Origin of the sequence: Pedobacter africanus (genome assembly GCF_040548825.1) — a bacterium.
Lineage (GTDB): Bacteria > Bacteroidota > Bacteroidia > Sphingobacteriales > Sphingobacteriaceae > Pedobacter > Pedobacter africanus_A.
Map to the genome: position 1 here is coordinate 230,687 of NZ_JBEPSL010000004.1, position 57,671 is coordinate 288,357.

Annotated in this window: 46 protein-coding genes and 5 tRNA genes (2 of these 51 running past the window's edge); 9 read left to right on the plus strand and 42 right to left on the minus strand. The window is 41.8% G+C overall.

Going from position 1 to position 57,671, the window contains the following annotated elements:
- From rpoC to rpsU, 17 genes are all read right to left on the minus strand, one after another.
- Window positions 1-608: the start of a DNA-directed RNA polymerase subunit beta' gene (gene rpoC, locus ABIE26_RS20610; protein WP_310145352.1), read on the minus strand. Its footprint begins 3,679 nt before the window's first position; 608 of the gene's 4,287 nt are visible here — the first part of the coding sequence; its start codon is at window positions 606-608; its stop codon lies beyond the left edge, outside the window.
- Window positions 609-649: 41 nt separating this feature from the next.
- Window positions 650-4,453, minus strand: a complete 3,804-nt coding sequence (rpoB, locus tag ABIE26_RS20615) for a DNA-directed RNA polymerase subunit beta (RefSeq protein ID WP_310145354.1) — start codon at window positions 4,451-4,453, stop codon at window positions 650-652.
- A gap of 154 nt (window positions 4,454-4,607) precedes the next feature.
- Entirely contained in the window at window positions 4,608-4,985 is a 378-nt protein-coding gene (gene rplL, locus ABIE26_RS20620) for a 50S ribosomal protein L7/L12 (protein ID WP_256004212.1), read from the minus strand.
- A gap of 63 nt (window positions 4,986-5,048) precedes the next feature.
- Window positions 5,049-5,570, minus strand: coding sequence for a 50S ribosomal protein L10 (gene rplJ, locus ABIE26_RS20625; RefSeq protein ID WP_310145355.1), 522 nt, complete (start codon window positions 5,568-5,570; stop codon window positions 5,049-5,051).
- A 2-nt stretch (window positions 5,571-5,572) separates the two neighbouring features.
- Entirely contained in the window at window positions 5,573-6,271 is a 699-nt protein-coding gene (rplA, locus tag ABIE26_RS20630) for a 50S ribosomal protein L1 (protein ID WP_310145356.1), read from the minus strand.
- Window positions 6,272-6,294: 23 nt separating this feature from the next.
- Window positions 6,295-6,738 carry a 50S ribosomal protein L11 gene (rplK, locus tag ABIE26_RS20635; RefSeq protein ID WP_008243137.1) on the minus strand — a complete coding sequence of 148 codons (444 nt, stop codon included), beginning with the start codon at window positions 6,736-6,738 and terminating at the stop codon, window positions 6,295-6,297.
- Between the two features lie 64 nt (window positions 6,739-6,802).
- Window positions 6,803-7,345, minus strand: a complete 543-nt coding sequence (nusG, locus tag ABIE26_RS20640) for a transcription termination/antitermination protein NusG (RefSeq protein ID WP_012781012.1) — start codon at window positions 7,343-7,345, stop codon at window positions 6,803-6,805.
- A gap of 9 nt (window positions 7,346-7,354) precedes the next feature.
- A complete protein-coding gene (gene secE / locus ABIE26_RS20645) occupies window positions 7,355-7,552 on the minus strand; it encodes a preprotein translocase subunit SecE (protein ID WP_310145357.1) in 198 nt (65 codons plus the stop codon).
- 13 nt (window positions 7,553-7,565) lie between these two features.
- A tRNA-Trp gene (locus tag ABIE26_RS20650) sits at window positions 7,566-7,636 on the minus strand.
- Between the two features lie 109 nt (window positions 7,637-7,745).
- Entirely contained in the window at window positions 7,746-8,933 is a 1,188-nt protein-coding gene (tuf, locus tag ABIE26_RS20655; RefSeq protein ID WP_084241340.1) for an elongation factor Tu, read from the minus strand.
- A gap of 121 nt (window positions 8,934-9,054) precedes the next feature.
- Window positions 9,055-9,126, minus strand: a tRNA-Thr gene (locus tag ABIE26_RS20660).
- Window positions 9,127-9,170: 44 nt separating this feature from the next.
- A tRNA-Gly gene (locus ABIE26_RS20665) sits at window positions 9,171-9,243 on the minus strand.
- A 10-nt stretch (window positions 9,244-9,253) separates the two neighbouring features.
- Window positions 9,254-9,336, minus strand: a tRNA-Tyr gene (locus ABIE26_RS20670).
- 38 nt (window positions 9,337-9,374) lie between these two features.
- Window positions 9,375-9,447 (minus strand) — tRNA-Thr (locus ABIE26_RS20675).
- A gap of 208 nt (window positions 9,448-9,655) precedes the next feature.
- Complete coding sequence (gene hpf, locus ABIE26_RS20680) at window positions 9,656-10,003, minus strand: ribosome hibernation-promoting factor, HPF/YfiA family (protein WP_084241341.1); 348 nt, start codon at window positions 10,001-10,003, stop codon at window positions 9,656-9,658.
- 13 nt (window positions 10,004-10,016) lie between these two features.
- The gene (locus ABIE26_RS20685) at window positions 10,017-10,901 is read right to left on the minus strand and encodes a tyrosine-type recombinase/integrase (protein ID WP_310145360.1); all 885 of its coding nucleotides are present in this window, start codon (window positions 10,899-10,901) and stop codon (window positions 10,017-10,019) included.
- Between the two features lie 125 nt (window positions 10,902-11,026).
- The gene (gene rpsU / locus ABIE26_RS20690; protein ID WP_012781007.1) at window positions 11,027-11,221 is read right to left on the minus strand and encodes a 30S ribosomal protein S21; all 195 of its coding nucleotides are present in this window, start codon (window positions 11,219-11,221) and stop codon (window positions 11,027-11,029) included.
- 152 nt (window positions 11,222-11,373) lie between these two features.
- Between rpsU and ABIE26_RS20695 the strand changes: the two genes are divergently transcribed.
- Window positions 11,374-11,745, plus strand: a complete 372-nt coding sequence (locus ABIE26_RS20695; protein ID WP_310145362.1) for a hypothetical protein — start codon at window positions 11,374-11,376, stop codon at window positions 11,743-11,745.
- Window positions 11,746-11,813: 68 nt separating this feature from the next.
- Here ABIE26_RS20695 and ABIE26_RS20700 read toward each other — a convergent pair whose 3' ends face one another.
- From ABIE26_RS20700 to ABIE26_RS20710, 3 genes are all read right to left on the minus strand, one after another.
- Window positions 11,814-12,986, minus strand: a complete 1,173-nt coding sequence (locus ABIE26_RS20700) for an acyl-CoA dehydrogenase (protein ID WP_310145364.1) — start codon at window positions 12,984-12,986, stop codon at window positions 11,814-11,816.
- A gap of 161 nt (window positions 12,987-13,147) precedes the next feature.
- On the minus strand, window positions 13,148-13,675 hold the full coding sequence (locus ABIE26_RS20705) for an adenine phosphoribosyltransferase (RefSeq protein ID WP_310145366.1): 528 nt from the start codon (window positions 13,673-13,675) through the stop codon (window positions 13,148-13,150).
- A 2-nt stretch (window positions 13,676-13,677) separates the two neighbouring features.
- Entirely contained in the window at window positions 13,678-14,577 is a 900-nt protein-coding gene (locus tag ABIE26_RS20710; protein ID WP_310145367.1) for a ComEA family DNA-binding protein, read from the minus strand.
- A gap of 170 nt (window positions 14,578-14,747) precedes the next feature.
- Between ABIE26_RS20710 and ABIE26_RS20715 the strand changes: the two genes are divergently transcribed.
- A complete protein-coding gene (locus ABIE26_RS20715) occupies window positions 14,748-16,499 on the plus strand; it encodes a lysophospholipid acyltransferase family protein (protein WP_310145368.1) in 1,752 nt (583 codons plus the stop codon).
- Here the strand turns inward: ABIE26_RS20715 and ABIE26_RS20720 are convergent.
- From ABIE26_RS20720 to ABIE26_RS20745, 6 genes are all read right to left on the minus strand, one after another.
- Entirely contained in the window at window positions 16,496-16,636 is a 141-nt protein-coding gene (locus tag ABIE26_RS20720; RefSeq protein WP_310145370.1) for a hypothetical protein, read from the minus strand. The genes ABIE26_RS20715 and ABIE26_RS20720 overlap by 4 nt on opposite strands.
- 110 nt (window positions 16,637-16,746) lie before the next feature.
- Entirely contained in the window at window positions 16,747-18,954 is a 2,208-nt protein-coding gene (locus ABIE26_RS20725) for a redoxin domain-containing protein (protein ID WP_310145372.1), read from the minus strand.
- 10 nt (window positions 18,955-18,964) lie between these two features.
- Window positions 18,965-20,407: a RagB/SusD family nutrient uptake outer membrane protein gene (locus ABIE26_RS20730; RefSeq protein WP_310145374.1), complete on the minus strand. Its 1,443-nt coding sequence runs from the start codon at window positions 20,405-20,407 to the stop codon at window positions 18,965-18,967.
- A gap of 11 nt (window positions 20,408-20,418) precedes the next feature.
- The gene (locus ABIE26_RS20735) at window positions 20,419-23,985 is read right to left on the minus strand and encodes a SusC/RagA family TonB-linked outer membrane protein (RefSeq protein ID WP_354376249.1); all 3,567 of its coding nucleotides are present in this window, start codon (window positions 23,983-23,985) and stop codon (window positions 20,419-20,421) included.
- A gap of 220 nt (window positions 23,986-24,205) precedes the next feature.
- Window positions 24,206-25,372: a FecR family protein gene (locus ABIE26_RS20740; protein WP_310145378.1), complete on the minus strand. Its 1,167-nt coding sequence runs from the start codon at window positions 25,370-25,372 to the stop codon at window positions 24,206-24,208.
- Window positions 25,373-25,430: 58 nt separating this feature from the next.
- Window positions 25,431-26,012: an RNA polymerase sigma-70 factor gene (locus ABIE26_RS20745; protein WP_310145379.1), complete on the minus strand. Its 582-nt coding sequence runs from the start codon at window positions 26,010-26,012 to the stop codon at window positions 25,431-25,433.
- Window positions 26,013-26,352: 340 nt separating this feature from the next.
- On the opposite strand from ABIE26_RS20745, the gene ABIE26_RS20750 reads away from it, so the two are divergent.
- Window positions 26,353-27,888, plus strand: coding sequence for a hypothetical protein (locus ABIE26_RS20750; RefSeq protein ID WP_310145380.1), 1,536 nt, complete (start codon window positions 26,353-26,355; stop codon window positions 27,886-27,888).
- A 1-nt stretch (window position 27,889) separates the two neighbouring features.
- Here ABIE26_RS20750 and ABIE26_RS20755 read toward each other — a convergent pair whose 3' ends face one another.
- The 9 genes from ABIE26_RS20755 to ABIE26_RS20795 form a co-directional block, all read right to left on the minus strand.
- Window positions 27,890-29,038: a thioredoxin domain-containing protein gene (locus ABIE26_RS20755; RefSeq protein ID WP_310145381.1), complete on the minus strand. Its 1,149-nt coding sequence runs from the start codon at window positions 29,036-29,038 to the stop codon at window positions 27,890-27,892.
- A 13-nt stretch (window positions 29,039-29,051) separates the two neighbouring features.
- Window positions 29,052-30,491, minus strand: coding sequence for a RagB/SusD family nutrient uptake outer membrane protein (locus tag ABIE26_RS20760; RefSeq protein WP_310145382.1), 1,440 nt, complete (start codon window positions 30,489-30,491; stop codon window positions 29,052-29,054).
- Between the two features lie 22 nt (window positions 30,492-30,513).
- Window positions 30,514-34,056: a SusC/RagA family TonB-linked outer membrane protein gene (locus ABIE26_RS20765; protein ID WP_310145383.1), complete on the minus strand. Its 3,543-nt coding sequence runs from the start codon at window positions 34,054-34,056 to the stop codon at window positions 30,514-30,516.
- 187 nt (window positions 34,057-34,243) lie between these two features.
- Window positions 34,244-35,416, minus strand: coding sequence for a FecR family protein (locus tag ABIE26_RS20770; RefSeq protein WP_310145385.1), 1,173 nt, complete (start codon window positions 35,414-35,416; stop codon window positions 34,244-34,246).
- Window positions 35,417-35,465: 49 nt separating this feature from the next.
- A complete protein-coding gene (locus ABIE26_RS20775) occupies window positions 35,466-36,059 on the minus strand; it encodes an RNA polymerase sigma factor (RefSeq protein ID WP_310145386.1) in 594 nt (197 codons plus the stop codon).
- 128 nt (window positions 36,060-36,187) lie between these two features.
- On the minus strand, window positions 36,188-36,418 hold the full coding sequence (locus ABIE26_RS20780; protein ID WP_310145387.1) for a hypothetical protein: 231 nt from the start codon (window positions 36,416-36,418) through the stop codon (window positions 36,188-36,190).
- 101 nt (window positions 36,419-36,519) lie between these two features.
- Window positions 36,520-36,840, minus strand: a complete 321-nt coding sequence (locus ABIE26_RS20785) for a DUF6266 family protein (RefSeq protein WP_310145388.1) — start codon at window positions 36,838-36,840, stop codon at window positions 36,520-36,522.
- A gap of 745 nt (window positions 36,841-37,585) precedes the next feature.
- Complete coding sequence (locus ABIE26_RS20790) at window positions 37,586-37,843, minus strand: hypothetical protein (RefSeq protein ID WP_310145390.1); 258 nt, start codon at window positions 37,841-37,843, stop codon at window positions 37,586-37,588.
- A gap of 9 nt (window positions 37,844-37,852) precedes the next feature.
- Window positions 37,853-38,386, minus strand: a complete 534-nt coding sequence (locus tag ABIE26_RS20795; RefSeq protein WP_310145392.1) for an RNA polymerase sigma factor — start codon at window positions 38,384-38,386, stop codon at window positions 37,853-37,855.
- A gap of 242 nt (window positions 38,387-38,628) precedes the next feature.
- Between ABIE26_RS20795 and ABIE26_RS20800 the strand changes: the two genes are divergently transcribed.
- Window positions 38,629-39,450, plus strand: coding sequence for an ion transporter (locus tag ABIE26_RS20800; protein WP_310145393.1), 822 nt, complete (start codon window positions 38,629-38,631; stop codon window positions 39,448-39,450).
- Window positions 39,451-39,612: 162 nt separating this feature from the next.
- Here ABIE26_RS20800 and ABIE26_RS20805 read toward each other — a convergent pair whose 3' ends face one another.
- The 7 genes from ABIE26_RS20805 to ABIE26_RS20835 form a co-directional block, all read right to left on the minus strand.
- Window positions 39,613-40,995, minus strand: a complete 1,383-nt coding sequence (locus ABIE26_RS20805) for a TlpA family protein disulfide reductase (protein WP_310145394.1) — start codon at window positions 40,993-40,995, stop codon at window positions 39,613-39,615.
- Window positions 40,996-41,015: 20 nt separating this feature from the next.
- Window positions 41,016-42,554: a PKD-like family lipoprotein gene (locus ABIE26_RS20810; RefSeq protein WP_310145396.1), complete on the minus strand. Its 1,539-nt coding sequence runs from the start codon at window positions 42,552-42,554 to the stop codon at window positions 41,016-41,018.
- Window positions 42,555-42,579: 25 nt separating this feature from the next.
- Window positions 42,580-43,374 (minus strand): DUF4843 domain-containing protein, encoded by a 795-nt coding sequence (locus ABIE26_RS20815; protein ID WP_310145398.1) that lies wholly within the window; start codon window positions 43,372-43,374, stop codon window positions 42,580-42,582.
- A gap of 19 nt (window positions 43,375-43,393) precedes the next feature.
- Entirely contained in the window at window positions 43,394-44,839 is a 1,446-nt protein-coding gene (locus ABIE26_RS20820) for a RagB/SusD family nutrient uptake outer membrane protein (RefSeq protein ID WP_310145400.1), read from the minus strand.
- An 18-nt stretch (window positions 44,840-44,857) separates the two neighbouring features.
- A complete protein-coding gene (locus tag ABIE26_RS20825; RefSeq protein WP_354376250.1) occupies window positions 44,858-48,127 on the minus strand; it encodes a SusC/RagA family TonB-linked outer membrane protein in 3,270 nt (1,089 codons plus the stop codon).
- A gap of 302 nt (window positions 48,128-48,429) precedes the next feature.
- Window positions 48,430-49,635, minus strand: coding sequence for a FecR family protein (locus tag ABIE26_RS20830; protein WP_310145404.1), 1,206 nt, complete (start codon window positions 49,633-49,635; stop codon window positions 48,430-48,432).
- 46 nt (window positions 49,636-49,681) lie between these two features.
- A complete protein-coding gene (locus ABIE26_RS20835) occupies window positions 49,682-50,305 on the minus strand; it encodes an RNA polymerase sigma factor (RefSeq protein WP_310145406.1) in 624 nt (207 codons plus the stop codon).
- Between the two features lie 201 nt (window positions 50,306-50,506).
- Here ABIE26_RS20835 and ABIE26_RS20840 point away from each other — a divergent pair, with 201 nt between their 5' ends.
- The 5 genes from ABIE26_RS20840 to ABIE26_RS20860 all read left to right on the plus strand — a co-directional run.
- A complete protein-coding gene (locus tag ABIE26_RS20840; protein ID WP_310145408.1) occupies window positions 50,507-51,106 on the plus strand; it encodes an RNA polymerase sigma factor in 600 nt (199 codons plus the stop codon).
- Between the two features lie 64 nt (window positions 51,107-51,170).
- Window positions 51,171-52,286 carry a FecR family protein gene (locus ABIE26_RS20845; protein ID WP_310145410.1) on the plus strand — a complete coding sequence of 372 codons (1,116 nt, stop codon included), beginning with the start codon at window positions 51,171-51,173 and terminating at the stop codon, window positions 52,284-52,286.
- A gap of 155 nt (window positions 52,287-52,441) precedes the next feature.
- Window positions 52,442-55,966: a SusC/RagA family TonB-linked outer membrane protein gene (locus ABIE26_RS20850; protein ID WP_310145411.1), complete on the plus strand. Its 3,525-nt coding sequence runs from the start codon at window positions 52,442-52,444 to the stop codon at window positions 55,964-55,966.
- 10 nt (window positions 55,967-55,976) lie between these two features.
- The gene (locus tag ABIE26_RS20855; protein ID WP_310145413.1) at window positions 55,977-57,398 is read left to right on the plus strand and encodes a RagB/SusD family nutrient uptake outer membrane protein; all 1,422 of its coding nucleotides are present in this window, start codon (window positions 55,977-55,979) and stop codon (window positions 57,396-57,398) included.
- Between the two features lie 13 nt (window positions 57,399-57,411).
- Window positions 57,412-57,671, plus strand: partial view of a DUF4843 domain-containing protein gene (locus ABIE26_RS20860; protein ID WP_310145414.1) — the beginning only. The gene runs 433 nt beyond the window's last position; only the first 260 of its 693 coding nucleotides appear in the window; its start codon is at window positions 57,412-57,414; its stop codon lies off the right edge, out of view.

Genomic DNA, 57,671 nt, shown 5'->3' on the forward strand with positions numbered 1-57,671 from the left:
TCAATACGCTTCAATAAATCCTCCAACGCTTCAGCGCCCATTTTGGCGATGAATTTATTAGGGTCTTTATCATCCAGATATTGGTTCTCCTTAGGTAACTTATCCAGAATATCAAGATATTCTTCTTCAGTCAGGAAGTCCATATACTGAATACCTTCTTCTGCCATGAAACCTGGCTGGATTACTACATAACGCTCGTAGTAAATGATCAGGTCCAATCTCTTTGTAGGCAATCCCAATAAATATCCAATTTTATTTGGCAGCGAACGGAAATACCAGATGTGCGCAACAGGAACCACCAGATTGATGTGCCCCATACGCTCTCTGCGTACTTTCTTTTCCGTTACTTCAACACCACAACGGTCACAAACAATACCTTTATAACGGATACGTTTATATTTACCGCAATGACATTCGTAATCTTTTACCGGACCAAAAATACGCTCACAAAACAAACCATCACGCTCAGGCTTGTATGTACGGTAATTGATGGTCTCAGGTTTCAACACCTCACCACTAGAGCGCTCTAAAATAGCCTCTGGCGATGCCAAGCTAATGGTAATCGAGGTGAAATTGCTTTTTAATTTATTATCCTTTTTGTAAGACATAGCTCTTTTGTTTGAAAGTTGAAGGTTTAAAAACCCTCAACTTAGTCTAACGTAATATCTAAACCTAATCCACGTAACTCATGTACCAATACATTAAACGATTCAGGTACACCAGGTGTAGGAAGATTCTCGCCTTTTACAATCGCCTCATAGGTTTTGGCCCTGCCGATCACATCATCCGACTTAACGGTTAAGATCTCCTGCAGGATATTGGCAGCACCAAACGCCTCCAATGCCCAAACCTCCATCTCACCAAAACGCTGACCACCAAACTGGGCTTTACCACCCAATGGCTGTTGTGTAATCAATGAGTATGGTCCAATTGAACGGGCGTGCATCTTATCGTCAACCATGTGCCCTAATTTCAACATATAGATAATACCTACAGTTGTTGGCTGGTCAAATTTCTCACCCGTTAAACCATTATGTAGATAGGTCCTTCCCGAAGCTGGTACACCGGCTTTAGCGATCCATTCCTCTACCTCGTCATGTTTAGCACCATCAAAAATCGGAGTGGCAAATTTCACACCCAATTCTTTACCAGCCCACGCCAATACAGTTTCGTAAATCTGCCCCAAGTTCATACGTGAAGGAACACCCAGTGGGTTCAATACGATATCAACAGGCGTTCCATCTTCAAGGAATGGCATGTCCTCGTCACGAACAATACGGGCAACGATACCCTTGTTACCGTGACGTCCAGCCATTTTATCCCCTACTTTTAATTTACGCTTTTTAGCTACATAAACCTTGGCCATCTGTACAATTCCGGATGGAAGTTCATCTCCTACACTGATCGCAAATTTATCACGCTTATAAGCACCCAACTCTTCGTTTACACGGATGCCATAATTGTGAAGTAACAATTTAATCTGATCATTCTTATCGTCATCAGTTGTCCATTTGTATGGGTTAATGTGTGCATATTCAAGATCTGATAAGCTTTTCTGTGTAAACTTAGCTCCCTTAGGGAACAACAATTCTTTATAAACATTATATACGCCCTGAGAGGTCTTACCATTTACAATCTGGAACAATTTATCTACCAGTTCGTTTTTCAGGTTCAACACAGCCACCTCATATTTCTTGTCTAATTTCTCTATCGCAGATTTTTCCTCTGCTTTAGTAGTTTTCTTAGCTCTCGAGAATAACTTGGTATCAATTACTACACCTCTGATTGAAGGAGGTGTTTTCAAAGACGCATCTTTTACGTCACCCGCTTTATCACCAAAGATGGCGCGTAGTAATTTCTCTTCTGGTGAAGGATCTGATTCACCTTTAGGGGTGATCTTACCGATTAGAATATCCCCTTCTTTAACCTCAGCACCGATACGGATGATACCGTTCTCGTCCAAATCTTTAGTTGCTTCTTCCGAAACGTTAGGGATATCTGGTGTCAATTCCTCCTCACCACGTTTTGTATCACGCACTTCAAGTTCGAACTCCTCAATGTGTAAAGAAGTAAAGATATCTTCACGAACGATACGCTCATTGATTACGATCGCATCCTCAAAGTTATAACCCTGCCAAGGCATGAAAGCAACCTTTAAGTTTCTTCCCAGTGCCAACTCACCATTTTCAGTAGCATAACCTTCACAAAGTACTTGTCCTTTTACAACTTTCTGGCCTTTCTTAACAATCGGCTTCAGATTGATACAAGTATTCTGGTTGGTTTTCTTGAATTTGATCAGCTTATAAGTCTTACTGTCGCCCTCGAAAGATACCAGACGGTCACTGTCGTTTCTAACATATTTAATGGTGATCTCATTCGCATCTACATATTCCACAACACCATCGCCCTCAGCATTGATCAGTGTTCTTGAATCGCGGGCTACGCGACCTTCCAAACCTGTTCCAACAATTGGAGCCTCAGGACGTAACAATGGTACCGCCTGGCGTTGCATGTTCGATCCCATCAGGGCCCTGTTCGCATCATCATGCTCAAGGAAAGGAATTAACGATGCAGCTATTGACGTAATCTGATTAGGTGCAACGTCCATTAAGTCTAATTTCTCAGGCTCAATAACCGGGAAGTCACCCTCATAACGTGCCTTTACACGTGATGTAGTGAAATTACCTTTATCATCATAAGCAGCATTTGCTTGCGCAATCGTCTTGCCATCTTCATCTTCAGCAGACAAATAGATAACCGGCTCGTCAACGGCTACAACACCATTGTCAACTTTTTTATAAGGAGTTTCGATGAAACCAAGATTGTTTATTTTCGCATGAACACACAAAGAAGAAATCAAACCAATATTTGGTCCTTCAGGTGTTTCAATGGTACATAAACGACCATAATGTGTATAGTGAACGTCACGTACTTCGAAACCTGCACGTTCGCGCGACAGACCACCTGGACCTAAGGCCGACAGACGACGCTTGTGCGTAATCTCTGCCAGAGGGTTAGTCTGGTCCATAAACTGCGACAGCTGGTTAGTTCCGAAGAATGAATTGATCACCGACGATAAAGTACGGGCATTGATCAAATCAGTCGGAGTGAAAACCTCATTATCGCGAATATTCATACGCTCACGGATGGTACGGGCCATACGTGCCAAACCAACGCCAAATTGAGCATACAATTGCTCACCTACTGTACGAACACGACGATTCGACAAGTGATCAATATCATCTACCTCTTCTTTGGAATTGATCAGCTTGATCAGATATTTAACAATTGCAATAATATCTGCTTTTGTTAAAACCTTCACATGATCAGGCGTATCCATTTTTAACTTACGGTTGATACGGTATCTACCTACATCACCTAAGTCATAACGCTTATCTGAAAAGAACAAACGCTCAATGATACCCCTGGCCGTTTCTTCATCAGGTGGCTCTGCATTACGCAAAGCACGATAGATGTTTTCAACGGCTTCTTTTTCAGAATTAGAAGTATCTTTCTGTAAAGTATTATATATAATGGTATAATCAGCCTGGCTTGCACCATCATCTTTGGATAAGATGATCGTTTTAACACCAGCATCAATAATCATATCAATATGGTCGTCCTCTAAAACAGTATCCCGGTCTAAGATTACCTCATTGCGGTCGATAGAAACTACCTCACCGGTATCTTCATCTACAAAATCCTCAACCCATTTTCTCAGTACCCTTGCAGCAAGCTTACGTCCGATATATTTCTTTAAGCCAGATTTGCTTACCTTAACCTCGTCGGCCAGGTCAAACAACTCAAGGATGTCCTTATCAGAATCGTATCCAATTGCACGCAATAAAGTGGTGACCGGGAACTTTTTCTTACGGTCGATATAAGCATACATCACATTATTTACGTCTGTAGCAAACTCGATCCATGAACCTTTGAAAGGAATTACACGGGCGGAATACAACTTAGTCCCATTTGTGTGACGGCTCTGGCCGAAGAACACACCTGGAGATCTGTGTAACTGAGAAACAATTACACGTTCTGCACCGTTAATTACAAACGTACCTTTAGGAGTCATATAAGGTATAGTACCTAAATACACATCCTGAATAATGGTTTCAAAATCTTCGTGTTCTGCATCATTACATGAAAGCTTTAATTTGGCCTTCAATGGAACACTATAAGTTAACCCACGGTCGATACATTCAGCTATATCATAACGTGGTGGGTCAATAAAATAATCAAGGAACTCCAGAACAAAAATGTTCCTGGAATCTGTGATTGGGAAATTCTCAGCGAATACCTTAAACAAACCCTCTGTGTGACGGTTGTCTGAAGTTGTTTCTATCTGAAAAAATTCTCTGAATGATTGCAACTGCACATCAAGAAAATCCGGGTAATCTATGATGTGTTTACTACGTGCAAAATTTACTCTTTGGTCGACTTTATTTGCCAATGGACTAAAGTTAATTTACTTTAAGAATAAACTATTTGTTTGATTTGCCGTTAAACACATTTCATCAATCAAACTAAATGAAATGTTTATAAACAGGTATAGACTCCGACTATACAGTCGGAGTCTACGTTTAAGTTATATTAAAATTAAGCTACTACTTAATTTCAACTACTGCTCCAGCTTCTTCTAGTTGTTTTTTCAAAGCCTCAGCTTCGTCTTTAGCAACACCAGCTTTTAATTCTTTAGGTGCACCGTCAACTAAATCTTTAGCTTCTTTCAAACCTAAACCAGTTAAATCTTTTACCAGTTTAACAACTGCTAATTTCTGACCACCAGCTTCTTTCAAAATTACATCGAAAGTAGATTTTTCTTCAGCTGCAGGAGCATCACCACCAGCAGCAGGACCTGCAACAGCAACTGCAGCAGCAGCTGGTTCGATACCATACTCATCCTTTAAGATTTGAGCTAACTCGTTAACTTCTTTAACTGTTAAGTTTACCAATTGCTCAGCAAACGCTTTTAAATCTGCCATTTTTATAGATTTTTAAAAATTTACGTAAAAATAATTTATTAAATATGAACTTTTAAGGTGTTCCTAACCCTCTCTTCCCTGAAGAGTTTTAACAATTCCTGCAATTTTATTACCGCCTGACTGCAATGCTGATACAACATTTTTAGCTGGCGACTGTAATAATCCAATGATGTCTCCGATAAGCTCTTCTCTTGATTTCAGGCTTACCAAAGTATCTAACTGATTATCCCCGATAAATACTGTTGAATCGATATAAGCTGCTTTAAGCACTGGCTTGTCAGAACCTTTTCTCAATGCTTTGATCAGCTTAGCCGGACCATTGCCTACTGTTGAGAATAATAAGGCCGACTGACCTTTAAGTGCTACAAAGATTTCTGACGCGTCACCCTCTAATCCTTCAATCGCTTTTCTGATCAAAGTATTTTTAGCAACCTGCATTTCAATCCCGCTTTCAAAACATTTACGACGGATACTGTTTACCTTCTCAACAGATAAGCTTGACGTATCGGCAATGTAAAAATTGCCAAATTCCTGCATCTTCACTTGAAGCGCAGAAACCAATTCGTGTTTTTCTTCTCTGTTCATAATTAGATCCCCGCTACTGATTTAGTTTCGATTGCAATTCCAGGACTCATTGTAGAAGAAACATGAATGCTCTTAAAATAAGTTCCTTTTGCAGCAGATGGTTTCAACTTAGAAATTACCTGAAGTACCTCTAATGCATTTTCATATATCTTTTCTGTCGGGAATGATACTTTTCCTACTGAAGCATGTATGATACCTGTTTTGTCAACTTTAAAATCAATCTTACCGCCCTTCACATCAGTAACTGCTTTACCAACCTCGTTGGTTACAGTACCTGATTTTGGGTTTGGCATCAGGTTACGTGGGCCTAAAACTCGGCCCAGTTTACCTACCTTTGCCATACAAGCAGGAGTAGTGATAATAATGTCAACGTCAGTCCATCCACCTTCAATCTTGGCTACATATTCGTCTAAACCAACGAAATCTGCTCCTGCAGCTTTAGCCTCTTCCTCTTTATCAGGAGTACAAAGAACTAAAACACGTACAGTCTTACCTGTACCATGTGGTAAAGTAGCGATACCACGAACCATTTGGTTCGCTTTACGCGGGTCTACACCTAAAGCCACATCGATATCTACCGACGCATCAAATTTAGTTGTAGTAATTTCCTTAACCAAAGCAGCCGCATCCTTTAAAGAATACATCTTACCAGATTCTAGTTTAGCATGTGCCTTTTTTTGATTTTTTGTTAATTTAGCCACTGTTGTAAACTGTTTTTTGTTAATTAATTTGTCCAGGGTGCATCACCGCTAACGGTAATTCCCATACTGCGTGCTGTACCAGCAACCATACTCATTGCCGATTCGATAGTAAATGCATTTAAATCAGTCATTTTATCTTCAGCAATTGACTTAACCTGATCCCAAGTCACCGAACCAACTTTTTTACGGTTGGGCTCAGCAGAACCACTCTGTAATTTGGTAGCATCTTTTAACTGGATAGCAACCGGCGGGGTTTTGATGATAAATTCGAAAGACTTGTCAGCATAAACAGTAATTACAACTGGTAATACTTTACCTGGCTTATCTTGGGTACGAGCATTAAATTGTTTGCAAAACTCCATAATGTTCACCCCTTTAGCACCTAATGCAGGTCCTACCGGCGGCGATGGATTTGCAGCTCCACCCTTGATCTGTAGTTTAACAAGCGCACTGACTTCTTTTGCCATTTTCTGTTTTGTTAATAGTAATACTCAATGTTATAATGTTGGAAGCATGTAACATTTAAGATCTTTATTCTTTTTCTACTTGCATATAATTAAGTTCCAGAGGAGTTTTCCTTCCAAAAATCTTAACCATAACTTTTAATTTCTTTTTCTCTTCGTTAACCTCTTCAATAACGCCGGTAAAACCATTAAATGGCCCATCCATAACCTTAACGTTCTCTCCAACATAATAAGCAACGTTCATGGTTTCGCCTTGCTGGCTCATCTCATCAACTTTACCTAAAATACGGTTAACTTCTGCCTGGCGCATAGGTACCGGGTTTCCTCCCTTATCTCCTAAAAAGCCAATCACACTATTAATATTCTTAATAATGTGTTCCAATTCTCCATCTAAAATAGCCTCTATCAAAACGTAGCCTGGATAAAAATTACGCTCTTTTGCAATCTTTTTCCCGTCTTTCATCTGATAATACTTCTCCATTGGTATCAATACCTGAGGTACCAAATGAGAAAATCCTAAACGGCTAATTTCAGAATCTATATACTGCTTTACTTTCTTTTCCTTACCGCTAACAGCTCTAACTACATACCATTTCAACTGACCATCCATCTAGCTATATTAATTAGAAAGTGATTTATAAAAAGTATCCAATACAAAAGTAGATCCCTTATCCATTGCAAAGATTACCAATGCAATGATTAACGAAGCTACCAAAACCAGCACTGCAGAATTTTGTAACTCTCCCCATGTAGGCCAGGTAACCTTCTGGGTCATTTCCTCATACGATTCTTTAATAAATTGAACTACTTTAGCCATAATTATTTTTTTGCACGGGAACAAGGATTCGAACCCTGATCAAAGGTTTTGGAGACCTCTATTCTACCATTGAACTATTCCCGTGTATATTTAATCCTATTTAAGAATCAGAACTTTTATTGAACAAAGTACTCAGGCCATAAAGCCTAAGTACTTTGCTTTATTGATCTTTATTTCCCGAAGGAGATATTGACTATTTTAAAATTTCAGTTACCTGACCGGCACCTACTGTTCTACCACCCTCACGGATAGCGAAACGTAGACCTTTTTCCATTGCGATAGCGTTGATCAACTTTACAGTGATGGTAACGTTATCACCTGGCATTACCATTTCAGTTCCTTCAGCCAGTGAGATCTCACCAGTTACGTCTGTGGTACGGAAATAGAATTGCGGACGGTATTTGTTAAAGAATGGAGTGTGACGTCCACCTTCTGCTTTTGACAATACATAGATCTCAGCTTTGAAATCAGTGTGAGGAGTTACAGAACCTGGTTTGCAGATAACCATACCACGACGGATATCAGTTTTCTCAATACCACGTAACAATAAACCTACGTTATCACCAGCCTCACCATAATCAAGGATCTTACGGAACATCTCAACACCTGTTACAGTTGATTTCAGGTTTTCAGCGCCCATACCCAGGATCTCAACAGGATCACCAGAGTTGATTACACCACGCTCAATACGACCAGTTGCAACAGTACCACGACCAGTGATCGAGAATACGTCCTCAACAGGCATCAAGAATGGAAGCTCTGTCAAACGTGGAGGGATTGGTACGTAGCTATCTACAGCATCCATTAACTCCATGATTTTAGCAACCCATTTTGGATCTCCGTTCAAGCCACCAAGAGCTGAACCTTGAATAACAGGAATATCATCACCAGGGAATTCATAGAAAGATAACAATTCACGAACTTCCATCTCTACTAATTCTAACAACTCAGGGTCATCAACCATATCCACTTTGTTCATGAATACAACCAATGAAGGTACACCTACCTGACGAGCCAATAGGATGTGCTCGCGAGTTTGTGGCATCGGACCATCAGTAGCAGCTACAACGATGATAGCTCCATCCATTTGCGCAGCACCAGTAACCATGTTCTTTACATAATCCGCGTGACCTGGACAGTCAACGTGTGCATAGTGACGGTTAGCTGTTGAATACTCAACGTGTGCTGTATTAATAGTGATACCTCTTTCTTTTTCCTCTGGAGCAGAGTCAATAGAATCAAATGAACGCGCCTCAGATAAACCAGCATCAGATAACACTTTAGTGATAGCTGCTGTTAAGGTTGTTTTACCGTGGTCAACGTGACCGATTGTGCCGATGTTTAAGTGCGGCTTACTGCGGTCAAACTTTTCTTTTGCCATGTTTTTATACTTATTAGTAGGTTAACTTTTTATTTATTTTTTTGTTTTGATACTATTTCAACACGAAAAACCTTGTTCAGCTGCTATCTATAACAGATTCACAAAGCATCTCTTTTTTTTGAGCCAAAGATGGGACTTGAACCCACGACCTCTTCCTTACCAAGGAAGTGCTCTACCGCTGAGCTACTTCGGCTTTTTTTATTCTTCGCTGCAATCTGCCCAGCTTTTTTCCATTTGAGCGGAAGACGAGGTTCGAACTCGCGACCTATAGCTTGGAAGGCTATCGCTCTACCAACTGAGCTACTTCCGCTTCTTTATTGTGGGGAGAGAAGGATTCGAACCTTCGAAGTCTTGCGACAACAGAGTTACAGTCTGTCCCATTTGGCCACTCTGGTATCTCCCCCTTTTAAGCACTGCACATTACTATACGATGTTTAAAAGAGCCTCCTATCGGAATCGAACCAATGACCTACTGATTACAAGTCAGTTGCTCTACCAGCTGAGCTAAGGAGGCTTATATTATGCATTGCTTCACAAATAAGCAACGTTTTCTACAATACTAATCTTTCACAGAACATTCCCATTTTCTTGCCGGGCCAGCGCCCTCTCTGAAAGGGAATGCAAATCTACAAGAATTTATATTCTAGACAAAATTATTTTCAAAAAAAAATTGGCAGAAGTAAATCTGCCAATTCTCTATTAAAAAGCTAAGAAATATATATCTAGTAATCAGACACTTCATCTGCATTCAAAAGCACCTTGTGCTCGCTTAGCTTAGTTCTCGTCTTATCTTTATGTTTGGTAATTTGCTTTCTTAAGGATTCTATCGCCAAATCTGTTGCCTCTTCAAATGATTTACATTGCTCTTTTGCAAACATTGTACCTCCTGGTACAATCAGTTTGATCTCGCTGATCTTATTTGCCTCATCATCTACATTTTCTAGTTTTAAATACACTTCCCCACTAATAATCTGGTCAAAGAACTGATCTAATTTATCCACTTTCCTCTGAATAAAATCTAACAACTTCTGGTCTGCATTGAAATGGATCGATTGAACTGTAATTTTCATGTTTCCTCCTTTTTTACGCCTTTGGATGGGCCTGTTTATATATTGTTTTTAATCTTTCTACTGAATTGTGTGTATAAACCTGTGTTGCGGCCAGACTGGAATGCCCCAGCAATTCCTTTATGGCATTCAAATCCGCTCCTCTGTTTAATAAACTGGTCGCATACGAATGCCGCAGCACATGCGGACTTTTCTTATCCTGTGTAGACACATATGTCAAGTAACGCTGCACTATCCGGTATATTAGTCTCGGATAAGCCTGAATTCCTTTATCAGTAACGAATAGCAGGTCTGTTTTGTTATCAAAATTTTGTAATGTTTTCAGTTTGATGTAAGCCCGTAGCAATTCCCGTAATGTCATTCCTATAGGGATAATGCGCTCTTTGCTCCTTTTGCCCATTACCCTGATGGTCGATTCATAGAAATTGACATCTCCTTCTTTTAGTAATAGCAATTCAGCTAAGCGGATTCCTGTGCCAAACAAGGTTTCAATAACCAGTTTATCTCGCTGTGATGGGAAGCTTTCATCAAAGAACACCTCTGAGTCCAGCAGCTCATCAAGTTTCAACTCATCAACAAATACCGGCAACCGTTTAGGTACCTTAGGCGCCTTAACAAGGGTCATGGGATTCATTGTAATCGCATTTTCACGAAGCAGATATTTATAAAAGCTTCGTAATGTGGATAACTTTCTTCCTACAGAGTTTTCAGAGACCCCAGCATCCATCAATCCGACCATGAAATTCCTGACATGAACATATTTCACCTCGGTCAAGGTCAGCTCAAAGGTGCTCAGCATAAAATCACCAAACTGAAGCAGGTCTGTTTTGTAAGACTGTAGGGTATGTGAAGAATATCTCTTCTCGTGCTGAAGATAGGTTAAAAAATGCTCAACAGTCATAGCAATGCTTTGGTAATGCTCGTTAAGTGAATATACAAAACATTAATGTAACAAGCACTTTTTTAAGCAAAAAAAAACGCCACCGAATTGCGGTGACGTTTTTATATCATTTAAACCATTCAGAACTAAATAGTTCCTTCAAGCTGCATGTTTTGCTTATAAATAGCGTGTTTCACTTGCGTACGACGAGCTACAGATTTTTTCTCATAAGCTTGGCGGCTACGTAATTCTCTTAACACCCCGGTTTTTTCAAATTTCTTTTTGAAACGTTTTAACGCCTTATCTAATGATTCGCCGTCTTTAATATTAATAATGATCATAACGTATTGATACCTCCTCTCGTTGTTTTTAGGACTGCAAAGATAAAGCTTTCATTTGATAATCAAAACAATATATTTAATTTAATTAATAATCCGCGTTTACCACAATTGCATTATTTATATATCTTTATAAAATATCTGTTTATCTGGCTATGAAATCTAAAAAAACACTGTTCATTGTGCTTGGCACTGTAATCCTTCTCCTGTCCGGCTTTATCTTCTACCGCTATTACTTTGTTTTCGGCGAAGGTGTAAAAGCAGGCGAGCTCAATTACGTCGTAAAAAAAGGCTACGTATTTAAAACTTATGAAGGTAAACTGATCCAATCGGGCATCCGTTCTAAACAAACCGGCACTTTACAATCCAATGAATTTGAATTTTCTGTAGCTGATAAAGCCATAGCCGAGAAAATGATGCTGAACAGTGGCAAATTTTTCGAACTGCACTATAAAGAATATATCAGCAGTCTGCCATGGCGGGGATACAGTCCTTTTGTGGTCGACAGCATCATCTCCATAAAGTAACCAAAACAATAAATCCGGCCATCGAAAGGCCGGACTTACCAGTTTTATATTGGTTAGAATAACTCGTTTTAATTTTTCAGCACTTCCCTTGCGATCACGATTTTCTGGATCTCAGAGGTACCTTCCCCTATCGTACACAGCTTACTGTCGCGATAGAATTTTTCAACCGGAAAATCTTTGGTATAACCATAGCCACCAAAAATCTGCACTGCTTCTGTAGCACACCTCACCGCCACTTCCGAAGCAAAATACTTGGCCATTGCCGATTCTTTACTCATAGGTAAGCCACGGTTCTTTAAATCTGCGGCCTGTCTGATCAATAACTCCGCAGCCTCAATTTCAGTAGCCATATCCGCAAGCTTAAAACTGATACCCTGAAAATTAGCTATCGGCTGTCCAAACTGATGTCTTTGCTTGGCATAGGCAACAGCGGCCTCATAAGCCCCCCTGGCTATACCTAACGATAAAGCTGCAATCGAAATCCTACCGCCATCCAGTACCTTCATGGCCTGTTTAAAGCCTTCACCCTCTTTACCCAACAGGTTTTCTTTCGGCACCCTGCAATTGTCAAATATCATCTCGGTTGTTTCCGAGGCCCTCATACCTAACTTATTCTCCTTTTTACCCGCTGAAAAACCAGGTGTACCCCGTTCTACTACAATAGCAGAAATTCCTTTAGAATCCCCTTTATCACCCGTGCGCACCATTACCACTGCGATATCCCCTGTTTTACCGTGGGTAATCCAGTTCTTCGCCCCATTAATTACATATTCATCACCCTCCAGCACTGCCGTGGTCATCATACGTAAAGCATCCGAGCCGGTATTTGCCTCAGTTAAACCCCAGGCGCCAATCCATTCTGCTGTAGCCAGCTTGGGTAACCATTTCTGTTTCTGCTCCTCATTGGCAAAAGCCAGAATATGCCCCGTACATAAAGAATTGTGTGCAGCAACGGACAGACCAACAGAGCCGCAAACTTTTGCCACCTCCACAATTACATCCACATATTCCTGGTAACCAAAACCCGATCCGCCGTAAACTTCCGGCACCAACACGCCCATCAAACCAAGTTCTCCCAGTTGCTTAAAAACTTCGACAGGAAAATATTGCGCTTCATCCCATTCCATCAATTTTGGCCTGATATTTTTATCGGCAAAATCCCTCACCATTCTCCTGATCATCTCCTGATTCTCTGAGGTACTAAAGCTGTATCCTACAGGACCGTCCATCATTTCTAACATATTTTATTGTTTGAATTTGGGCAATTATAAACAAATAAAACCATAGCATCACCAGCCAAAAACCCACAAAAAGATAGAACGAAATGGTATTTAGTTCATTAACCTTGCCCTGTCATTTTAGGCAAATCAAATCCCCTTAAAAAAAAATCATTATTTTTTTGTCAATAAGCGGCCAGAGAAAATATTTTATCCGAATAAGGTGTCAATCTGGCCTTTCCGTTTAAAAACTCCAATGCAATAATAAACGAATATCCGGCTACCTCCGCCCCCAGCTGCTTTACCAATTCCGAAACTGCAACAACGGTCCCCCCAGTCGCCAGTAAGTCGTCATGAATCAACACACGCTGTCCTTTCAGCAAGGCATCTTCGTGTACTTCAATGGTAGCCGTACCATATTCCAGATCGTACGATTGCTGTACCGTTTTATAAGGAAGCTTTCCAGCCTTCCTTATAGGTACGAAAGGCACATTCAGCAACTGTGCAAGCACGGGCCCAAACAAAAAACCCCTGCTTTCTATACCGGCCACCACATCAATATCCAAGCCCTTCAACTGTCCGGCAAGTGCCGCTGTAATCTCCTGGCACAATACCGGGTCCTTTAATATCGGGGTTATGTCCTTAAAAACGATACCCTGTTTAGGGAAGTCAAGTACGTCCCGCACTGTCGATTTTATTTTTGATTCAATCATACTTAAAATTCAAGATAAGGCGCCAAACGGTCTATCGTTTCCTGATTTAAAATGGCTACCTTATATAGGTCTGCAATATTACTATAATTTCCATGTTGTTTTCTGTATTGTATCAACGCATTGATCTGCTTATACCTAATATAGGGATGATTCTTCAGATCATTAAACTCTGCCCTATTGATATTTATCTTTTTTAGTTGCAATAAATCCACAGCCACCTGCCCTTTAATCTCATTGTATTTTACAGAGTCCAGCCCAAATACTTCCATCAGTTGTTCCTTTTTACAGAAACCGCCAATACGTTCCCTGTATTTTACAATGCGGTTCGCAAATACCCTTCCAATTCCTTTTATCTTATCCAGCTCTGTTGTATCCGCTCCATTCAGCTCAACAAGCTCCATTTCAGCTTTCCTGTAACTGGTTTTCGGATATGGTTTAAACACGATATCAGGAGTTTTATCAGCTATTCGTACATATGGTGCCAGCCGCTCAAACATTTGTCCGCTTATGGTGTACATTTTTTTCAGGTCCTCAGTCTGTTTAAATCTCCCGCCTTTAGCTCTGTAATTTAGAATAGCTCTGGCCTGTTTAGATGATAAGCCCAGTCTTACCCATTCGGCCTGCCCAATGGTATTCGGATCAAAAATAAAAAGATCAGTTTTTTCTTTCTGCCAGTTCTGGCCAGCTATTCTTTTGTGCCGCTGCACATATATTTTTTTATCCCGCTCCCTCATCGCCAGTTTTAAAAGCGCCCGCTTTTCCGCAACCGTAATCTGCGGATCGGGCTTCATAAAACGATAAACGGGAGGAACCAGCATAATCACCCCGATCAAACAGATCAACACCAGCAGCCCGTTAAATTCCTGCCTGCTGAAACCAAAAATACCCAGCCATTTCTTCATCAGCTAAATTTAAACATCACCAACGGTACCAACCACAAAATCCCCCTGCTTTTTATTTAACTGCGTCCCATTATTGTCAGCTATCTATGCTTATATTTTCTTTGTAACTAACTTTAAGAATATAAGTCTTATTTTTGAAGTTGACTTATAATTCATTAATCAAATTTTAAATGAAGATCATAACTACCAAAGAGTTTGCTAAAGCCACAAAAATCGATAAGTTAGGTGTACCGGGTTTGGCAGCTCTGCTCATGGAGATGATGAAATTAAACGACATCAACAAGGTTTTTTCACAGAATGAACATTTTAACGGCCTTGAATTTGTCGACAAAATATTAGAAACAATTGGCGTAAGTATCGACTTTGATGAAGACGACCTTAAAAATATCCCTAAAACCGGCGGCTTCATAGCCATTGCCAACCATCCTTATGGCGGCGTAGAAGGTCTTGCCCTGGTAAAATTACTCTGTACCGTAAGACCCGAAGCGAAGGTGATGGTGAACTTCATCCTGAAAAAGATCCCTAACCTCAGTGAGTTTTTTGTTGCCGTGAACCCCTTCGAAAATGTTCAGCATACTTCCAGCATCAGTGGGTTAAAGGCTACATTCGACCTCCTCCAAAGCGGTACGCCCATTGGCATCTTTCCTGCCGGGGAGGTTTCGACCTTTAGTCTGGATAAGCAGGAAATTACAGACAGGATATGGCACCCTGTAGTGGGTAAGTTAATTGCAAGGGCTAAGGTACCGGTTGTACCTATCTATTTTCATGGCAATAATGGGGTGTTATTTAATATCCTTAGTTTTATACACCCAACATTGCGTACAGCCAAACTACCTTCAGAGTTCTTAAATAAACAAGGGCTCAAAATAAAGGTCAGAATAGGAAAGCCAATTCATATCGAAGACATATCTTACCATAAGAACACCAATAAGCTCCTTGACTTTTTACGTGCCCGTACCTACGCACTGGGTACCGGACTTGAAGAAGAAAGGAAACTGTTCAATCCCATCAGCCTCTTCAAGATTAAAAAGAAGCCCGAACCCATCATCGAGGAAACCGAGCGGAGCTTACTTGTAGAAGAGGTTGCACAACTGGAAAGCTTCAGGGTATGGCAGGAAAAGAATTATGAAGTGTACATCACACCAACCGCAGCCATTCCAAATGTGCTCAGGGAAATTGGCCGCTTAAGGGAAATCACGTTCCGTGAAGTGGGTGAAGGCACCAATAAGAAAATAGATCTCGACAATTACGACATCTACTACCACCACCTTTTTATATGGGACAAAGAGTTACAGAATATTGTAGGCGCATACCGCATTGGCAAAGGTGATGAAATTCTGAATACTATGGGCCGCCGGGGCTTTTACCTTTCTGAACTCTTTAAGATCAAAGAACCCTTTTACCCTGTTCTGCGTAAAGGAATAGAGCTTGGACGTTCCTGGATCCGCAAAGAGTACCAGCAAAAGCCGTTACCTCTTTTCCTGCTTTGGAAAGGCATTTTAAAATATCTGCTCGACAATCCACAATACAGGTATATGTTTGGTCCGGTCAGCATCAGCAACAACTTCTCCAAGTTCTCTAAATCTCTGATTGTGGATTACATCACCAAAAACCACTTCGACTACGAGCTGGCCCACTATGTAAAACCTAAAAATAAGTTTAAGGCTGATCTTTCTGCAATAGATAAAGATTTGCTGATAGAAAGCAGTGAATCTTTAAAAGATCTGGACAGTCTCATTTCCGATATCGAAAACTCGCACATTAAGATTCCTGTATTGCTTCGCCAATACATGAACCTCAATGCAAAGATCATCTGCTTTAATATTGATCCTAAGTTTTCCGATTGTCTTGATGGCTTCCTCGTTGTCGATACACAGAGCATTCCACCAGAAATGCTGGAAAAAATTGGCAAGAACTTTTAGTTATCTGCTTCGCCGGTTTCTGGCACTGAACTCTGGACAAGCTTGGCTAACCAATCAGGAATAATAGCGGTAATGTGTTCCAAAGGAATATATACCGGATAGTCTTCAATTGCGGGGAATTCTAGATATATAGACATGATGAGGAATTTAGTTACTACTGTAACATCAACCCATCAAAATAGTTTTGAAAATTTAAAGAACAAATAACAACACCGGGAGTTCTCCAACTCCCGGTGTTGTTATCCTCTCACATTTTTCCGAGCAATTTCTCCAGTTTTTCCGTAAGTGCCCCCCCTGTAAGGTTACGACCAACGATCTTTCCCTTTGGATCAACCAATACGTTCTGCGGAATGGCATTTATCGCATACAGTTTAGCAACCTCATTTTTCCAGTACTGCAGGTCAGATACCTGCGTCCAAACCAGCTTATCATCTTTAATTGCCTTCAGCCAATTTTCCCTGGAACGGTCAAGGGAAACACCAAGTATCGTAAAGTTCTTATCCTTATATTTTTGATAGGCGTTTACCACATTAGGATTCTCCGCCCTGCAGGGCCCGCACCAGCTCGCCCAAAAATCAATCAGCACATATTTCCCCCTAAAATCACGTAATGATACTGCTTTACCTTCAGTATCTGCCTGGGTAAAATCAGGTGCCATAGCCCCTACTCCGTAGGTTTTCATTTTTTCCATCAGCCTGGCATATTTTATACCCGGCTTACTGGCTTTAACTTCCGGAGAAAGCGAATTGAAAAGCGGCTCAACATCTTGCACATCAGGTGTGGGGCCACCATAGAACTGAAGCGCGTAAATACTTCTGAATGAACTCGGGTTTTTCTGAACAAAAGCCTTCCAGATCAGTTTTCGCTCATCCATTGATTTATTGATCACTTTGTCCATGGCATCCAGGTAAGTTCTCGATTTTTGCTCTTCCTTCGATGCAGCATAATAGGCGTCGTAGGCATCATTCTGCTGTTTCTGAAAAGGTGCAATAGCAATCCTCAATGCTTCATTATCTTTATTTACAGGGCCTCCGGTAATGGTAGCCCTGGCAATAGAGGTGTCCGGACTGCTTAAGGTCAATGTACCAGGTTCCAGGTAAAACATCACAAAATTTCTCCAGTCCCAGGACACCGCTTTAGAATCCCCGCCTTTCGTATTAAAAATTACCCAGGCCTCTTTAGGATAATCAACAATGCCACTAAAACTAAAATGTCCGTTCTGGATTACCGTAGAATCATTAAGCAGTTTACCTGCCGTATCCGTATACATTAAAAAGGCTTTTGCCGGACTCGAAAAATTGCCCACCTTACCGTTTAATGTAAACTTTCCACTTAACTGGTTCTGTTTATAAATTTCTCCCAATTTTTGCTGGAGTGCCCCCCCCCGAAGATCTTTAGCCACAATTCTGCCATCCGGACCAATTAAAAAGTTTTGTGGTATAGCTTTCACAAAATAGGCCTTCGCAATTTTGCTGTCCCAGCCTCCAAGTTCCGACAACTGTGTCCATTCCAGCCGGTCTTTTTTAATGGCTTCCGTCCAGGCTTTCCTGGTACCCGGATAATCCAAAGAGATACTGATCATGGTCAGGTCTTTGTAAGCCTGGCGGGCTTTGATCAGGTTTGGATTTTCCTCCCGGCAAGGCTTACACCAGCTGGCCCAAAAGTCAATCAGCACATATTTCCCCCTGAAACTGCTCAAACTAACCATTTTTCCACTGGTATCCGGCAGTTTAAACTCAGGCGCAACGGCACCCACCATTACGGCCTTTAGCTTTTGCAGATATAAACCATATGCTGCAACAGGTTTGGCTCGCTTAACCGCAGGACCAAGTAAGTCAAACAACGGGACAAGTACCTCTGCCTTCGGAATAGATCCTGCGCTGGCTTTCAAAGCAAAGAAACTCATCATATGATCCGGATTATGGGTGATAAAATTCCGGTAAACACTCCTGCGCTGCACTTCACAAAGCTCCAGTTCACGTGCTATTTCTTCCTTCTTTTCCTGTTCTGCCATCTGGAAAGCCAATCTCAGCCTTTTCTCGGTCTCAGCTATAGGTTTCAACTGCAGGTTTATGGCATCATTATCGGCATTTACCTGTCCCGCCATAACCTTAGCTTCGCTCAGCTTATCCGGGCTGCTCAGCAAAATGTTCCCCGGCTCAAGGTACAGTTGCAAACTGCTGTAATCTTTGCCCCTCATGCCATCGCCATGCGGACTGATCAGTAAAAGGGCACTCGTGGCCTGCTCAATATTGCCTTTAAAGATAAAAGCCCCCTTTAGTAGCCTTACCGAGTCAATCTTTCGCTCATTACCTGGCGTATATACCAGGTAAGCCATAGCAGTAGGCGGCACCTTTGCCAATTTTCCGTTTAAAGTAAAATGCTTCAGTTGCCCCTGCGCAATCAAAGGCAGGAAAAAGCAAAGAGCAATTGCGTTTTTTAAAATATTTTTCATTGTCTATAGATTAAGGATTGTTCTGCATACCCGGGTTCTGATCCATAATTTTCTGGGGGAAACGTAAAACCAGGCGCTCGGGTTTCAGGGTAAAAATTTGAGTAGAGCCATCAGCTTTATATAGCGTATGCTTATAAGTAGTCCCCGCAAATAGGGGATCCACAGAAAGTCTGCGCATATCAAACCAGCGATAGCCCTGAACAGCATATTCCCGGATACGTTCGTAGAGCACAAACTGTATCAGGGGCACCTGCTGTCCCGCTATAGCGGTTGGCACAACCGCATCAACTGCAGGCATTCGTTTCGATCTAAAGAATTCCAGGTCAGCTTTTGCCCCGGTAAGGTCTCCTAACCTTGCCTTACACTCTGCCCTTAACAAATAAAGATCAGCCAGCATCACGCCAACCTGCGCACTCGAAGAAGCAGCCCTGCGCAGCAGTCCTGATGGATATGCCGCACCATTAAAAGCATTTTTATTGTACAATTTCAGGCGCATATCAGTTGCGCCATACAGTGTCACCGCCTCAGGGCTTAACACAAGCTCATTGGCATTATACTGCCAGTTATCCGATGTCTGTTTACCAAACAGGATCTCCTGGTTATTGGGTACCGTCGGAAATGAAGCACCCCGTGTGGTAATGGGTAAAAAGGCGCCGCCCGGTCCAAGGGTTACATTATAATCATAAAAATTTATGCTGATCACGCCTTTAGAAGCATTTTGTATGGCCGAATTCAGTTGCACCAGGGCCTCGTTATACCTGCCCATAAAAACATATACTTTACCTAAAACACCTTCGGCAGCTGCTCTAGACATCCTTACCCGGCTGGTGCTTTGCGCAGGTAAATCTGGTATCGAAGCGCTAAGGTCCTCCAGTAAAAAGTCGTACACCTCTTTAACAGAAGCCCTTGTAAACTTTGTTTCTGTAACATCACCGGCGGTAATAATAGGAAAACCAGGATCATTAGCCGAAGTAGCGCTGTTGTAAGGTTTACCATAATAATTGATCAGCATAAAATAGGTCCATGCCCTGCCTGCCCTGGCCTCGGCTTTTATCGATGCCTTTTGTTGGTCAGACCCATCCTTTGCATCCTTTATTTCATTTATAATCTTGTTGTACAGGTACAGGTTGGTCATCGGAACCGTCAGCTCTGCTGCATCATCATTGGCTTCATAAATAACATCGTCCCAGCGGAATAACCTTTGTGTCCTTAAGGCCGAACTGCTAAAATAAGGCTCTGCTGCCGCCAGTTCATCTCCCATCGGCACCTGCCCATTGGTCCCCATATTCAGCAATTCCAGATTATTCAAAAGCAGATTATAATCGGCTACAGTTTGGGCAATCAGCTTACCTTTGGGGTCAATTTCCAAAAAACTCTTTTTACACGCTCCAAAAGCGGTAATCAAAACCATCAGTAAAACTGATGCAGCAATATTTTTATTTATCCGTTTCATTTTACTGTGCTTTAGAATTTTACATTCAAACCAAAAGAGAGTGTTCCCTGATTTGCGATAAGTGTTCTTACCCCCGAATTGCCGTACTGGTATTCAGGGTCTATACCATAATCATTGGCCTTCCACAACATCAGGTTAGACACCTGTGCACGAAGGGTAACCTGGTCAACATTTATTTTTTTCAGGAAAGCCGAATTGATCCGATAGCTCAATGTCGCATCGCGCATCTTTACATAGGCTGCACTAACGACATTGATATCGGCCATTGTATAATAGCCAACATCACGTCTCGACTGGCTTATGGAGGCGTTTGATACATAGGAAGGTATATTTGTGTGCGCTTCATCACCTGCAGTTTTCCAGCGGCTGGCAAATTCTGCATGCTGGTTCCCGGTTGTAAAATCGCCCATGGGGCCTTGCGTAAGGCGTCCTGTATAGAACTGGTTTGCATCCCTGCGCATCACATTGCCAAAGTTGAATACGGTATTGATGCTTAGCCCCCAGCTTTTGTAGCTAAAAACATTGGATAAACCGCCATTCCAAACCGGCTGATAGGTCCCCATGTATTTCATGTCCTCCGGTTTTGTTATTCTCGGCTTTTTGGTCACCGTACCATCGGCCAGCCTTACCATCGGGTCACCCATCTCATCTAGCCCGGCAAACTGGTAGGCAAACACCGCAAAGGCCGGATAGCCTTCCATATAATTATGGAGCACCAGGCTGCTTCCCGCAGTTACCGGAGTGTACTGGTTATATTTTGTCAAAAGGTTTTTATTGTAGGAGACATTCAAAGCGGTATTCCAGCGAAAATCTCCACTACGGATATTCAGCGATTTTAAAGCAAGCTCGATCCCTTTATTTTGCATATTGCCAACATTTCCGATAATAGAACGGTACCCCGTAAAACCATTGGTAGGCATATTGCCAATTAAGTTATCGGTATTTTTCCGGTAAAAGTCTACCGATCCCTGCAGCCTGTTGTTCAATACACTAAAATCAACACCCAGGTTAACCACTTCTGTTCTTTCCCAGCTCAGGTCCGGATTGGATGCCGTGCTGATATAACTTCCTGTACCTCCCGGAAAAAAGGGGCTGGGCTGCACTGCAATAATATCATGAGATGCGGCAGTACCAGGGCTCGGCGAATTGCCTGTAATACCATACGTGGCCCTTAAAGCAACCTGGTCAAACCAACCCGTTTTTTTCATAAATTCCTCGGCACCCAATTCCCATTTACCGCCAACACTATACACAGGTCTGTTTTGTGCCGATTTATCCAGACCAAACAAATTACTCTGGTCAAATCTCAGGCTGGCATTTACAGAATATTTTTTACTGTAAGTATAACCTGCGTTGGCATAATAAGAGGTAAACCGGGCCCTTAGCAACTCCTGCTGTCTGAAAGCATCATTGCTCAGAATACTTCCCGAGAAATTATTGGACCATACCGCACCAGGCAGTCCTGCATTTCCCAGTGTGGCATAATCTACAGGTCCGTAGGTTTGCAACAAAGTGTTGTATCCTCTTACTTTACTTCCCGTTAGCACTGTAAACTGCTCCTGGGCCTCATGGCCGGCAAGCAGGTTAAGCTGGTGCGCTCTGTTGTTCCACTCTGTATCATAAACCAACTGGTTCCTCAGCGTCCAGTCTTTTTGCGTGGTATGGTCTACGGCAAAAGTGCCACCACCTTTAGGAAGATAATATACTGGGGTAGAAGAGGTATTTGGCGCAACAGTAAACTGAACCAGCTCACTCCTTACCGGGTAACTTTTCTCGTCATCATACTGCTCGCTTCTTCCAGCTCCCTTCAGGTAACTGTAGGTTCCCTCAAAACGCAGGTCTTTAATAATTTTCACATTAAATCCCAGAATGTTGCGGCTCAGGATCTTATTTCTCTTACCGCTACTATAATTGTATTCATCAAGCGGGTTGTAATCCAGGCTGATGCGGCTAAGGTTCTGATAACTTATCCTCGTCTCATCGCTAAGCTGCTGCATGTAGGGCATCGACAAATTGTTGCCTGCCTGATCTTTAAAAAGCTGGTAAGGTAAAAAGCGGTTATCTACGTTAATTGTTTGCCTATTGGCACCAATGATATTGGATAAATCGGTAATCAGGCTCATGCGTATACGATCCCCAAATTTGAAGTCCTGCCTGCCGTTTATTTTAAAAGTACGGTTAAGCTCTCCTGGCCTGTTGCTTTTAATATCTGTAAAAGCCCCGGATACATAAAAAGTATATTTGTCACTACCGCCAGATAAGGATACAGTATGGTTCATCTGCGTGGCAGCCCGGTACCACAAGTCTTTGATCTGTCCGGCATTGTTCAGCGCAGCCAGGCTATCCAGACTGTTCTTCCGCTGTGCAGGTGACAAGGCCTGGTTGTACAAAATCCTTTCATGTGGAGGAACTCCAAAATAGTAGTCTGGAAAAGAAGAAACTGAAGCCCATGGATATACCACCGGATCAAATACCTCAGATGCAGCATCAATAAACTGCCTGCTGTTCAATGTCGGGATATAATCCAGATCCGGCTTACCCTGAAAATTAACATAGCTGTCGTATTGTATTTTAACCCTATCACTGCCCCCCCCTTTTTTTGTGATGATAACAATAACCCCATTTGCTGCCCTTGACCCCCATATAGAAGCTGCAGTTGCATCGCGTAATATGTTGATGTCCTCAACATCCTGTGGATTAATGGTAGAAACATCATCCAGCGGAATTCCATCCACCACATATAAGGGATTTCTATTGGTTAAATAGATGTTCCCCCCCAGTGGAGAATTACCAACGGTAGAAAGCCCCCGTACAAGAAAGGGATTGTTACTGGCAGATGGCGCACTGTTAACCGTAAGCCCCGGTACCAGGCCATCCAGGCGCTGCAGGATATTGGTGCTACCGGTGCGGTTCCTCAAAACATCCATATCCGGCTTGCCAAAAGACCCGGCAGAGCGCTCCTTAGGCAGGGTCTGATAACCTGTACTTACCGTTACACTCACCTCTTCAAGCTCGTTGGTCCGGGTTTTGAGCCTGATACCCATCAGGTCGGTCCGCCCATTTAACCTGGTTTCATAGCTTTCAATATTTACCCCGCTAAAAACCAGCACCGCGTCCGGATCCACACCAAACAAAGAAAACTCCCCGTTGGCATTGGTTGCAGTAGCTTTGCTGGTCCCCTTTACTTTAACCAGTACACCTTCAATAGCCCTTCCATTCTCATCCAATACACGGCCACGCACATCAATAACAGCCCAGCTACCAGCCAGGTGTTCCAGAAAGGTAGGTTCCTTTTTGCTCAATACCACATTGTTCTTTACAATTTTAAAGCTCAATGGTAAACCGCTAACCAGTATGCTCATGGCTTCATCAATACTGACATTGTTCAGGCTCAGTGTTACTTTCTGGTCTTTAACGTCCTTCAGGTCATACAGGATTCCGTAGCCGCTTTGTGTTCTTATGGATTGTAAAACTTTCTCAATAGGCGTATTTTTTGTGTTCAGCGTTATTTTCTGTGCAAGGCCTTTTGCGCTTACCTGGGCCAAGGCAATAATTAACATGAAAGTGGTTAACCTCATTATTAACAATATAAATGCATTAAATTTCATACATTTGGTTTGGTTGAGTTGATAAAAATTGTTAGCTCATAACGTTTTATCCCGGCATAAAACCGGGAATGGTTGACTCAATCAATGGCCGGTAAGTGGTGCGAACACTTTCCGGCTTTTGTTTAAAAGCCACCTCATACCATTCTATTTCATCTTTTCCTTAAGGCGTTTGGTTTCAGTCCTCCTATACTTAATTGTTATTATTTACGATTATCTTTTTCCCCTCTATGGTAAACTGCACCCCTGAAAACTTAAAAAGCCCAAGTGCTTCGGAGGCGCTTACATTTCTGTTGATGTCGCCCGTAAATTTCCTGAGCGGCACACCATCAGGATAAACTACCTCTACATCATACCATCGGGCCAGTTGTTTCATTACATCCTGTAAAGGCGTATCGTAGAAACTGAATTTACCTTTTATCCAGACAATGGCATTAGGGTCGGCTTCGCCGATTGTAAGCGAATTGTTTGACAGGGTTGATTGCTGGTTAGGCTTAAGGATGCGCGCTCCTCCCTGCCCATCATCCCGCGATGCCGAAACCTGTACACGTCCTTCAATAAGCGTAGTTACAGTTGCACCTTCATCTGCGTAGCCTTTGATGTTAAAATGTGTACCCAATACCTCTACCCTTTGCCCTGTACTTTCTACAATAAAGGGATGTATTTTATCTTTTGCCACTTCAAAATAAGCTTCTCCTTCAAGCTTCACCAAACGCTCCCCCTGGTCATTCAAACCTATTGTATAAATCAAACGCGAAGCAGCATTCAGCCAAACCTTTGTGCCCTCAAACAACGTAATCTGGTAAGTACCACCACGTGGTGTAGTCAGCGTCATCACTCCTTCCCCATTCTCATCCCTTCCAAGCGGCAATGATTTTTTGCCTGTGCCTGAAATAACGGCTGTATTATCGTCATAACGTAGATCGTCTCCTATTACAACTCCTGTTTTGCGCTCGCTAAGCTTTATGGTTTTACCATTGGAAAAGGTTAATGTAGCGATGTTTTTTCCAGGATCTATATCATTTCTATATGTCACTTCATTGCGTAGAGCATTTCGCAACGAAGCAACCTCCTGGTTATAAAACCATATGCCAAATACAATTGCTGCTACTGCAGCCGCAGCTAAACCAATACCTGTCCACAACTTAATGCCTTGCTTTCGCTTAGGTAAAGCGCCAATGCCCGAAATGATGTTTCTATACATCACCACCTCAAGCGCAGCTTCCTCTCCCTTCAGCAGATTGAGGGGTTCACCATTCTGCAGCTTCTCATAATAAGCTTCAAGCAATGTCTTGTCTGCATCGCTTGCACTGTCATCAAGGTAAGCATCTATAAGCCGGTCAAAATTTAGTTTATCCATGTTGATACCTATATGTTCCAAAAACGGTACAGGCACCCTACCACTTTTCGATTTTTTTTTATTTAATGCGTTCGGCAAGCAGTAAAATACCTACACAAAGGTCCAGACTAAGATTTTCGCGTAAAAATTTCAATGATTTGGTGATCCGTTTCTCTACAGTTTTTTCAGAGACTTCCAGTTTTTGTGCAATTTGCTTATAAGTCAGCTGCTCATCCCGGCTCATTCTGAATGTCTCGCGGCAATCTGCAGGAAGTTCATTGATCAGCTGGTTTAGTACCGTTTGCTGCTCCTTAAAAAGTAAAGGTTGCTCTTCCACCAGTTCGGTAGTAATTAGCCGCAGCCTGGAATAAAACTGATCATCAACCTTTTGGCTCCTGATAGATTTAAGCACGGCAAAGCGGGTACTTTGCTGCATATAGGATTTGACATGCTGTATGTTCAATTCTGTTCTCCGGTTCCATAAACTGATAAAGACTTCCTGAACAATATCCTGTGCCATATCCTCGTTCCGCATTATTTTACACGCATTATGATACATGTCTTTCCAGTAGCGCGTATACAACTCACCAAAGGCCTTATCGTCCTCTTTCTTAATTAAATCAAAGAGCTCTGGGTCAGTAAGTACCTTATAGTTGTTCATCCGGATATTTCGCCCCTTGGCTGCAAAGTGTAATAACAAAACTGTATAATATTTTCCGTATTCTAAAATGAAGATAAGAATGCCTCGCAGTTGCGAGAATTGCGAGGCATAAAAAGATTAACGGTAAAAGGAATAGCTGGAAACATCCATTTTCAGTCTATGTAGGGGGACTTACCGTTATAGGGTAAACATATCTTTAATCCATACATTTTGCAATTCTTTTACGCGAACAGCCCAAAATCTTACGCGAACAGTATAAAAACCGGCCTTTAAATGAAATTAAACGTTTCCATAAGTCAACAAATATCCATACATTCCGGGTACGGAAACTCTAATTCTTATGATCAAGTATATACTCCTGATATTCCTCTTATTAAACTGGATCTTACTCGCAACGGCGCAGCAAAAAAAAACCGCTGGTCTGATCCATTATAGCGACTTTGGTGCCAAAGGCGATGGAACCAGCGATGACATGGAAGCTATCGTCGCTGCACATACTTTTGCCAACCAACACGGCCTTAAGGTTAAGGCAGATGCCGGGGCCCGTTATTATATCGGGGGTAAAGCACGTACAGCGGTTATCCAGACAGACACTGATTTCGGCAACGCCGCCTTCATTATTGATGATACCGGAGTGGAAGACCGCAATTCCCCTATTTTCACCGTAAGTTCAGGTCTCAAATCCTTTAAACTGGAAAACATAAGCTCACTTAAGCGTAACCAGCAAAAAATTAAGGTGTCTTTGCCCCGCCCCTGTTTAATTACTGTCACAAACACCAACGTTAAACAGTATATCCGGTTTGGATTAAACCAAAACAATGGCTCCCCGCAAACCGACATCTTTATTGCCGACAAAAATGGGAAGGTAGACATGAATGCCCCCATCATCTGGGATTTCGAGCAGATTACAGAAATCACCGCGCTGCCTATCGACGAAAATCTGTTGAAGGTTACCGGAGGCACTTTCACCACTATTGCCAATAAATCCGAATCCATGGCTTACTATAGCCGGGGTATTTCCATCAGACGTTCCCACGTACTTGTTGAAGGGCTGAAGCACTACATCAAAGACGAAGGAGAACGGAGTGCGCCATATGGAGGCTTCATCAACATCGGTAACTGTGCTTATGTAACGGTAAAAAACACCATCCTAACCGGCCACAAAACCTATAGCACCATTGGTTCCGCGGGTAAGCCTGTCTCAAAAGGCACCTACGATCTTTCCGTGAACCGCGCCGTTAATATATCCTTTATAAATTGCAGCCAGACCAACAGTATAGACGACAGCAAGTACTGGGGCATTCTTGGGTCTAATTTTTGCAAAAACCTGCTTTACGACAATTGTATCTTCTCCAGGTTTGATGCCCACCAGGGGGTTGCCAATGCAACCATCCGCAACTCAACCCTGGGGCATATGGGCATCAATGCCATTGGCAGCGGCTTGCTCACAATCGAAAACTCTACCGTCCGTGGACGGGCTTTCGTTAACCTGCGTTCCGACTACGGTAGTACCTGGCAAGGGCGAATCCTGATCCGCAACTGCGTTTTTGTGCCTGCAGGCGGCAAAGCTGCCAGCGCCGCGCTGATCAGCGGTTCCTATTCAGGCCAGCACAATTTCGGTTATACCTGCTACATGCCGGAACAGATCACGATAGACAATCTCCGGATCGACGATTCCAACCACCCGGATAACTATCAGGGACCCGCTATTTTCGCAGATTTCAACCCGAAAATGACAGACGGTTCCTACCAGGAAAAATTTCCTTATGTCAAAACCAAAGAGGTTATCCTCAGGAACGTTACAACTGCCAGCAAGAAAGCCTTGCGGACCAGCGACAATCCGTTCATGTTTAAAGATGTAAAAGTTACCCGGTAATTTATTGTTTTGATTCCCTTTTGTAGGCATCAAGCGTTTTTGTATACGCCTCTACAGTGCTCCTGGTAACAAAGCCAACATGCTTGTTTTCTTTTATATACTGCCTGGCCATCGAAATGGCTTTTTCCTGGGCAGCAATGGCACTATCCACATCACCCATATTGGCATAAGCTGCTGCAATATGGTTATACATCAGCGAACCCGGCTGGGGGTTATCTACCAGTTCCTTTAAAATGTTGATTCCATAAGCGTAGAAATCCCTGGATAGGCTCTGCTTTCTGCAAATTGCTGCTCCCGCAGAACTTTTAAATCCGGGTGCTGTACCTTGCCATTTCTTCATAAACTCAAATGCTTTCGCCTGGTCACAATCCAGCAATACCTGGAACTTAGCGTAGCCAAAAAAAGGTGCCCAGTCTGGTAGTTCGTCAGAACCGGCATCCAGAATCGCTATTGCCTTGTCGTATTGTTTATCCCTTGCCGCTGCCGCATAATCTGTCCTTATCTTTGCTACCTTAGCATCCACCCCGCTGGCTACCCTCGCCGCTATCACTGCATCACTCTTACTACGTTCAGCCGCAATATCGTACGCCTCGTCTTTAACCACCAAAATCATCGAATCCAATGCCGCAGGATGTCCTATCCACATGATCGTTCCATTTTTAACCATAAAAGAACATGGTATTCCCACTTGTCCGGCTGCCTTCATCCATCTTTTTCCCATGTACTCCTCATTGTTATCCATAACAATGTTATAATCTACCTTACTGCCCATGCCCTTCAAAAAGTTCTTCACCCTGGGCAGGTTAACATCATAGGGCTTTTCCCTGGGCTTATCCGCTCCGTGCGAATCCTCCCAGATGTTCACACCAATTACCGAAACATCGCTGGCATGTTGCCTGGCAATCTTAGAGAGATGTGGTATCATCCCTACACACGGTCCGCACCAAGTCGCCCAGAACTCTACCACATATAAACGGTCTTTTTCGTATGTTTTTACCGGCCTACCTTTCAGCCAGGCCCCGTGACGTAACTCAGGTGCCTTGTCGCCAATACCCAGCCTGGGCCCAATTACATTTTGCGCTTTTGCATTGGCGGAACAAAGTGTTCCGCCAATTACAATACCGATCAGGCATTTTACTATATAAATCATATGCTGAGTTTATTTATTGAACAGGGTAACCACCAGCATTCTGGCTGCCAAACATAGGGTTGGTCTGAAACTCTGCCACCGGAACACCAAACCACAACTGGTTTACCGAAGTAATGGTGGGGCGCAGTGAAGTAATGGTAGCCAGAGGGAAGCGTACCAACGCATTCCAGTCAATACCATCTTCAGTGCTCAGGTTACGCAGCGTTTCGTAATAAGCCTGGATCCATACCTCCTCCGAAGTACTGGCAGCATCAACAAGGGCAAAAATAGTCACTCCGGCTTTAGCCATCACCAGTTTAATATCGGCCTTTGCATCAATCAAAGAACCACCGGAGCGGGCCAGAGCCTCAGCCCTCATCAGGTATACCTCAGATAGCCTGATGGCATATTGCGTTTCCGAAAGCTGTGTTGCCGAAGCAGCTGGCCAGGCGCCATATTTGGTAAAATACTCATCATCAGGATGGCCTACCCGGTTGGTTTTAACACCAATCATCCAGGTTTGCCGAGGATCTCCGCTCAGTAAAGTCCGGAAAGCCTTTTTGGCTGCAAAACCGGAACTGGCCGTGAGGCGGAAATTATTGCTCTGGATCTCCCGGTTCATTTCCTGGTTAATCTGAGGCCTGAGGCCCAGGATTACCTCTTTACTTGCCAGCCCCTTGCTGTAAAAAATATCCTTTAAATTAGGTTCCAGCTGATATTTATTGCTCCCGATCACCATATTGGTCAGGGCAAGCGCTTTTGTAATATCGGCAGGCTGGCCCCGTGTAAGCAGTACACGGGCTTCAAGTGCCATGGCTGCATATTTATTCACAAAATAATTCGGGTTATTTTCCGGACCGTTAGCAACCGCATAATCCAGATCGCTCAAAATGGCATCGTAAGACTCAGCAACCGTATTCCGGCTTTTGATCACCGTGCTTAAGCCGCCCAATTCTGTACGCAGCAAAACCCCGTTTTTACTACCCAGGTCTTTCCATTCCGAAAAATACAATAGCAACTTAAAATGGGCGTGGGCCCTTACATAGCGCGCCTCGGCAAGCATTTCTGCCTTGCGCCCAGGCGTTGCGAAATCATGGTCGCCCAATGCCGTTACACCTTCAATAAAGCCATTGGCCTGGGCAAGCAGCTGATAATTATTGGTCCAGATAGATGGAATGAGCATAGCATTAAGATTAATGTTGCTCTCTATCTGATAGGCACCGCCAAAAGCATAGGCCAGCATTCCCGTAAGCATACCAGGGGCAACGTTCTGACTTGTCCAGCTAATTTGGGTAGACGAAGCATTCGCAAACCTGTAATATACCCCGTTCAGCACAATCTGTGCAGTTTTCTGATCAATAATGGCCGTCCCGTTTACTTTTGCATTAGGCGGCGGTGTACTCAGCTCCTTATCGCATGCCGAAAAGGCGAGCATGCTCAGAAGCGCAATACCATATATATTTAATGTTTTCATACTTTAAACGCTTTAATATTTACTAGAAACTGAACCTTAGACCCATACTATACTGGCGCGACTGCGGATAGGCACCATCATCAGTAAAGCCCCCCTGAATGCTGTACGGATCGTTGCTCACCTCCGGATCGGGTCCCGGGTATTTGGTAACGGCAAACAGGTTAGCGCCCGACAAGTAAATCTGTCCGCCTTTTATCCCTACTTTAGCTACCCATGCCTGCGGTAAAGTATAAGTGATGTTGATCGTTTTTAACTTGATATAAGAGGCATCAAATACCGACATCGTACTTGTACCAGAGAAACCAGAATAGTTATTCCCCTCCTTTAACATCAATGTTGGCCTGTTCGAACCGGGGTTTTCAGCTGTATAATAAGGCAGCATCACACGGGTTATCCTGTTGCTCATATCGGCAAGGCCAAAGGTATTCGACTCTGGCAGGTACAATAAATCGCCACCATAAGAATAGGTAAACAAAGCCGTAACACTTAGCCTTTTATAATTAAAGGTATGGGTCATACCACCATAAAATTTTGGCTGTCCCGATCCAATCCGCACCCTTGCCGGAGCAAAGCCAAGTGCTCCTGCTGCTGCACCATACATATCCAGATAGCTGGTAAACACCGGCGAGCCGATACCATAATAACTGGCTGTAGTTCCGCCAAAAAAAGTAGGGAATGCATTAGGGTTTGCCCTTACTGCATCCAGTTCTGCCTGAGTTCTGATCAGGCCAGTAAATACGGTACCAAAGATTTGTCCAAGCGGCTCTCCAGGTATCAGTGCCGTATTGCCTATCGCTTCACCAATGTTTACTGGATTGCCGGTAGTACCAAGAGAATTCGCGTTAGGCAACAAACGGTTCAGCTCTCCCAGGCGCGAACGGTTGGCAGAAACATTCAATGCCAGGTTCCAGCCAAAGTCCTTGCCTTTAACAAGCGTACCCCGCAGCTCAAGCTCTAAACCTTTATTGTTTATGGCAGCCTTATTCATATATACCGATCCAAAGCCCGAACTGCCCGGGATTTGTGAAGGAAGCAATACACCTTTGGTATGTTTTTCGTAATAACCTACCGATGCAGAGATTCTACCGTTAAATACCGAAATGTCTAAGCCCAGGTCTTTCTGCAGCGTTCTTTCCGGCTTAAGCAGGTCATTCCCCAACTGAGAGACCACCAAAGCATTGGTTCCGGCAAGTGAGACCGGTGTAAACAAAGTATAGAACAGGTTATTGCCCAGGTTCTGGTTTCCGGTGTAACCTGCACTGGCACGGATTTTTAATTCGTCAACCCATTCCACCTTCTTTAAAAAAGACTCTTCCTTTAATCTCCAGGCTAGGCCAAAAGAAGGGGTATAAAATACGCGGGTATTCTTTGGAAATTTGGAGGAAGCATCCGATCTGCCCGTCAGAGTCAGGAGATAGCGGTTCTTAAAAGCATAGTTTGCCCTAAGGTAAAAACTGAGCATAGATGCATAGGATTCGCTGGCTGTAGGTTTCAGGAACACAGCGGCCGAAGAAAGTCCGTTCAGGAAGAAATCATCCGGATACCCCTGGCCATTGGCCCCAAAAGATTTAAAAGTAGTTTTTTGCCAGGTAGAACCTCCTAAAATGTTTAAACGGTGGTTTTCATTAAACTGCTTATCCCAGGTCAGGTTAGTTTCATAGAACATGTCCCTGTTACGGGTTTGCGACTGTCCGCCAATACCTGCGTTGGTTTGTGTAATACCCACACCGCCCTGGTTGATGACCGTTACGCTGGAGGGCTGATAGTTGAGCTGGTTGTTGCCCGAGTTGTTGATGGATGCTGTAGCCCTGAATTTCAGGTCTTTTAAAATGTCATATTCCAAAGCCAGTGAGCCCAGCATAGTGTTGCCTTCACTAAAGTTAGTTGCCTGCAGCATGGCCAGCGGGTTCACAATACCAGAACTGCCTGCTGTAGATCCGGCAAAAACGGCACTATTGAAAGTCTGAAGCGAGCCATCTGCATTGTAAGGCGCAAAAGTTGGTGGGGCAAGAATTGCCGCGCCATAGGCACCATTGGTAATGTTGTTTTTGGTAAAGCCCATATCCAGGTTGGCAATGAGCCTTAGTTTTTCGCTCAGCTCATTGATCAGGTTGATCTTCCCGGCAATCCGCGAAAAATCAGTGCCGACAATGGTCCCTTTATTTTTATTGTAACCGAGCGACATATAATAGCTTGAACCGCTGCCCCCGCCACGAACACTTACATCAGCATTTTGCGCAATACCGGTGCGCAGCACCATATCCAGCCAATCGGTATTGGCCGTGCCCAGCAATGAGGGGTCTGCTAAGTAAGCAGATGCTGAAGCGTCTGCCGGCAGGTTATTTGCCGCCAGCCTGGCATTCAGGTTGCGCGATCCCTCCAGGAATACCTGCCGGTACTGGTCTGCATTGAGCACCTTCTGGCTTATGGCCTTGCTAAGCGCAGTATAATAGTTGGCTTCAAGTACGGGTTTCTCATTCTTTTTGCCTTTTTTGGTAGTAATGATCACCACCCCATTGGCGGCCCTGGAACCATAAATTGCCGTAGCCGAAGCATCTTTCAGAATGTCTATACTTTCGATGTCATTGATGTTGAGACCGGCCAGGGTATTTACACCACGACCAAAATTGGAACGCAAACCAGAGTACAGGTCGTCACCGGCCGCCAGTGATATTTTGCCCAGTCCGGCGATCGGGTTCTGTACTTCAAAGCCGGTACTTACATAAGAATTGCTCACCTGCACCTGTACCCCATCTATAATGTAAAGTGGGTCGTTACCGCCCAGTAGCGATGCCCCGCCACGGATGCGGATTCTTGCTACACCGCCCGGAGCGCCATCCGACTGGGTAACCTGTACACCCATCGCTTTACCTGCCAGGGCCTGATCTATGGCCACCAAAGGTGTGTTGTTGATCTCGTTTGCGCTAACCGAAGCTACAGAACCGGTAAGGTCTTTACGCCTGGTTGTTCCGTAGCCCACCATCACTACCTCATTCAGCGCAGTAGAAGACGGCTTCATGGCAACCGTAAGTGTAGTACGCCCGTTCAGGCTGATTTCCAAAGGTTCATAACCAATGGAGGTAAATTGCAAAGTGGCCTGCTCATCTACGTTACTGAGCTGAAAACGCCCTTCACGATCGGTAGAGACACTTTTCTTTGACCCTGCAACCGTAACTGTAATTCCGGGTAAAGGCTTATCTTCCTGATCTAAAACCCGGCCGGTAACATTAATGGCAGCAAAAAGGGAAGATACCTTATCAAGAAAAGAACGTTCGGCTTCCTTTATGATCACCGTGTTGCTCTTGATGCTGAAGACCAGGTTCCGAGGCTCAAGCATACGCGATAAAACATTTTTCAATTCTTCGTTCTCTGCTTTTACACTCAGGTTATTTAAATTTTTCAGGTTTACGCTGTCGAACAGGAAGTCGTACCCTGTTTGGGTACTGATACGGTCTAATATGGTAGTGAGGCTTACGTTACGTTCAGACAAAGAAATGCGCTGAGCATACGTTGATGCACTGACCTGGAGTATACCTGTGATCAAAATTAGCGCGGTTAGCTTCATTATGAGCAATAGTTTGGATATGACGCACGGGGGCTGCCATAGCTTTTGGTTAAAAACTTTGTACATTTGGTTTTAGTTGATAAGCGCAGTATCGGTTACTTAGCGGTCAAACGATATCATGCGGGTTAGTGAATTTATTTACTTGCCAGTCAATCCTGGCCATATGGGTGGCAACCCGTATGGCCTTTTATTTTTCCGTAATACGTATCCTCCTTTCATCAATTTCAAACCGTATCCGGTTAGTTTCCTGTATTAAACTCAATACATGTGAAATGTCGTTGTTCCGTGAAATTTTCCCGGTCAGCCTCAATGCTGTCAGGCCTTCAGCCAATTCTATTTTTACATTGTACCATCGTTCCAATTGTTTCACAATATCTGGCATGCCTGTTTCATCAAACCGGAAATATCCCTCTTTCCAGGCGTAGGCCAGCCTTACATCGGTTTTGCTAACCTTCAGTTCATTGCCATTGTTCAATACGTGTTCGCCGGGCTTCAGCAGCGTTTCTGCACGGGCATTTTTTACTTTTACCGAGCCTTCCAGAAGCGTTGTGGTTACTTCAGGCTCATTGCGATAATTGCTGATATTGAATTTCGTGCCCAGCACCTCTACTTCCTGGCTTTCCGTCTGTACCACAAAAGGGTGAGCAGCATCTTTGGCTACTTCAAAATAGCCCTCCCCTTTTAATTCTACCCTACGCTGCCCTTTGTTTAACAGGGACGGATGATAGCTCAGGCTTGATCCGGCATTCAGCCAAACTACAGAGCCCTCGGGCAGCCTGATGCTAAAAGTTTCTCCGGGAGCGGTAGATAACGTATTTATCTGATCTGCAACGGCATTAACGCCGCTGAGTTCATAAACCAATTGTCCACCTGCCGATTTACTGATCTTTACCCCGGCCTCCTCTCCCAGCATTCCCCGGCTGGCATTCGATAAGACAATGGTCTTGCCATTTGCAAGGGTAAGTGTTGCGCCTGTTTTACCCGGCGTTAGCATACGGGCCTTGGCTAAAACGATCTGGTCTCTTTCATTTTGCCTGTTGTTAAAGAACCATAGACCAAATAGCATCAAGGCAAGCACAGCAGCAATACCACTTATCCATAGCGGCTTCCATAACCTTGTTTTTGGTTTTTCCTTAAAGCCTGGATTCTTTTTCATATTGGTGTAGAGGGCATCAATTTCCTGCACGGTATGATATTCCTTAACTTCTCCCTCTGTCCATATCTGGTCAAAAACCTCTTGAATCATTTCATAAGACTCAGGATCGTTGAAGCGCAGCATCAGCTCCTGATACTGATCGGGCGTAATGTTGTTATTGGCATATTGCCTGATCAAAAACTGTAAGTCTTTCGGATTGTTCATTTATGGGTATTACACGGCAAAAAGAAAACAGGACTAGTTTGAATTGAAATTATTTGAAAAAAAATGTCCAGAGCAGCATAAAGTAGCTGATATCCGAACCATCAAAATGGTTCCTTAATGTTTTCAATGCTGCAATAAGATGGTTTTTAACTGTATTTCTTGAGATGTTTAACCTTTCGGCAATCTCGTCGTAACTCAGCCCTTCGTAGCGGCTCATCCTGAATACCAGCTGTTGCTGCGCAGGTAAACGGAGTACAGCATTTTCTGTAAATTGCTCTAAATCGTTTAACAAAACCATTTCCTCAGTTTCATTGCTCAGTTTCTCCATCTGGTTCCAAAGGCCATCCATTGCTTTTTGAGAAGTGGCTATATCGCGCAGTGTGTTCAATGCCAGCCGGCGTGCAATAGTATAAAGGTAGGGCAGCAACAGAAGATCGGGATTTAGCTTTCCCCTGTTCACCCAAAGGCTCAAAAAGGCATCATTGACAATTTCCTCGGCCTGGGCCCTATTTTTCAGAAACCGAAAACTGAAATTGTACAACCTTCTGAAGTGCAACTCAAAAACTTCCCTGAATGCAGGTTCATGTCCTGCTTTTAATCGCAGAACCAGATCTGTATCTGGAAATTCAGCAAGTGTTTTCATTGGATGCGCCAAATTTAAATAAAAAAGCGGGGAACGATCCTACCGACCTTTCCCCGCCATCTAAATTAACGCTCTCAAAATAATAAACGCATACAAAGTGCCAAAATTACCTAAGCCCTCAAAATAATTTATAGCCGATACCTCAGCTTAATATTTCTCCCTATAGCCTTAAGCAATCCCGGATGGTCATTAACGGTTGCATCTGCAGCATCCCATTCGCCTTTCAAATTACGGGCAAGTTCATATTGTTCCCCACTCAGGTTCACCTGAATAGAGGTAGTTTCTTTAGTGATGCCTTTTGTTAAAACAGTATAGGTGTAATCCTTTTCTTCAAAGGTGATGCGTAAAGGTAGACTCATAATACAAATATAGCGTCCGGTATACGCTTTTATTGTGTGGCTGTAAAATTAATTAAACATTCATCTGCCCAAATTAATTGAGGCTATTATACATACCACTCCTATGTTATTATAAAATCCCTTGCATAGCTGCTGGTACTTACTGCATCGCCCTCTGCATTTAAATAACCCATCCAGGTATGCACTGCACTCCCTGCAAAATTTGCAGGCAGCTGCACTGCCTGCCTATCTGCCCGATGCGCCACATCCTTAAAGGTTACAAAATTTTGCTTTGTCTCATTATAAACTACAATCGTAGCTTTATCATCGTCCCTGAAAAAAGCAGAGGCCGACGAATTTTCCCATTCAATGCTCAGTATTACTTTTGCAAAATCTATTGCATAGTTTTCCCTGCTGTTACCAGTCACCGCCTCTTTCAGCAAAAGCGATACAGCGCACCATTCATGGACGTTTTCACACCTTTAAAAACCTCAAATACAACCATCTACAGATTACACCAACTACTGCTCAAACCTGATTCTATAAGGAGGTTTTGTTCAACCTTCACTTTCCCCAAAGCTGGGCATTGTTTATCAGGTGGTGAAAGATCAGGTATCGTTATTTGGAAATTTTATGAACGGCTTTCAAAACCAGGGCCCGGTTGAACAGCCGGACGGCAGTCTTTTTAAACTAAAACCAGTTTTTGCCAATCAACTGGGAGGTGGTATAAAGACCTAACTTCCAGGAGGTAAACTGGCTGAAAACATCAGCTATTATCATATTGGTATCGACAATGCTTTACGCACGGATGGTGCCCAGGTTAGCTTTCAGGACTGACAGCAGATAAGCAAGGGAGTTGAAGTTGAGCTGACAGCAATACCTATACCATTCCAGCTTACCAAATTGTTAATGCCGCTCTTTCTTACCAGCAGGAAAAATGGAAGTTTGGTTTTAAGTTAAACAACATCACCAATGTAGAATATTGGGACCTGATTGGAAACCAGCAATTTGCCAGAAACTTTGTGGCTAATTTTTCTTTCAGATTCTAAATTACTCACACGCGCAATTCTTAACATAAAGCCGGATGCATATTAATACACCCGGCTTTATCAGCAGGCATAAGAGAATCCATACAGTAATTCCTTGTTACCCGTTAGTCAGTCCCTATTATAATCAATTTGGCTCATTCTAACCAAGATACCTTCTGATCTCCGCCTCTATTTTCTTGCAGGAAAGCAGCCAGGGCTTTTTTATAATTGACACCCTCACCTGGTCAGCTTCAATCTCATAACTTCCGGCCAATGTAAAACCTTTTGCTAAAAAAGAAAAGCGCCCAGAACTGGTATCTCCTACAAAAAAACCTTCTTCCTGAACTTTAATTGCATTTGTCAGCTGCTCAACCAATTCATCTTTTGGCTTTGGGTAATCTATGGAAAAACAACACATAGCCGTAAATTAATTTTGTACGCCAGCAACCCTAAACCGTTTACCATGCTCTTTTAACCGCGCTTTTAACAACTGTCTCGCTATATGTATCCTTGTTTTAACCGTGCCTAGCGGAATATTCAGTTCTTCGGCTATTTCATGATATTTATAACCTTCAAAATATTTTAAAAAAGGCAATGAATGTTCAGGTTCAAGCTTAGCTAAAGCTTTATTGATATCTTCCATTACAAATTTGCCTTCGCCTAAATTACTGCTGGCACTATTACTCAACTGATAAGAAGATAAGTCTGCCGACGTCTCCACTACACCTCCGCGCCTTGCATCCCTTCTATATTGGTTGATAAAAGTATTGCGCATAATGGTGTACAACCAACCCCGTAAATTTGTACCTTCTTTGTACATTTCATGATAGCGTATAGCACGGATAATGGTATCCTGAACCAGGTCATTGGCATCTTCTATATTCTTTGTAAATTTTAACGCAAATGCCTCCAGGCAGTTCTGATGTTTACAGATTTCGGCATTCAATATCAGGTTTTTCATAAGGGAAAGATTTTGTTTAAGGTAAGGAACAAAACATTATACAAAATCCATACCAAAAAGATAACCATTACTGGTTTAAGAAACGTTTTTCATATTAAAACAAATATCATCCTGAGTTGTTCAAAGAAACTACTTATAATCTTTTACTATTAATCTAAACATAATGCCAGAAGCAACAGGCAAAACATCTGGTTCAAAACTAAATCCCGGCATGATGGTTTTAACATAGGTTAATTTTCTGTATGAATTCTTCCAAAGACTGGCAGTTTCGCCTGCACGAGTTGATCTACGAATCCAATACCCCCGCTGGGAAAGCGTTCGATGTAGGCTTATTATTTGCCATTTTTACCAGCATTGCAGTGGTGATGCTGGATAGCGTACACTTCCTCCATTTAAAATACGGAAGCCTGTTTCGTATACTCGAGTGGATATTCACAATACTTTTTACCATTGAATATATTCTTCGGCTCATCTGCATCAAAAAACCACATAAGTACGTTTTTAGCCTGCTGGGCGTGATTGACATGATCGCCCTGATACCATCTTACCTCGGATTCTTTTTTGTAGGTACCCAGTCGCTTCTGGTTTTTCGGGCCCTCAGGCTTCTCCGCGTGTTCCGGATTTTTAAACTCGGGCATTTCCTTAGCGAAATCAATTTCTTAACCACCGCATTAAAGGGCAGCGTTCGTAAGATCAGCATCTTTTTGCTGACCGTACTGATGCTCACTGTAATACTTGGTTCTATAATGTACCTAGTAGAGGAGCGAGAAAATGGCTTTTCTAATATTCCTGAAAGCATTTATTGGGCCATTGTTACCATTACCACAGTTGGTTACGGCGACATTTCGCCTGTTACCCCTATGGGCAAATTCGTGGCCGCAGTAGTCATGCTAATTGGCTATTCCATAATCGCTGTCCCAACCGGGATACTTACCCATGATCTGGCTATGCTGGCCCGGCAGAAAAAAGAGCTACCCGAATCTTGCCCAAGCTGTAGCAGGGAAGGACATGACCTGGATGCGCAGTTCTGCAAATACTGCGGCGCTTCATTAATGAGAAATTAAACCCGCTCTATACCATTTATTTTCTTGTTTGGCTTTAGCAAATGGTTCCCGCCATGAAGTAGCTTTATAGAGTCATTTTAATATTTTCATGAATTCATGATATTCTATTCAGAATATCATGAATTCATGAAAATACCAGTAAAGTATGAACGAGAAGGTTGATTAATTAGCTAACGTTTTTTCCAGTAACGCTTTAAGTTCAGGCGTTGATGGCCTTGGAGCATCAATTGTCACAATCTTTCCCTGCTTATCAAATACCAGGAAGCGTGGGATAGTATTTACCTTATAATATTTTGAAAAATCATTGCCCGATCCCGCATACAATTGCATACCGCCAAGGTTTTCATCCTTGATCATTTTAAGCCATTTATCCTTATCCTGAGGCGCATCGGTTGACAGGCTAATGATCTGCACATCCGTTCCCTTCATTTCCTCCTCCAGTTTTTTTAGATGGGGGATTTCTTTTTTGCAGGGCCCGCACCACGTAGCCCAAACATCCACCAGCAACACCTTTCCTCTTAAATCGGCCATCGAAACCATTTTGCCATTTTTATCAGGATAACTGAAATTAAAACCCGCGTCTCCCGGTTTTAATGTAGCTAAGGCAGCCGCTATCTCTATATGCTTTTTCTTCAGCTTATCAGTTAAAAAGTATTGGCCAAAAGCAGCAGCATAGGCAGTGTAATCGGCATAGTTTTTTAAGCTTTCCATCCTATTCAACACAAAATCTCCTTTCAGGGTATCATTGGAAATCAAAGAAAGGGATTGCCTGACACCTTCAATGCCGGGCGTAAAGGACATTTTTTTTTGACGCATAGCAATCATCATCGTCGACTCTAATACCCGATAGCCCCAGGGATAGGCATAAAGCTGAGCTGCACTTTTTGTTAGGTTTTGAACCTTTAACCCATCATAATAAGGACTGAATTCCGATATATCGGGATGCGCCGAACGCGGGGTATTGATGTAATTTGAAGCATAATTTGCCAGATCCCAACCTATAATTTCGGACATGTACCTGTCAAACTTAGCGTTACCCGTGGCCTTTCCTTTCAAAAACGTTTTAGACTGCCCGGCAATTTCTTCCAGCTGAGGAAAATAATCTATGAAGGTGCTGGATTCACCGCGACTGAAATTAATAGATTTTTGATAAAGCGGTTCAGTTAGCTTAAACCATTTCGCCATAACCACATTTTCTTTTGAGTTAGTATTGCCCTGAAGTTCATAATTGTTATCGTTAATTGTTAACGATAACCTTTCTCCCCCTCTAAAATAAAAAGTGTAGTTATCAGAAGGGCTGTTTATGTTCCCCGTTCCCACTACATACAAGCCCTCAGTTTCAGGATAAAAGGCAAAGCCAAATTTACCATCGGCATTCGGTGTTGAACTTGCAATTTCTTCAAGTTTACCTTGTACCTTGAACAACTTAACAGCTGTAATGCGCTTTTTATTTAAATTTCCAGTAATTTGTACAGGTAACTGCGCAAATGTTGAGATTATAGTCAGCCCCAACAGGACTGTACTACCTATTTTTTTTAATTTCATATTATTATTTATTTTAAATTTTATTCCCTGTAGCTAACATCTACGATTTTGCCTAAGCCATCAAACGTTTTATAAAGCTTCAGGTCTCCATTTAAGTTGGGCACGCTATATAAGTCCATTTTTCCAGAAGCATTTGGATCTGCCGTATCGTAGCTGCAAATGATCAGTTTATTGGCGTATTCCATATACCGTGCTGATCCCGGAGCATAAACCATCTTTTGGTATTTGAGCAAGCTAACCTTTCTTGTTCCTAAATCAACAACCACTGTGTTCGACTTATCGACCACATTATAACGATAAACTTTAGAGCCTGCTACGTACATTAAATACCCCTCGCTTGGATCGATGGCAAACTTAGTCGCATTCGCAATTTGCGGTGCTGTAGTCAGTTCTTCAAAAGCCAGTGGAACAAAAGCCGTTGCGTTACATGAAATACGAGCCAGAAAAATCTTGCCCATATTATTTTTTAATACTGCATATGTTTGATTGGACAAAGCCCTGGTACTGGCCATATACACCAAATCCATATCCATATTACCCGGGTCAAATAACGGTGTAGCGGGTGGAGTTACCTTTACTGCCGGTACAGAAACATTCAGGTTTATATTTTTATGCTCCATAAACTTTTTGTTCTCTGTATCGTACATTAAGGCATATTGTGTTGAGCTTAAGCCTTCAGCAATGAAAGGGGAAATTTGAATTGGTTCTCCCGTAATGGTCCTGTTTATTCCTGAACCAAATGCAATCCCGGAAGTTGGATTTTCGAAGTATAATTTTCCTGAATTATCATACATATAAGCCAACGGCCCACCTATACTGATGACTGATTTTGCATAGAATGGTGGCGCGACATAAGCAGCCATTAAATTTACCAGATCTTTATGCTCACTAAAAGTAAAATTAGTCGTATTAATGACAAATGTATGCTTATCAGTTCCTACAAAAATTGATTTCTCAGTTTTATTACTGAATGCATCTCTCCTTTGATAGAAGTACAACATCTGAGGCTTGCCTTCCAGTTTCAAAGTACTAAAGGAACTCAAAATATCTTTATAGTACTGGTAAGAATCGGATGTTGAAAGATAATTAAAAAAATCAAGCCTGGGCTCGTTATCTATTTCATTCAAAACCAGCCAACCGTCAGCAATATTTGTTGTTACCTTTACACTGAAAATCTTCCGCCAGATAACCCCAGTCGCTTTTTCTTTTACAATATAATACACCTGATACGACGCATCGGTAGCCGGCAGATTTACTACCCAGTTTAGATTTCTGTTTCTCGAGAGCACTTTAGGATCAGCAGTATTACCTGTTCTCGGAACAACTGCAAACCATTCGTAAGCGTATTTAGTAGTATCGTTATTTTTATCCTTTGTAAAGGATAATTCTGGAGTAATCGTTAAATTACTACCCCATACTGCAGAATAAGTAGAATTCACTCCTGTAATTTCTATATCGTTAATTTCGTTATATGCGTAATTGCCCACATCCTTTCTGCAGGAGCTGAGTGCAAGGAATGCTATCAAAAGGATTCCTGTATATTTATAATCTTTTATCATTTGAATTTGAATAAGTCTCTAAATGTTATTTTGCATTCGGCCCCATGGTCATTAAAGTCTTATTGTCAGCTTCATATACCGGGGTTCCGGCGTCTGACATAGCTTTTAAATAAGCTTTTAGATTATCTGACCACGGCCCCATTCTTGTATAATTACCGTTTGAAGTAAACCAGGCTGGTTGAATTACTTCATTAACATCTAAATTGAAACGGGTAATCAGCAATTGAAGTTTCAGCGCACTAAATTTCCCGAGATAGCCCTCGGTATAACTGCCATATGGAGACAACCAGAATGGCGGTGGCCCCGCTATATCATCCACCTTAATCCGCATCCGGGTATAATATTGTTGTATATCTTTACCTCCAACAGTTATATCCTTATTTAAATAATTATTGGTGAAATTTGCATTTGGTTTTAAATCCAGATACAAGAATAAACTATCCTTTCTCAAACTCTCCTTACGAAAAACCTGCATTTTTATCGTGTCTGCTACCTTACCTGCTGCTATTGTCCTCTTTTCTCCCAAAATTTTGTAGTGTTCACCCTCCTTAAGCGTACTACTATCTGCCACAGAAAAGCCATAAGGCCTGTCGAAATTTTTTGGTGCCCCAATTATCCTTACCACAATCCTTATTACAGAATCCTTAACGTTCGACTTACTATATCCGAAACTAAGGTTCATACTACTTGCACTTTCAGCAAAAGGAAAGTAAATACTGGTCTTACTGGCCTCATCATCATAAAGTGAAAGGTTTGCTTCTTTACAGGCAATTGCTAAGCAGATGAGCAACATGCCTAAATAAATAATTCTTTTTTTCATAATCGTTCGTTATTAGATCTTACCTTGGATCAGTTTCAGATAAAGGAATAGGGAACACATAATTATTGGCCGGAATACTCATATTTGAATTGGTCAACGCCGCAACAATACTTGTTGCCTTTGTTCTCTTATAATAGAAAAATAACTGCCCCTCCCCGTAAAATTCCCTCCTGTATTCCTTTAATATATGTGTGCTAAGCTGCGTCGGAGTGGTTGTATTAGGAACAGCTGCCAGATTTCTATGCATCCGCAATTGATTTAAATGACCTATTGCTTTGGGCAAATCGGTTTCACACTCTGCAGCAATCAAATACATTTCACCCATGCGAATTAAAGGAACGGTACGATTAGCCGCATAAGTTTCTGTAGGAACATCCTGGTACTTAAAAAAAGTAGGATAGGTTTTCCCGGCAACCTTCCAGATATATTGGTATCTGTAATCGCCCTCCACACCTTCAAAAACAGTTGTTTTAATGAATGTGCCGCTTGAATTTCCTGCTAAAATTCTATCATCAAACAGCGTTGGATTGAACACACGATTAAACAGGTCATTAAGTTTAGGATTTTCAACCGCAAAAATCAGCTCAGTGGAAAAAATTTTATTGGTAGCAGCTGGATTATTTAGATCTGTAACACCAACCCATGGAAATTTACTCTGGTTGTCAATCAAGAACCTTGCTTCTTTTAAAGCTGCTATTTTATCGCCTTTCCATAAATAAACCCTCGCTTTTAACGCTCGTACCGCATAGTAGTTCATGCGGTAATTTCTAGATGTACGTCCGATACTTGTTGTAGTTAGGCTAACCCTTTCCTGTGTTACAGCCGGATCGTTTTGCAGCAAAAGGTGTTCTGCGCTTTCCAAATCCTCAAGTATTTTTTGCATCATAAAGTTATTTGGCTGGAACTCCGAAATCTCTCTTCCAACTTTATTGTAATAGGGTAGCGTTTTTGATAACGAATCTACCGAATTATAATTTTTTGTAAACATGCGCATCAGATCGAAATAATAGAAAGCCCTCAACCCGTAAACCTCACCCTCATATAAACCTTTGGTTTTTGGATTAAGCTTACTTCCATAATTCTTCAGGCTTTCCAGTAATTTATTTGCGTTTGCAATATTTACATAAGTAGCGGTCCATATCCCATCAATCTTTTTTCGCGCATCCTTATCGCCATAATTATAGGTAGAAAACAGGTTAACATTGTGTTGGGTATTCTGACTATTTACCGCGTACAATTGTGCCAAAACATCCATTGTGATCATGGTTAAATCCCCACCATAACTACTTTCATCTCCATTCTTAATATAAAATGCATTTAATGCATCTGCAAAACCTTGCGGAGTAGCATACAATTGCTCTTCAATAAATTTATCCTCCGGCTTCACATCAAGCCACCTGTTGCAGCTCGCAAAAGTGAAGAGCCAAAAAAATAAAAGGCCATATATGTAGATTTCTTTTTTCATCTTTTTATTCATTTACAATTATTTAAATGTTGCTCTGATACTTAGGGAAACTGTATAGGCAAACGGATAATCTATCCCACGTTCTCTTCTCACACTTGAAGAATAAAATAAATTATTTGACCTTGCGGTTAAATTTAATGTTGATAATTTCGCTTTATCTAACCACTGTCCTCCCCTGAACTCATACCCAAGATGGATTGACTCGCCAGTGAAAGAATTTTCAGTTTGAATAAATCTTGAAGATTTTGGTCCATCATCGGTTATCGCAATGCTTTTAAATTCTGAAACATCTCCCGAATTCTTCCACCTGCTATAAAGCGCCCTTTTGTCCTGATTATTCACTAAGTCCTGGTAGGAAATGTTCTCCACCTTACTAAACAGTGCATCGTTAAATAAATCCCTTCCAAATATATATCGAATGTATACCCCTGCTGTAAAACCTTTATAGAATACGGTGGTATTGAAAACACCTTCAGCTTTCGCCCTGCTATTGCCCATCACAATTTGATCGTTTACATCATAAATAAAAGTATGCTGCCCGTTCTTTTTTAAAAATACTTCTCTGCCCGACCCCGGGTCAATTCCTAAAGATGGGACTGCCCACAAATCAAATGGGCTATATCCGTCACGATATCTGGTAAGCGCATTGCTTTCCCGTAAAGCGTTATTCAAAGCGGAAAGTTTATTATCAAACTTGTCATATTTTTGATCAATGCTTGTCCCAGTAACTCTTAATGTCCATATCACTTTTCCTGGTTTATAAATTGGTGAAAATGAAAGTTCAGCTTCTACACCCCTGGCAGTATTGGAGCCAGCATTAAATGGGTAGCTGCTTAATCCGGTTGAAGATGGTAAAGTGATTGCCACTACCAGGGGGTCGGTCACATTTCGGTATGCGCTTAAAATAAAATTCAACCTGTTATTAAATAAGTTCCCATCTAAACCAACACTGGTTTGCAGGGTGCTCTGCCATTCCAAATCAGGTGCTCCTGGTGAGTTAAGTATTACCCCCTGACCAAAACTATTTATTGTGGTCAGGTATTGAAATACGGACTGGCTCACGTTGCCAAAGTTCTGATTGCCTGTTAGCCCGATGTTTCCTCTCAACTTTAGACGACTTATCCAGGCCAGCCCTTTCATAAACTTTTCATTACTAATGTTCCAGCTTATTCCTGCAGCATAGTAAGGCTTGTAACGTTTATTAGAACCAAAAGCGGTAGATCCATCCATATTGGCATTTAGGTCAAGGTTATAGCGTTGATCATAAGAATAATTTACCGAAACCACCAAAGAACTCCGCCGCGTTAAAGAACTGGCGGCAGTGGGTGTTGATCCCGAAGCAAAACCATAAGCATAGGCAGGGTTTCCATTGCTTGCATTTGGAAACCCTAAAGCAGTAAATCCACTAAACCTGCTGTTATTTTCACTGAGTTCTGCTCTCAAAAAAGTGTTCAAAGAGTGTTTTTGAGCAAAAACATTACCATAAGTCAGGTTTGCATTTACGGTATAATTTAAACCATCATCCTTTCTGGTAACGTAGCGCCCTCTTAAAACCGGATCGGTTACATCCACAAATTCTGTATTTAAAGGGCTTGTAAATTTCTTTATCTCACCCGATGATTTAACCAACTGAGCATTTAAACTTACTCGTAGCGATTTATTTAAATCAGCAGTGATCTGCAGAGAATTTTGTAATTGAAAAGTTGAGGTATTATCGAATCCGGTTAAACTTGCGTTATAGAAAGGATTGGCAACACGAACCAATTTATTGGGTGTACTCACCTGTTCAATGTACATTTGATCTGAGCCCAGCACCCTGTAATAGGGGTTAAGATTTACCCAGGAAGAAAACTTACCGTTTTGAGATTCTGTAGATTGCGAGCCACTCACATAAGTGCGGTTTCCTATATTAAATATACCAGCCCGATAATACAAGCCCACATTTGCTCCCCAATCGTCTCTTTTAGTACCTGTCATGGTAGCATTGTTCTTTCTGATACTACCAGCCACATCATAGCGTAAGGTCTGATCTCCTCCCGAGGCTGATACATTATGTCTCTGTGAAAAGCCCGTTCGTAATGGTTTATCCAACCAATAAGTATCTACCCCTCTTAAAACTTCTTTTAGCCTTTCATTATAGATGGTATCTAAACTGAGTTGCCTGCTTAACAAGCCAATATTATCAATATAAGCTCCCGAGAGCTTTTCGAATGCTAATTTTTCTGTAGCATTCATCATATTGTACGAAGATAGGTCTGGTAGTTCTGCATCAAGGTCTGAAGTGTAGCTCAACCGGATCTTTCCTGGCAGGGGCCTCTTTGTTTCTACTACTACCACACCATTAGACGCCCTTGAACCATAAATTGCCGTCGAAGCAGCATCCTTTAGAATCGTCACAGAAAGCACAGTATTGATATCTAAATCAACTATGGTTCTCAAGGTGCTTTCGAAACCATCTAAAATAAATAACGGTTGATTGGGGTCTACAGAAAACTGATCTCTCAAGGCGGAAGTTGAAAGACTCGTTTGTCCGCGGATCTGCATGCTTGGTAAAACATTAGGATTCGACCCTGCTAAATTATTTTCTATTTGAATAAATGAAGGATCAAGGGTTTTTAAACTTTGGATAACATTTTGCGCCCCGATCGTTTTTAACTCTTCACCGGTATAGGTAGCAGTAGCTCCTGTAAAACTCTCTTTTTTCCGAACCATCATCCCTGTAATCACCACGTCCTTCATCGCTGTCTCAGAGACTTCAAGTCTAATCGTCAAAGCTGGCTGATTGACCCTGATTTTAATTTCCTGAGTCTTATAGCCAACAAAACTGACTACCAAAATATCCCCCTCTGACGCTGTTATGCTAAAATTTCCGTTTGTACTGCTAACTACAGCTTTTAAATTCTTATCTTTTATTTTTATAGAAGCCCCGGGAACCGGATTTCCATTTTCATCCAAAACCCTTCCCTTTATCTCTATCGAAGTAAAGTTGTTTATCAGGTCGTCAAGAAAAGAATGCTCCTTTTCCTTAATCACAATGGAATGCTCTATGATTTCAAAGGTCATATTCTGGCCAGATAAACATTGTTTCAAAACTGATGTCAGGTCCTCCTTCAGAAATTTAACATCAATTGTTTTGGCAGCATTCAAAATTCTGGCATCGAATACAAAGTCATAGCCAGTTTGCTGTCTGATCTGCTCAAATAACTTTTCGAGTGAAATTTTCTTTTCTTTGAGTGTCACCTTTTGTCCAAAGGACGAGGCGCTCACCTGTAAAAATGTTGTAATCATTATAATTATGACCATTTTCATAATTAATAAAAGTTTAGGAGGTAGCCACAGATGCGACGTACCTAGGTTAAAAGCATTTATTTTCATACTTTTGAATTGGTTTGAGTTGACATGAACAGTTCAATACTATTTTTCCCCAGCCCATAAGGGTAGGGAAAGGTTGCTCAAACTTCGGCCTGATAGTGTTAGAGCATTATCAGGCCTCCTTTTAAGCCCCCCGGCAGATAATTTATTTAAGCAGGATCTCGTAGTTTTCTTTTCATTTTTGGTTAATTTGGTTTGATAAATATGGAGTAAATCGTTTATTTAGACACGGTTATAGTTCTGTCTTTTAATTTAAAATGAACTTTACCCGTAGATTCGATCAAATTCAATACAGAATTAATTTTTTTCGAACGGGAGATCTCGCCACTCAACGACAAATCTAACGGAGCGTCATCAGCATACACTATTTCAACATTATACCACCTTGCAAGCTTTGGCATAATATTTTTCAGCTTTTCATTTTTAAATCTGAAGTCGCCATTCGTCCAATCTATTCCCTTCGAAATATCCACCTTAACAACCTGCAGATTTGTGCGGCCTAGAATAGACTGTTGTCCGGGCTCAAGAATCAGTGTTTTCCTGAATCCTGGTAATCTTCCTGCGGCGCCTATAACTTTGATCTCCACAGCGCCTTCCAGCAATGTGGTTTCTGTTTTTTCGCTAGAGTAACTAGAGACGTTAAAATGCGTACCCAGAACCCTTACCTCTTGCCGCTCTGTCGCAACAGTAAATGGCGACTTCTTATCAGGCGACACTTCAAAGTAAGCCTCCCCCTGAAGTCTTACTACCCTACCTGCAGTTGAGGAAAAATTTGAGGGGTAACTAATCGATGATCCTGCATTCAAAAAAACTTTGGAATGATCGGGCAATATTACCTCCGCCTGTTCACCATATTTCGTTTCAATCCTATTGTATTCAAATCTGCTTCCTGCTCCCTCTTTAATTTCATAAAGGATTTCACCACCCGAAGTTTTACTAATGGTTACACCGGCCTGTTCAGCTATCTGTCCGCTACCTTCGTCAGAAATATAAATTTTTTTCCCGTTTCCCAATGTCAATGTTGCTCCGGTTTTACCAGGCGTTATATGTTCCATCAAATTGGTTTTGTGATCCTCTTTTTTATCAAAGAACCCGGAATAAAAAACCCCGACACTTGATATGATAAGTATTAATGCAGCTATCGAAATACGTGGCCACAAAGAAATTGTCATATGATTGTGTTTGGCTTTAGCAGGGTTATTTATTCTTTTTTCAAGTTCATTAAAGTTTTTATCAAGTATTTTTTTTCGGGCAGATTCCCTGGCAAATAAAACCATAGCCTTTACCACATTAATCCGACCAGCTTGTTCCGGGTGAGTAGTCAACCAGTTTTCCCAATAAAGAATGTCTTCACTTTTCCGCTCGAAACAATAATTGAGGAAGCTTTCCTTCGTAATCAGCTCGTATAGGTCTATGTCATTCATTAGATTAAGTATTTTAGACAATAGAGCAACGTAAATTGATATTTTCCTATGGATTCATTAAAAAAAAGAAAATAAATATAAAAAGAGAAGAAATGGCAACGATAATGGCAATGGTTGTATTTTCATTCATTAGCTTTCTTAGCTGATTAACAGCATTATAAATGGTATTGTAGGCAGTCTTCACAGATATTCCGTTATTTCTGGCCATTTCTTCGTAGCTAAGTCCCAGATAAAATTTTTCATAAACCATACCCGCCTGACTATTTGTTAGCTTCCCGATATATTGTTTTAAAATTTGCGCGGCAGTTTCATTATTATCATCGATAATAAATTTATTCTCCACCCTTAAAAAAGAGTGAGATTCATCCAGGTCTTCCATTTCTAAACTATCATCGGCACTAAAATGATGTTTTTTAAATAGCTTACGAAGAAATGAGGTTACCAGGTAGTTATGATGGTCTTTAACTTCCTTAAGAGCCAGTCTGTGTTCATAGATATATAGGAACAAGTCATTGATGTTATCTTTAATATTTTCAGACACTATACCTTTCTTGAATCCCAAATAGAAAAAATAGTCGTGATAATGGCTATACAGTTCATGAAAAGCCGGCATACCCCCATAGTTGATAAAGGATCGCCATTGCTCCTTTAAATCTGTTCCTTTTTTCATTTGAATACAATCATTTTAGTTGTCATAAATACAAGCTAGAATGGGTCAATATTAATTATTTTTTTCGGAATTACTACAATCTGTAGCAATAGCAGCACTAATTGACAGCATAATTTACTGACCCTGGAACAATATAATGTTTTAATCATTTTTTTTTGCTAACATTGAATAAAATCTATTTGAGGCATTCTTTTGCTAACCATGGTCGTTTATGATACAATACCTGATAATGAACTCCTGACGAAATTAGTTGCCGGGGAAGAATCCGCTTTTGCAGCAGTCTACCTAAAATTTAAAAGCCCCGTGTTTAGTATTGTTAAGAAATTTGTACATGCGGAAGAACTTGCAGAAGACCTGACGCAAGAAGTTTTCATAAAACTCTGGGAATCTAGAAATAAACTGGTTGACGTGCAATCCTTAAGGGCCTATATCTTTACAATCGCGAAAAATCATACGATAAATAACCTAAAGAAAACCTTACAATCGGATATTGCCAAAACTGCTATCATTGCTGCTTTCCCTCCGGGAAGAAATATTACAGAGGAACAACTAATAAACAAGGAGTATAAAGCTTACTTGCAACAACAATTAGACACTTTACCCGAAAGGACCCGGGAAGTGTTTAGACAATGTCGCGAACATCATCGCACTTATGACGAAGTAGCAGCATCAATTGGTATTTCAAGAAATGCTGTAAAAAAACATATGGTAAATGCCGTAAAACACCTAAGCTCAGCTGTTCAAAAAGATCTTGGCATCTCATTGAGCGTACTTTTAGCCATCGTCTTTAAAATAAAATAAAAAAAACAATCATTCAGGTACCCTGCCGGTACATAATTTTGTCTACTATCTATAAGCCTTTCTTATGGAACCATATGATTTTTACCAAACGCTTGTCCAGCGGTATTTAAATAAGAGCCTCAGCGATGAGGAACTTGAAGTTTTTATGGAGTTAGCTAAACAAGGTAAGCTTGATGTACAGCTAATGGAGGCAATGGATAAGGAGATCAACTTACTCCTGCCTCAAAAGAAATCATTCCGTCTATGGTATCGATTAGCAGCAGTTGCCAGTATCCTAATCGTTTTATCAATAGGTATATTTTTTTATCTAAGTCCTTATAAAATATCAGATACTATTGCTGAGAATGATATAAAGGCTGGTGGTTTTAAAGCAATGTTAACGTTGTCCAACGGAAAGAAAATCCCCCTGACCGGGGCTTCTGACGGTAAATTAACCGACCAGGGTGGTATAGAAATCACCAAAACCAATGATGGACAATTGATTTATCAAATTAGAGGTAAAGAGGCAAGGAATAAAGGAACCATACTTTTTAATACAATTAATACACCCAGAGGTGGTAAATACGGGATAAAACTACCTGATGGAACCATGATTTGGCTTAATGCAGAATCCAGCTTAAAATTTCCAACGACCTTTACCGGACTATCGGAACGAAGGGTAGAATTGAGTGGCGAAGCCTATTTTGAAGTTGCTAAACTTACCATGAACAAAAACCAGAATATTCCATTTATAGTTGCTACAAATAAGCAAACGATAGAAGTTTTAGGCACCCACTTCAACGTAAGCAATTACATCAATGAACCCATAGCAAAAACAACCCTGTTAGAAGGCAGCGTGGCTGTAAGTGCACATAATAGTCATAATAAACAGATACTTAAACCTGGAGAGCAATCCCTTTTAACCTCTGGTAGCTTAGTGATCAGCAAGGTAGATACAGATATAGAAACAGCCTGGAAAGAGGGAAATTTTAATTTTGAAGACGAAAGCATTCAGAGCATTATGCGTAAACTGGAGCGATGGTATGATATTGAGGTGGTATATGATGGCCCCATGAACAACGACACATTTGGTGGAAAGATCTCTGTAAACAGACCACTTTCAAAAACACTTCAATTGTTAGAATCTACAGGAACAATTCACTTTAAAACTCAAGGAAGGAGGGTTACCGTTATGCAATAAATTTACTTTAATGGTAATCTGAAATTAACCGGGGATGATTGAGCCCACCCCCGGCTGATGGTAAGAACTACTAATTGATACTAATGTGAATACAGCAATCAACTAATTACTAACCACGCCTCTGTAATAACTACAGCTGGCTTAAACTCAAATGTATGAATTTTTATTCGCTATTTAAGCGTAAGGAATTTGCTCAAAAGGCAGACTTTCGGTCGAAGATAGCCAGTCCGGTTATAACCTGGATCAAGGGAATCGATAGGAGAAAATATATAATGCGTATCAACCTAACCATCATGATGCTGACCACAATATTACTTCAGGTAGGTATTGCGGGGCATGCACAAAAAGTTAACTTAATTAAGCGTAATGTTACACTACAGGAAGTATTTAAAGAAATAGGCAAACAAACCGGTTTCGATTTTGTGTACAACACGCAACTCATGAAAAAAGCCAAACCGTTGAGCATTAAAGCTGTAAATGTGCCTTTGAAAGAGGTGTTAGATGAATGTTTCAGGGACCAGCCTTTTGAGTATGAAATAAATGACAATAGCATAACCATCAGTGCTAAGAAACCAAAAGAAGAGATAACGAACGCACTGCAAAGCTTGTTGGTGATAATTACCGGTCAGGTAACCGATGAAAATAACAAACCAGTTTCCGGGGTTAACGTTCGGTATTCCGGTGCCAAAGCTGCCACTATTACAGACGAGTACGGTAAGTACAATGTTGAAATCCCTGATGGTAATACTGAATTAATTTTTACCTATATAGGATATAAAGTTTACAAAGTCAAACCAAATTTACGCAAAGTAATTAATGTTCAGCTGGAACCCTTGACAAAAGAACTGGATGCGGTTGTAGTTACTGGTCTCTTTTCCCGCCCGGCTGAAAACTTTAGCGGTGCTGCTACTAAAGTAAGTGGTAAAGAGCTACGTAACGTAAATTCTATGAATGTACTGGATGCATTAAAGGTATTTGATCCAGCAGTAAGGATACCAGATAACATACAACTCGGAAGTAATCCAAATGCTCTGCCACAGATCAGTTTACGGGGAACTAACAATTTTCCTGTCCAGCAAGGCAATGTCAGTATCCCCTCTTCCGGCGCCGATTTCATGTCAGCCTACGCTACCAATCCAAGTATGCCACTCTTTATTCTGGATGGTTTTGAAGTCAGCCTTCAAAAAATATACGATTTGGATATCAACCGTATCGCAAGCATCACCATCCTCAAAGATGCAGTCGGCACCTCCGCCTACGGCTCCCGGGCTTCAAATGGGGTAATTGTTGTGGAAACACTGCAACCAAAAGCCGGCAAGCTGCAATTGAGTTACAATACAACCCTACAAATTACTGGTCCGGATCTTACTTCCTACAGACTGCTTAACGCTGCCAATAAGCTGGAGCTTGAGCGGATGTCAGGTACATACAACGGCGGTGGAAGGCCAGACCATCAATTGTATTACGATGAATTGTACTCGAAAAGAAAAGCGGATGTGTCCCGCGGTGTAGACACGTACTGGTTGTCCCAACCTTTACAAACCGGAATTGGCAACAAACAATCGCTCTTTGTTGAGGGTGGTGATGAATATATCCGCTACGGCGCAAGCTTTGGATATACAGCCAACCGCGGCGTAATGAAAGGCTCATCAAGAAAAAACTATGAGGGTGGAATGTCTTTATCGTACAGGCGAAAGAAATTCCTGGTGAGGAACCAGCTAATTGTAATGGCAAATCGATCGGATAATTCACCATGGGGAAATTTCTCAGATTATTCGCGCTTAAATCAGTACTGGTCCCCCTATGATGAAAATGGTAAGATTAGAAAAATTCTGGAAATTACTTCTGTACCTGGATACCTTAATCTTGGCGCAACTTATACCAATCCTATGTACAATGCAACCCTCGGGACAGCAGATTATTCCGGATATTTTGGTATCAATAACAATACCTTCCTGGAATGGCGTTTTGACAATGGATTGAAAATAACCGGCAAGGTCGGGATTAGCAGCCAGAAAGATCAATCAGATGTCTTTCTTCCAGCTGATCATACAAATTTTGCCACGATCACAGATTACAATTCTACAGACTACTTTAACCGGGGAAGGTATACAAAAAACAATGGTAGTTTTTTTTCTTATGATGCCAGTTTACTGGTCGATTACAACCATTCATTTGGTAAGCATCTTTTATTTGGCACCTTTGGTTTGTCTGCCGCGGAACAAAACAGCAAGGCTTACGGACTTGTAGTCACCGGATTTCCAAACACCAGGTTAGATGAAGTTTTTTTAGGCAATGCTTATTTGCGGGAAAGCCGCCCGAGCGGGAAGAACGACATTACAAGAAGGGCATCTATGTTTACCAGCTTAAACTATACCTATGACAGGCGATATCTAGCCGATTTCTCATTCAATGTTGATGGTTCTACACAATTCGGTGCAAAAAACAGATTTGCTCCCTTTTGGGCAATTGGCTTAGGCTGGAACCTGCACGAAGAAGAATTTATGTCGATGTTGAAAGAAAGCGCCGTTAACAGGCTAAAGCTACGCGCAGGCCTGGGTACTACCGGAAGTCAGCAATTCCCTCCTTATATGGGCATCAGTACGTATAAATATAATACAGCCCAGGACTATCTTGGCATGTTGGGCGCTTCGCTGATGGCCTATGGCAATGAATCACTACAATGGCAGCAAACACTGAAAAGAAATATTGGTGCAGATATTTCCTTGTTCCGTGACAGAGTGGTTTTACGGTTAGATGCTTACCTGGAGACCACCAATAACCTGCTATTGGACATCAACACACCACCCTCAGTTGGTGTAAATTCTTACAAGGAAAATATTGGCAAACTACAAAACAAAGGTATTGAAGGTAACATTAATGTATTCATTTTGCGGAACGACAAGCAATCTACCTTTTGGAGTGTATTCGTAAATGCCATTCATAATCAAAATAAAATACAGGAGATTTCTAATGCACTGAAAAAGATGAACCAGGCAAATGATGCTACCAGAAATCCAGACGGCACAGCTAGCAGACTGCAGACCAGACCTCAACTGCGGTTCAAGGAAGGGCAATCAGTAAATGCAATCTGGGCCGTGCCTTCCGCAGGAATTGATCCAAGTAACGGACGGGAAATCTTTATTAAACAAAACGGAGACCTTACCTATACCTGGGACGCTGCAGATAAGGTCATTGCTGGAGATGCATTACCGGCAGTTAGTGGTAATCTGGGAACAAACCTGAGTTACAAAGGTATCCAGATAGGTCTGTATTTTAGTTATCAGCTTGGAGGCAAGTTGTACAACCAAACCCTGGCAGACCGATTAGAAAATGCAAACATAGGATACAACGTAGACGAACGTGTTTTACTGGGAAGGTGGAAACAGCCAGGCGACCATACATATTTTAAAGGTATTGTTGATATCACTGGCTTTCCTGTTACCGCACCTACCAATGCCACTTCAAGATTTGTTCAGCGGAACAATTTTCTGGACCTGGAAAGTCTTTCCTTAGGCTATCTGATACCTGATAAAGCAACAGCAAAATGGGGAATTAAAAACACCCGGCTAAGCTTGCAGATCAATAACCTGATCAGGCTTGCTACCGTGAAAGCTGAGCGCGGCCTGGATTATCCCTTTGCCCGAAATTTCACATTTAACTTAAGCACCTCATTATAAGCAAAGTATTATGAAATTAAAAAACAGACACCTGTACTCCATATTAATCGCTCTGGGTTTATGCTGTACAGCATGTAAAAAATGGCTCGATGTAAAACCTAAAACCGAGGTGAGCGAAGATGTCCTTTTCCAGGATGAACAGGGCTTCAAAGATGCATTGACAGGCGTATACACGCAAATGGGCAGCCGCTCCATGTATGGAAAAGAACTTACAATGGGCCTAATGGATGTGCTGTCGCAGAATTACAATGTAAGTTTAAATACCAATGCCTATTACCAGGCCGGCCGTTACAATTACGCCGATGCAGGTATTAAAACTAAAATTGATGGTTTTTGGAATAACTCCTATAAAGCAATTGCCAACTTAAACAATGTGCTCGGACAAATCGATCAGAAAAAGGACGTGTTTACCGGCATCAACTATAGGCTCATTAAAGGTGAAGCACTGGGCTTAAGGGCATTTCTACACTTTGATCTCTTAAGGGCCTTTGGCCCGATACCAGTTGATAATATGGATACCAAAGCAATACCTTATATCAAAAGTTTTAACATGGATGTTACACCTAAAATAACATTCAAAGAGGTAGCTGATCAATGCCTGGCTGATTTGAATGAAGCCTCCGCGCTGTTGGCAGTAGATAAAAATCTCTATTACGGAATAGAGGATATATTCCGCTCCTTTACAAGAAACCACATGAATTACTGGGCTGCAACCAGCTTGATGGCAAGGATTTATCTATATCGGGAAGATCGTCAGGCAGCTTACGGAAAAGCCAGGGAAGTTATAGATGCCAAAGTTTTTCCATTTGTAGCTTCTTCAGAGATCAGCAGTGCATCATTTCCGAACCGCACCTTTAGCGGAGAGCATATTTTTGGCCTTTATGTAGCCAATTTGCCAGATATCAACGCTGAACTTTTTAAGCTGGCCGCAGCCAATAGTGTATTAACCAATACCGCTACTTTCATCAATAACCGCTTTGAGATAAACAACGGGGGCAGTACCGATTATCGGTTCTTGTTTTTATGGAAGACCGACGGGCCTGCATCTACAAAGTACCCTGTTAAGTACTGGTCTGATGATATCAGTTACAGTTCAAATGCCTCTACTTTTAAACGAGTGCCATTGATCCGTCTTTCAGAAATATATTACATAGCAGCAGAGGCAAGTACGGATCTGAATGAAAAAATAGATTTGCTAAATGAAGTCAGGGTACACCGTGGTTTATCTGCATTAGCTAAAACCCTTTCGTCTGAAAATGTAGAAACGGAGATATTTAAGGAATACAAAAAAGAATTTTACCAGGAAGGTCAACTGTTTTTCTATTACAAACGCAAAAATAAGACACAGATAGAGGGCTATGGCACACCTGTAGGAAACACACAATATGTTTTTCCACTTCCTGATGACGAAATAGAATTTAACAGACAATAAACCTCACAGAAGTATGAAAACTCTTATACATATACTAGCGGGTCTTTTTTGCACCTTAAGCTATGCTTGCCGGAAAGATGAGTTGGTGTCATTTAACCAGAAACCTAAGGTCTACATTTATAAAAGAACACAGGCGCCAGTAAGCCCTGTAAAAGACAGCGCGACTTACTCTTTCGCCATAAAACCTACATCAGTGGTTTCAGATACGGTTTTTATTCCTGTCAGAATTATGGGGGATGCGGCAGATCATGACCGCAAGGTGAATTATGAAGT

Coding starts and splice junctions, on each gene's coding strand:
- ABIE26_RS20835 (WP_310145406.1), bottom strand. CDS start 50,305: ATGAAAAAAGGAACAGATTTAAAGGAGCAATGGCGATCCTTTATCAAC.
- nusG (WP_012781012.1), bottom strand. CDS start 7,345: ATGGATGGTCAGTTGAAATGGTATGTAGTTAGAGCTGTTAGCGGTAAG.
- ABIE26_RS20770 (WP_310145385.1), bottom strand. CDS start 35,416: ATGAACAATCCGAAAGACTTACAGTTTTTGATCAGGCAATATGCCAAT.
- ABIE26_RS20845 (WP_310145410.1), top strand. CDS start 51,171: ATGGAACCATATGATTTTTACCAAACGCTTGTCCAGCGGTATTTAAAT.
- ABIE26_RS20685 (WP_310145360.1), bottom strand. CDS start 10,901: ATGACTGTTGAGCATTTTTTAACCTATCTTCAGCACGAGAAGAGATAT.
- ABIE26_RS20765 (WP_310145383.1), bottom strand. CDS start 34,056: ATGAAGCTAACCGCGCTAATTTTGATCACAGGTATACTCCAGGTCAGT.
- ABIE26_RS20760 (WP_310145382.1), bottom strand. CDS start 30,491: ATGAAAACATTAAATATATATGGTATTGCGCTTCTGAGCATGCTCGCC.
- ABIE26_RS20820 (WP_310145400.1), bottom strand. CDS start 44,839: ATGAAAAAAGAAATCTACATATATGGCCTTTTATTTTTTTGGCTCTTC.
- ABIE26_RS20705 (WP_310145366.1), bottom strand. CDS start 13,675: ATGATTGAATCAAAAATAAAATCGACAGTGCGGGACGTACTTGACTTC.
- ABIE26_RS20725 (WP_310145372.1), bottom strand. CDS start 18,954: ATGAAAAATATTTTAAAAAACGCAATTGCTCTTTGCTTTTTCCTGCCT.
- ABIE26_RS20730 (WP_310145374.1), bottom strand. CDS start 20,407: ATGAAACGGATAAATAAAAATATTGCTGCATCAGTTTTACTGATGGTT.
- rplL (WP_256004212.1), bottom strand. CDS start 4,985: ATGGCAGATTTAAAAGCGTTTGCTGAGCAATTGGTAAACTTAACAGTT.
- ABIE26_RS20815 (WP_310145398.1), bottom strand. CDS start 43,374: ATGAAAAAAAGAATTATTTATTTAGGCATGTTGCTCATCTGCTTAGCA.
- ABIE26_RS20795 (WP_310145392.1), bottom strand. CDS start 38,386: ATGAAAAACCTGATATTGAATGCCGAAATCTGTAAACATCAGAACTGC.
- ABIE26_RS20720 (WP_310145370.1), bottom strand. CDS start 16,636: ATGTCTATATATCTAGAATTCCCCGCAATTGAAGACTATCCGGTATAT.
- tuf (WP_084241340.1), bottom strand. CDS start 8,933: ATGGCAAAAGAAAAGTTTGACCGCAGTAAGCCGCACTTAAACATCGGC.
- rplK (WP_008243137.1), bottom strand. CDS start 6,738: ATGGCAAAAGAAGTCAGTGCGCTTGTTAAACTACAGATCAAGGGTGGA.
- ABIE26_RS20810 (WP_310145396.1), bottom strand. CDS start 42,554: ATGATAAAAGATTATAAATATACAGGAATCCTTTTGATAGCATTCCTT.
- ABIE26_RS20830 (WP_310145404.1), bottom strand. CDS start 49,635: ATGAATGACATAGACCTATACGAGCTGATTACGAAGGAAAGCTTCCTC.
- ABIE26_RS20850 (WP_310145411.1), top strand. CDS start 52,442: ATGAATTTTTATTCGCTATTTAAGCGTAAGGAATTTGCTCAAAAGGCA.
- ABIE26_RS20740 (WP_310145378.1), bottom strand. CDS start 25,372: ATGGATAAACTAAATTTTGACCGGCTTATAGATGCTTACCTTGATGAC.
- ABIE26_RS20750 (WP_310145380.1), top strand. CDS start 26,353: ATGATCAAGTATATACTCCTGATATTCCTCTTATTAAACTGGATCTTA.
- ABIE26_RS20805 (WP_310145394.1), bottom strand. CDS start 40,995: ATGAAATTAAAAAAAATAGGTAGTACAGTCCTGTTGGGGCTGACTATA.
- ABIE26_RS20715 (WP_310145368.1), top strand. CDS start 14,748: ATGAAGATCATAACTACCAAAGAGTTTGCTAAAGCCACAAAAATCGAT.
- ABIE26_RS20840 (WP_310145408.1), top strand. CDS start 50,507: ATGGTCGTTTATGATACAATACCTGATAATGAACTCCTGACGAAATTA.
- rplJ (WP_310145355.1), bottom strand. CDS start 5,570: ATGAACAGAGAAGAAAAACACGAATTGGTTTCTGCGCTTCAAGTGAAG.
- ABIE26_RS20780 (WP_310145387.1), bottom strand. CDS start 36,418: ATGAGTCTACCTTTACGCATCACCTTTGAAGAAAAGGATTACACCTAT.
- ABIE26_RS20825 (WP_354376250.1), bottom strand. CDS start 48,127: ATGATTACAACATTTTTACAGGTGAGCGCCTCGTCCTTTGGACAAAAG.
- ABIE26_RS20755 (WP_310145381.1), bottom strand. CDS start 29,038: ATGATTTATATAGTAAAATGCCTGATCGGTATTGTAATTGGCGGAACA.
- ABIE26_RS20790 (WP_310145390.1), bottom strand. CDS start 37,843: ATGTGTTGTTTTTCCATAGATTACCCAAAGCCAAAAGATGAATTGGTT.
- ABIE26_RS20800 (WP_310145393.1), top strand. CDS start 38,629: ATGAATTCTTCCAAAGACTGGCAGTTTCGCCTGCACGAGTTGATCTAC.
- ABIE26_RS20710 (WP_310145367.1), bottom strand. CDS start 14,577: ATGAAGAAATGGCTGGGTATTTTTGGTTTCAGCAGGCAGGAATTTAAC.
- hpf (WP_084241341.1), bottom strand. CDS start 10,003: ATGAAAATTACAGTTCAATCGATCCATTTCAATGCAGACCAGAAGTTG.
- ABIE26_RS20775 (WP_310145386.1), bottom strand. CDS start 36,059: ATGAAAACACTTGCTGAATTTCCAGATACAGATCTGGTTCTGCGATTA.
- ABIE26_RS20700 (WP_310145364.1), bottom strand. CDS start 12,986: ATGTTAGAAATGATGGACGGTCCTGTAGGATACAGCTTTAGTACCTCA.
- secE (WP_310145357.1), bottom strand. CDS start 7,552: ATGGCTAAAGTAGTTCAATTTATTAAAGAATCGTATGAGGAAATGACC.
- ABIE26_RS20745 (WP_310145379.1), bottom strand. CDS start 26,012: ATGAACAACTATAAGGTACTTACTGACCCAGAGCTCTTTGATTTAATT.
- ABIE26_RS20735 (WP_354376249.1), bottom strand. CDS start 23,985: ATGAGGTTAACCACTTTCATGTTAATTATTGCCTTGGCCCAGGTAAGC.
- ABIE26_RS20695 (WP_310145362.1), top strand. CDS start 11,374: ATGAAATCTAAAAAAACACTGTTCATTGTGCTTGGCACTGTAATCCTT.
- ABIE26_RS20855 (WP_310145413.1), top strand. CDS start 55,977: ATGAAATTAAAAAACAGACACCTGTACTCCATATTAATCGCTCTGGGT.
- rpsU (WP_012781007.1), bottom strand. CDS start 11,221: ATGATCATTATTAATATTAAAGACGGCGAATCATTAGATAAGGCGTTA.